The sequence below is a fragment of the Pseudomonas sp. FG43 genome, assembly GCF_057809175.1.
The window spans coordinates 1-57671 of record NZ_JBMDJL010000027.1; the positions used below are offsets into that span (position 1 = coordinate 1).

51 protein-coding genes and 1 pseudogene (1 of these 52 running past the window's edge) are annotated in these 57671 nt (G+C 58.5%); 36 read left to right on the forward strand and 16 right to left on the reverse strand.

Annotated elements, in window-relative coordinates; all coding sequences use genetic code 11:
• Positions 1-54: 54 nt before the first annotated feature.
• From ACODS3_RS24205 to ACODS3_RS24215, 3 genes and pseudogenes are all read left to right on the forward strand, one after another.
• A pseudogene (locus ACODS3_RS24205) lies at positions 55-192 on the forward strand (DUF72 domain-containing protein); the annotation flags it as partial.
• A 56-nt stretch (positions 193-248) separates the two neighbouring features.
• Entirely contained in the window at positions 249-1082 is an 834-nt protein-coding gene (locus ACODS3_RS24210; protein ID WP_489036626.1) for an isocitrate lyase/PEP mutase family protein, read from the forward strand.
• A gap of 2 nt (positions 1083-1084) precedes the next feature.
• Positions 1085-1774: an extensin-like domain-containing protein gene (locus ACODS3_RS24215; protein WP_201017905.1), complete on the forward strand. Its 690-nt coding sequence runs from the start codon at positions 1085-1087 to the stop codon at positions 1772-1774.
• A gap of 82 nt (positions 1775-1856) precedes the next feature.
• Here ACODS3_RS24215 and ACODS3_RS24220 read toward each other — a convergent pair whose 3' ends face one another.
• On the reverse strand, positions 1857-2480 hold the full coding sequence (locus ACODS3_RS24220; RefSeq protein WP_201003620.1) for an energy transducer TonB: 624 nt from the start codon (positions 2478-2480) through the stop codon (positions 1857-1859).
• 96 nt (positions 2481-2576) lie between these two features.
• Between ACODS3_RS24220 and ACODS3_RS24225 the strand changes: the two genes are divergently transcribed.
• Positions 2577-3359 (forward strand): class I SAM-dependent methyltransferase, encoded by a 783-nt coding sequence (locus tag ACODS3_RS24225; protein WP_304575024.1) that lies wholly within the window; start codon positions 2577-2579, stop codon positions 3357-3359.
• Between the two features lie 98 nt (positions 3360-3457).
• Here the strand turns inward: ACODS3_RS24225 and ACODS3_RS24230 are convergent, their stop codons facing one another.
• The gene (locus tag ACODS3_RS24230) at positions 3458-4090 is read right to left on the reverse strand and encodes a TetR/AcrR family transcriptional regulator (protein ID WP_201017903.1); all 633 of its coding nucleotides are present in this window, start codon (positions 4088-4090) and stop codon (positions 3458-3460) included.
• A gap of 90 nt (positions 4091-4180) precedes the next feature.
• Between ACODS3_RS24230 and ACODS3_RS24235 the strand changes: the two genes are divergently transcribed.
• Complete coding sequence (locus ACODS3_RS24235; RefSeq protein WP_201017902.1) at positions 4181-5281, forward strand: efflux RND transporter periplasmic adaptor subunit; 1101 nt, start codon at positions 4181-4183, stop codon at positions 5279-5281.
• 6 nt (positions 5282-5287) lie between these two features.
• Positions 5288-8347, forward strand: coding sequence for an efflux RND transporter permease subunit (locus ACODS3_RS24240; RefSeq protein WP_201017901.1), 3060 nt, complete (start codon positions 5288-5290; stop codon positions 8345-8347).
• 51 nt (positions 8348-8398) lie between these two features.
• On the opposite strand, the gene ACODS3_RS24245 is transcribed toward ACODS3_RS24240, so the two are convergent.
• The 6 genes from ACODS3_RS24245 to ACODS3_RS24270 all read right to left on the reverse strand — a co-directional run bounded on the left by ACODS3_RS24245 (position 8399) and on the right by ACODS3_RS24270 (position 15867).
• Entirely contained in the window at positions 8399-9088 is a 690-nt protein-coding gene (locus tag ACODS3_RS24245; RefSeq protein ID WP_201017900.1) for a DUF4197 domain-containing protein, read from the reverse strand.
• Positions 9089-9185: 97 nt separating this feature from the next.
• Positions 9186-11672 (reverse strand): glycerol-3-phosphate 1-O-acyltransferase PlsB, encoded by a 2487-nt coding sequence (gene plsB / locus ACODS3_RS24250; protein ID WP_489036631.1) that lies wholly within the window; start codon positions 11670-11672, stop codon positions 9186-9188.
• 280 nt (positions 11673-11952) lie between these two features.
• Entirely contained in the window at positions 11953-12330 is a 378-nt protein-coding gene (locus tag ACODS3_RS24255; RefSeq protein ID WP_201017899.1) for a hypothetical protein, read from the reverse strand.
• An 18-nt stretch (positions 12331-12348) separates the two neighbouring features.
• A complete protein-coding gene (locus ACODS3_RS24260) occupies positions 12349-13158 on the reverse strand; it encodes a putative RNA methyltransferase (protein WP_489036633.1) in 810 nt (269 codons plus the stop codon).
• Entirely contained in the window at positions 13158-14309 is a 1152-nt protein-coding gene (gene dapE / locus ACODS3_RS24265) for a succinyl-diaminopimelate desuccinylase (RefSeq protein WP_201003602.1), read from the reverse strand. The genes ACODS3_RS24260 and dapE overlap by 1 nt, the downstream gene beginning before the upstream one ends.
• Positions 14310-14433: 124 nt before the next feature.
• The gene (locus ACODS3_RS24270; RefSeq protein ID WP_489036635.1) at positions 14434-15867 is read right to left on the reverse strand and encodes a DHA2 family efflux MFS transporter permease subunit; all 1434 of its coding nucleotides are present in this window, start codon (positions 15865-15867) and stop codon (positions 14434-14436) included.
• Positions 15868-16210: 343 nt separating this feature from the next.
• Between ACODS3_RS24270 and tcdA the strand changes: the two genes are divergently transcribed.
• Entirely contained in the window at positions 16211-17041 is an 831-nt protein-coding gene (tcdA, locus tag ACODS3_RS24275; RefSeq protein WP_489036637.1) for a tRNA cyclic N6-threonylcarbamoyladenosine(37) synthase TcdA, read from the forward strand.
• Here tcdA and ACODS3_RS24280 read toward each other — a convergent pair.
• The 7 genes from ACODS3_RS24280 to map all read right to left on the reverse strand — a co-directional run bounded on the left by ACODS3_RS24280 (position 17032) and on the right by map (position 25194).
• Positions 17032-17439 (reverse strand): SufE family protein, encoded by a 408-nt coding sequence (locus ACODS3_RS24280; RefSeq protein ID WP_201017896.1) that lies wholly within the window; start codon positions 17437-17439, stop codon positions 17032-17034. The genes tcdA and ACODS3_RS24280 overlap by 10 nt on opposite strands.
• On the reverse strand, positions 17436-18641 hold the full coding sequence (locus ACODS3_RS24285; RefSeq protein WP_201017895.1) for an aminotransferase class V-fold PLP-dependent enzyme: 1206 nt from the start codon (positions 18639-18641) through the stop codon (positions 17436-17438). The genes ACODS3_RS24280 and ACODS3_RS24285 overlap by 4 nt, the downstream gene beginning before the upstream one ends.
• A 59-nt stretch (positions 18642-18700) precedes the next feature.
• Positions 18701-19735: a 2,3,4,5-tetrahydropyridine-2,6-dicarboxylate N-succinyltransferase gene (gene dapD / locus ACODS3_RS24290; RefSeq protein ID WP_489036640.1), complete on the reverse strand. Its 1035-nt coding sequence runs from the start codon at positions 19733-19735 to the stop codon at positions 18701-18703.
• A 35-nt stretch (positions 19736-19770) separates the two neighbouring features.
• The gene (locus ACODS3_RS24295; protein ID WP_201017894.1) at positions 19771-20118 is read right to left on the reverse strand and encodes an ArsC family reductase; all 348 of its coding nucleotides are present in this window, start codon (positions 20116-20118) and stop codon (positions 19771-19773) included.
• 195 nt (positions 20119-20313) lie between these two features.
• The gene (dapC, locus tag ACODS3_RS24300) at positions 20314-21507 is read right to left on the reverse strand and encodes a succinyldiaminopimelate transaminase (RefSeq protein WP_489036642.1); all 1194 of its coding nucleotides are present in this window, start codon (positions 21505-21507) and stop codon (positions 20314-20316) included.
• Between the two features lie 141 nt (positions 21508-21648).
• Positions 21649-24348: a [protein-PII] uridylyltransferase gene (locus ACODS3_RS24305; RefSeq protein ID WP_201017892.1), complete on the reverse strand. Its 2700-nt coding sequence runs from the start codon at positions 24346-24348 to the stop codon at positions 21649-21651.
• 63 nt (positions 24349-24411) lie between these two features.
• Entirely contained in the window at positions 24412-25194 is a 783-nt protein-coding gene (map, locus tag ACODS3_RS24310) for a type I methionyl aminopeptidase (protein ID WP_025258943.1), read from the reverse strand.
• 321 nt (positions 25195-25515) lie between these two features.
• Between map and rpsB the strand changes: the two genes are divergently transcribed.
• The 23 genes from rpsB (at position 25516) to ispD (ending at position 51718) form a co-directional block, all read left to right on the forward strand.
• A complete protein-coding gene (gene rpsB, locus ACODS3_RS24315; RefSeq protein ID WP_201003586.1) occupies positions 25516-26259 on the forward strand; it encodes a 30S ribosomal protein S2 in 744 nt (247 codons plus the stop codon).
• 191 nt (positions 26260-26450) lie between these two features.
• Positions 26451-27320: a translation elongation factor Ts gene (tsf, locus tag ACODS3_RS24320; protein WP_201003584.1), complete on the forward strand. Its 870-nt coding sequence runs from the start codon at positions 26451-26453 to the stop codon at positions 27318-27320.
• A gap of 205 nt (positions 27321-27525) precedes the next feature.
• Positions 27526-28269 carry a UMP kinase gene (pyrH, locus tag ACODS3_RS24325; RefSeq protein ID WP_025258946.1) on the forward strand — a complete coding sequence of 248 codons (744 nt, stop codon included), beginning with the start codon at positions 27526-27528 and terminating at the stop codon, positions 28267-28269.
• Positions 28266-28823, forward strand: coding sequence for a ribosome recycling factor (frr, locus tag ACODS3_RS24330; RefSeq protein WP_489036646.1), 558 nt, complete (start codon positions 28266-28268; stop codon positions 28821-28823). Before pyrH ends, frr begins: the two co-directional genes overlap by 4 nt.
• Before the next feature lie 16 nt (positions 28824-28839).
• Complete coding sequence (gene uppS, locus ACODS3_RS24335; RefSeq protein ID WP_201003580.1) at positions 28840-29595, forward strand: polyprenyl diphosphate synthase; 756 nt, start codon at positions 28840-28842, stop codon at positions 29593-29595.
• Positions 29595-30410, forward strand: a complete 816-nt coding sequence (locus ACODS3_RS24340) for a phosphatidate cytidylyltransferase (RefSeq protein WP_489036648.1) — start codon at positions 29595-29597, stop codon at positions 30408-30410. Before uppS ends, ACODS3_RS24340 begins: the two co-directional genes overlap by 1 nt.
• Positions 30407-31594, forward strand: coding sequence for a 1-deoxy-D-xylulose-5-phosphate reductoisomerase (gene ispC / locus ACODS3_RS24345; RefSeq protein WP_201017890.1), 1188 nt, complete (start codon positions 30407-30409; stop codon positions 31592-31594). Before ACODS3_RS24340 ends, ispC begins: the two co-directional genes overlap by 4 nt.
• A gap of 101 nt (positions 31595-31695) precedes the next feature.
• Positions 31696-33048, forward strand: a complete 1353-nt coding sequence (rseP, locus tag ACODS3_RS24350; protein ID WP_201017889.1) for a sigma E protease regulator RseP — start codon at positions 31696-31698, stop codon at positions 33046-33048.
• Positions 33049-33123: 75 nt separating this feature from the next.
• Complete coding sequence (gene bamA, locus ACODS3_RS24355; RefSeq protein WP_201003575.1) at positions 33124-35496, forward strand: outer membrane protein assembly factor BamA; 2373 nt, start codon at positions 33124-33126, stop codon at positions 35494-35496.
• Between the two features lie 44 nt (positions 35497-35540).
• The gene (locus ACODS3_RS24360; protein WP_025258953.1) at positions 35541-36044 is read left to right on the forward strand and encodes an OmpH/Skp family outer membrane protein; all 504 of its coding nucleotides are present in this window, start codon (positions 35541-35543) and stop codon (positions 36042-36044) included.
• A 3-nt stretch (positions 36045-36047) separates the two neighbouring features.
• A complete protein-coding gene (gene lpxD, locus ACODS3_RS24365) occupies positions 36048-37103 on the forward strand; it encodes a UDP-3-O-(3-hydroxymyristoyl)glucosamine N-acyltransferase (protein ID WP_201017887.1) in 1056 nt (351 codons plus the stop codon).
• Between the two features lie 110 nt (positions 37104-37213).
• The gene (gene fabZ, locus ACODS3_RS24370; RefSeq protein ID WP_201003571.1) at positions 37214-37654 is read left to right on the forward strand and encodes a 3-hydroxyacyl-ACP dehydratase FabZ; all 441 of its coding nucleotides are present in this window, start codon (positions 37214-37216) and stop codon (positions 37652-37654) included.
• Entirely contained in the window at positions 37651-38427 is a 777-nt protein-coding gene (gene lpxA / locus ACODS3_RS24375) for an acyl-ACP--UDP-N-acetylglucosamine O-acyltransferase (RefSeq protein WP_201003569.1), read from the forward strand. Before fabZ ends, lpxA begins: the two co-directional genes overlap by 4 nt.
• 2 nt (positions 38428-38429) lie before the next feature.
• Positions 38430-39569, forward strand: a complete 1140-nt coding sequence (gene lpxB / locus ACODS3_RS24380) for a lipid-A-disaccharide synthase (RefSeq protein ID WP_201017886.1) — start codon at positions 38430-38432, stop codon at positions 39567-39569.
• A gap of 11 nt (positions 39570-39580) precedes the next feature.
• On the forward strand, positions 39581-40231 hold the full coding sequence (gene rnhB, locus ACODS3_RS24385) for a ribonuclease HII (RefSeq protein WP_201017885.1): 651 nt from the start codon (positions 39581-39583) through the stop codon (positions 40229-40231).
• Between the two features lie 66 nt (positions 40232-40297).
• Positions 40298-43819: a DNA polymerase III subunit alpha gene (gene dnaE, locus ACODS3_RS24390; protein ID WP_201017884.1), complete on the forward strand. Its 3522-nt coding sequence runs from the start codon at positions 40298-40300 to the stop codon at positions 43817-43819.
• Positions 43820-43933: 114 nt separating this feature from the next.
• Entirely contained in the window at positions 43934-44881 is a 948-nt protein-coding gene (locus tag ACODS3_RS24395; RefSeq protein WP_201003561.1) for an acetyl-CoA carboxylase carboxyltransferase subunit alpha, read from the forward strand.
• A 132-nt stretch (positions 44882-45013) separates the two neighbouring features.
• Positions 45014-46345: a tRNA lysidine(34) synthetase TilS gene (gene tilS, locus ACODS3_RS24400; RefSeq protein WP_489036653.1), complete on the forward strand. Its 1332-nt coding sequence runs from the start codon at positions 45014-45016 to the stop codon at positions 46343-46345.
• A gap of 263 nt (positions 46346-46608) precedes the next feature.
• On the forward strand, positions 46609-48240 hold the full coding sequence (gene pyrG / locus ACODS3_RS24405; protein ID WP_201017882.1) for a CTP synthase: 1632 nt from the start codon (positions 46609-46611) through the stop codon (positions 48238-48240).
• A 15-nt stretch (positions 48241-48255) separates the two neighbouring features.
• Positions 48256-49101: a 3-deoxy-8-phosphooctulonate synthase gene (kdsA, locus tag ACODS3_RS24410; RefSeq protein ID WP_201003555.1), complete on the forward strand. Its 846-nt coding sequence runs from the start codon at positions 48256-48258 to the stop codon at positions 49099-49101.
• A gap of 142 nt (positions 49102-49243) precedes the next feature.
• The gene (eno, locus tag ACODS3_RS24415) at positions 49244-50533 is read left to right on the forward strand and encodes a phosphopyruvate hydratase (RefSeq protein ID WP_201003553.1); all 1290 of its coding nucleotides are present in this window, start codon (positions 49244-49246) and stop codon (positions 50531-50533) included.
• A gap of 188 nt (positions 50534-50721) precedes the next feature.
• Positions 50722-51000, forward strand: coding sequence for a cell division protein FtsB (gene ftsB / locus ACODS3_RS24420; protein WP_025258964.1), 279 nt, complete (start codon positions 50722-50724; stop codon positions 50998-51000).
• Positions 51001-51010: 10 nt separating this feature from the next.
• On the forward strand, positions 51011-51718 hold the full coding sequence (gene ispD, locus ACODS3_RS24425) for a 2-C-methyl-D-erythritol 4-phosphate cytidylyltransferase (protein WP_201003551.1): 708 nt from the start codon (positions 51011-51013) through the stop codon (positions 51716-51718).
• Here ispD and ACODS3_RS24430 read toward each other — a convergent pair.
• Complete coding sequence (locus ACODS3_RS24430) at positions 51715-52611, reverse strand: LysR substrate-binding domain-containing protein (RefSeq protein ID WP_489036656.1); 897 nt, start codon at positions 52609-52611, stop codon at positions 51715-51717. The two genes, ispD and ACODS3_RS24430, sit on opposite strands and share 4 nt — an antisense overlap.
• A gap of 105 nt (positions 52612-52716) precedes the next feature.
• Between ACODS3_RS24430 and ACODS3_RS24435 the strand changes: the two genes are divergently transcribed.
• From ACODS3_RS24435 to ACODS3_RS24460, 6 genes are all read left to right on the forward strand, one after another.
• Entirely contained in the window at positions 52717-53829 is a 1113-nt protein-coding gene (locus ACODS3_RS24435; protein WP_201003547.1) for an S-(hydroxymethyl)glutathione dehydrogenase/class III alcohol dehydrogenase, read from the forward strand.
• Positions 53830-53926: 97 nt separating this feature from the next.
• Positions 53927-54772, forward strand: a complete 846-nt coding sequence (gene fghA / locus ACODS3_RS24440) for an S-formylglutathione hydrolase (protein WP_201003545.1) — start codon at positions 53927-53929, stop codon at positions 54770-54772.
• Positions 54773-54860: 88 nt separating this feature from the next.
• Positions 54861-55334: a 2-C-methyl-D-erythritol 2,4-cyclodiphosphate synthase gene (gene ispF, locus ACODS3_RS24445; protein ID WP_025258969.1), complete on the forward strand. Its 474-nt coding sequence runs from the start codon at positions 54861-54863 to the stop codon at positions 55332-55334.
• Positions 55331-56389 carry a tRNA pseudouridine(13) synthase TruD gene (gene truD, locus ACODS3_RS24450; RefSeq protein WP_201017878.1) on the forward strand — a complete coding sequence of 353 codons (1059 nt, stop codon included), beginning with the start codon at positions 55331-55333 and terminating at the stop codon, positions 56387-56389. The genes ispF and truD overlap by 4 nt, the downstream gene beginning before the upstream one ends.
• Positions 56377-57126, forward strand: a complete 750-nt coding sequence (gene surE, locus ACODS3_RS24455) for a 5'/3'-nucleotidase SurE (protein ID WP_201017877.1) — start codon at positions 56377-56379, stop codon at positions 57124-57126. Before truD ends, surE begins: the two co-directional genes overlap by 13 nt.
• Positions 57127-57167: 41 nt before the next feature.
• On the forward strand, positions 57168-57671 hold the 5' portion of the coding sequence (locus tag ACODS3_RS24460; protein WP_176767549.1) for a protein-L-isoaspartate(D-aspartate) O-methyltransferase. 132 nt of this gene lie beyond the right edge of the window; the window shows 504 of its 636 coding nt (coding positions 1-504); it begins with the start codon at positions 57168-57170; its stop codon lies off the right edge, out of view.

The window sequence follows — 57671 nt, forward strand, 5'->3', positions numbered from 1 at the left end:
GTGCATCGGGCGTTTTGAGACTGAAACAGGTGTAAACCTATTTCAGGACTAGACATCCATACCCCGGACAACCTGAAGGCCCCCGACCTGGCCCAGCGTTTTCATCGGTTTCTGATGGCGCGCCTGCCGGGGCTGGCGCCATTGCCCGAGCTGGATCGCGGGCCGCAAGTTGAGCAACTGGGCTTGCTCTGAGGTCGATAGTTGTGGGTTCAATAGACACCCACATCACGATGACCTGGAAAAAGCTCATGGACTCTCGACAACTGCACCGGGCACAAGCATTCAAGGCACTGCATGAGCGCGATAGCGCTTTTGTCATTCCCAATCCCTGGGACGCGGGCTCGGCAAAACTGCTGGCTTCGCTGGGGTTCGAGGCCTTGGCGACCACCAGCGCCGGGTTTGCTTTCAGTCTTGGGCGAGCCGATGCCGAAGGCGCAGTCGGTCGCGATGAGGGGCTGGAGAATATCGCCGCCATCGTTGCAGCAACCGAGTTGCCAGTAGCTGCCGATCTGGAGAACTGCTTTGCCGACAGCCCTGAAGGATGCGCCGAGACCTTGTTGAAGGCCGCTGCAACCGGGATTGTCGGTGGCTCCATCGAGGATGCCAGTGGTGATGCGACAAGGCCCATCTACGATTTCGAGCAGTCCGTCGAGCGCGTCAGGGCGGCGGTTGCAGCTGCGCGTAGCCTGCCGTTTCCCTTTCTGCTGACGGCACGTGCCGAGAACCTGCTGCATGGCCGGCTGGATTTCTCCGACACCCTGCGCCGCCTTGAAGCCTACGCCGAAGCCGGTGCAGACGTGTTGTATGCACCAGGATTGCGGACTCGTGAGGAAGTCATCGCCGTAGTTCGTGCCGTAGCGCCCAAGCCTGTGAACGTTCTGATGGGGCTGAGCGGCGTGACCCTGTCGGTGGCGGACCTGACCGAGTGTGGCGTCAGGCGCATCAGCGTGGGCTCTTCCATGGCGCGTGCGGCCTTCGGTGCGCTGTATCGGGCCGCAGAAGAGATCCGCACCCACGGCACCTTCAGCTATGCCGAGCAGGGGCTGCCATTCGCTCAGCTCAATGAATTGTTCAAACGCTGAGGATGCGGATTTTTCTGCTGGGGTTGCTGTTGTGTGCGGGAGCCGTTGTCGCAGTCTGGCGAGGCTGGATCGATGTACCGCCGCAGTGGAACCCGTGGGCACCTCTGGATGTGCGGCTTGAGCCTAACCTGCTGACGCCTTTCAAACTGGCGCGGTTGAAGGATGACCCGGCGCTGTGCGATCTGGCGCTGGGTTCATCGAGCCTGCGTTTCAGTCGTCAGGCCGACAGCGACCCGTCTGCCCGATGTCCCTTGCAGAACACCTTGCGCATACAGGGTGGCGATATCGCCTTGAGCAGCAGCTTTCTGGCCAGTTGCCCGCTTGCTGTGGCCTATGCCTTGTTCGATATCCACACTTTGCAGCCCGCCGCCCAGGCCGTGTTTGGTCAGCGTGTCGCTCGGATCGATCACTTGGGCAGCTTTGCCTGTCGCAACGTCTATAACCGTGCCAATAGCCGTCTCAGTCAGCACGCCACCGCCAATGCTCTGGATATCGCAGGGTTTCGTCTGGCTGACGGGCAGAGAATCAACCTGCTCAAGGACTGGAATGATGACGGTGAAAAGGGGCGCTTTCTAAGGCTGGTGCGCGATGGCGCCTGCAAGAACTTCAGCACGGTGCTGGGGCCGGAATACAACGCGGCGCATCGTGATCATTTTCATCTGGATATGGGGTTGTGGCAGGTGTGTCGTTAGGCTCTATATGAAATGTATCTGCGCTCGGTGATGCTGCGTTAAAAACAGGCTCACCTTCGCTCGAAAACATTTCAAGCAGAGCCTAGGCAGCCATGCGCAGGTTTTGCAGGATCAGCGGACGAGCCCAGCCGTTTTCATAGTCGAACTGGCGCTGTTGAGCCTGGATGGTTTCTTCGTCCAGTGGCAAGGCAGGCTTGTCGGCCAGCTCCCACTCGAATTCGGCAATCGGCAGGTGCAGAGGGCGCGGTTGCGGGCCTGGACCCGGGTTGCCGTTGTAGTTGTAAGGGTTGACCACGGTCGGGCGAACCCAGTTGCTGTCGAATTCCAGGTGGCGTTGCTGTTCGATGATTTCGCTGATGCTGAAAGGCTCGGCAGCCGGTGGCAGCAGGTCGAGTTCGAATTCGGCAATCGGCAGGAACAGCGGCTCTGGTGGTTTGACCTGAGTATCGGTAACAGGGCATGCGCGCTGCTCGACGATCTTGCTCAGTGTACGTGCGCCAGTGACCGGTTCGCCGGTTTCAACATCGACTTCAATCTTGATCGGCGCTTGCTCAGGCTTGCTGCCGTCACCGATCTGTTCTGCCATCGCCCGGGCAAATGCATCCGACCACAACTGCGTGACACCGGTCAGGGTGCGGCTGTTGCTGAGGCTGTAGTCGCCTGCGTGCGACAAGTAGCCGATGGATGATTGAACAATCTCTGACATGGCGATCAGTTCTGGCCTTGGGTCTGGCAAAATGCCCGATACTTGGTTATCGGCAGATTTTGCCGATCATTAACATTTTTTGAGTGTGTGCAGCGAATGAGTGAGCAGCAAGCGGGCAGCCGCATACGGGTCGAAGCCCTGACGGTGAGCGGACAGGATCAGGCATCGCTGTGGGCGCAGCGTCTGAACCTGCCTTTGCAGGACGAACAGGCCGACTTTGCCCTGCAACTGGGCGACAATGGCCTGCAATTGCAGCAGTTGGGCGACGATGCTCCAGGCCCCGTGCGAGTGGATTTTGTCGAGGGCGCGGTGGCCCATCGTCGTCTGTTCGGCGGCGGTAGCGGGCAGATGATCGCCAAGGCCGTCGGTATTCAGCCGGGCGTGCGGCCACGGGTTCTGGATGCCACGGCGGGGCTGGGCAAGGATGCATTCGTGCTGGCCAGTCTCGGCTGCGAAATGAGCCTGATCGAGCGTCAGCCGATCATTGCCGCCTTGCTGGAAGATGGCTTGCTGCGCGGGCGTCATGACGCTGACGTGGGCGGGATCATCGCTCAGATGCGTCTGCTGACCGGCAATTCCATCGAACTGATCCGCGCATGGGAGGGTGAGCCGCCACAGGTGATCTACCTCGACCCGATGTTCCCGCATCGTGAAAAGACCGCGCTGGTGAAAAAGGAAATGCGCCTGTTCCGTCCGCTGGTGGGCGATGACATGGACGCGCCAGCCCTGCTGGAGGCCGCTCTTGCCCTGGCGACCCACCGAGTAGTGGTCAAACGCCCACGCAAGGCACCCTGCATCGAAGGCCCCAAACCGGGTTATGCGCTGGATGGTAAGTCCAGCCGTTATGACATTTATCCGAAGAAGGCCCTCAAGAGCTAAATTCCCGCGTGTGTGGGAGCGAATTCATTCGCGAGAGGCCAGTAAATCCAGCGCAGTGTGACCTTCGCGACTGAAGTCGCTCCCACAGTTTTGCAGTGCTAAACCCCATAAGCCCGCATGAACAATTCCACCACCTCCCGAACATGCTGCTCGGCGGTGTCTTCGTCGGGCAGCTCTCCGCAGCCCACCAGCAGACGGAAATGGCATAGCCCTTTGACCATGGTCAGAAAGTGCTCGGCGGCGGTTTTCGGCGACTGGATGCGCAACCCGCCTGCCTTGTCTATCTGCCTCAGCAGGCTCTCCATCTCGCTGAGAATGCGTTGTGGCCCAGCCTCGAAGAAGATCATCGACAGTTTCGGGTCCTGAGTACCCAGGTTGACCATCAGGCGGTTCAGCTCAAGCGATTCAGGGCTGTTGATCAGTTTCTGGAATGCCCGGGCGATGTTCAGCAGCACCGTTTCGACCGGTAAATCACTGTTCAGATGAAGAAACAGGGCAGGCATCTGTTCTTCGCAGCGGGCGACCACGGCTGCTGAGAACAATGTTTCCTTGTCGGTGAAGTGGCTATAGACCGTGAGTTTGGAGACGCCCGCTTCGGTGGCGATGCTGTCCATGCTGGTATTGGCATAGCCATGGCGCACGAAAAGGTCTTTCGCGGCTTCCAGAATGGCTTTGCGTTTTTCCAGGTTTTTGGGGCGACCTGGACCTGCGTTTAACGAAGTGTTTGGCATATGTTGAAATAATGAACTGGAGAGTTTGAAATATTTTAATATACTCGCCGGTACAATTATTCCAAGCCCTATTGTGCAAAGGTCCACATCATGTTCCGCGATGCTTTGTCTCTTGTCGTGCCTTTTTGTCTGTTGTCGCTGCTGACAGCATGTGGTCAGGAAGTGGCTGCGCCTGTAGTGGTGCGCCCTGCAATGGTGGTGCAGCCATTGCTTTCCTCGCAATCGGTGGACAGTTATCCCGGTGAGGTGAGGGCTCGTTTCGAGCCTGAGCTGGCGTTTCGTATTGGCGGCAAGGTCAGCAAGCGTCTGGTCGAGGTGGGGCAACGGGTCAAGGCCAACCAGCCGTTGGCCGAACTGGATGCTGAAGATGTGCGCCTGCAACTGGAAGCGACCCGTGCTCAGGTGGGCGCCGCAGAAGCCAACCTGAACCTGGTACGTTCCGAGCGTGATCGCTACAAGACCCTGCTGGATCGGCAGATGGTCAGCCGCTCGCAGTACGACAACGCGGAAAACCTTTATCGTTCCGGCGAAGCCCGGCTCAAGCAGATCAAGGCTGAATTGACCGTCGCCGATAACCAGACCAGCTACACCGTTTTGCGTGCCTCGCAGGATGGCGTCATCGCCGCACGTTCGGTGGAAGTCGGGCAGGTGGTTGCAGCAGGCCAGACGGTCTTTACCCTGGCGGCAGATGGTGAGCGGGAAGTCCTGATCAGTCTGCCGGAACAGAACTTTGCCCGTTTCAAGGTTGGCCAGCCGGTTTCAGTCGAACTGTGGACCCTGCGCGATCAGCGTTTTGCCGGTCGCATTCGTGAGCTTTCACCGGCAGCCGATCCGCGTTCACGCACCTTTGCCGCCCGCATTTCCTTTGCCACCGGGCAGATTCCGGCCGAGCTGGGCCAGAGTGCGCGAGTGTTTATTGCCGCCGAGCAAGCGGTCCCGCTGGCGGTGCCACTGTCGGCCGTCACTTCGGAAAATGGCGCCAGTTACGTCTGGCGGGTAAATCCTGACAGCACCCTCAAGCGTACCCCTGTGCAGCTTGGGCCGTATGGGCAGGAATCGGTGCCAGTGCTCGAAGGCCTGAAAGAAACCGACTGGATAGTCGCTGCCGGTGTGCATGTGCTGCGTGAAGGCGAGCAGATCCGCCCGGTAGACCGCAGCAACCGTGCGGTAAAAATGGCTGCCAAGGAGTAGGCGCGGATGAATTTCAATCTTTCCGAATGGGCGCTGCGCCACCGCCAGGTCGTCCTGTATCTGATGATCGTGCTGGCTGTGGTCGGTGCGCTTTCCTACACCAAGCTTGGGCAAAGCGAAGATCCTCCTTTCACGTTCAAGGCCATGGTCATTCGTACCCTGTGGCCGGGAGCAAGTGCCGAGGAAGTGGCGCGGCAAGTGACGGATCGAATCGAAAAGAAACTGATGGAAACCGGTGAGTACGAGCGGATTTCTTCGTTCTCGCGTCCTGGCGAGTCGACCGTGACATTCATGGCTCGCGATTCGATCTTTTCTTCGGCATTGCCCGAACTTTGGTACCAGTTGCGCAAGAAGATCGGCGATATTCGGCAAACCTTGCCTGAAGGCGTGCAGGGGCCGTTTTTCAACGATGAGTTCGGCACGACCTTCGGCAGTATCTATGCACTGACCGGCAAAGGCTTCGACTACGCCGTGCTCAAGGATTATGCCGAACGCATTCAGATCCGTTTGCAGCGGGTCAAGGATGTCGGCAAGGTTGAGCTGATCGGCTTGCAGGACGAGAAAATCTGGATCGAGCTGTCGAACATCAAGCTGGCCACGCTGGGCCTGCCCATGCAGACCGTGCAGCAGGCCCTTGAGGCGCAGAATGCGGTGTCGTCTGCGAGCTTCTTTGAAACCCCGGCCGAGCGTATTCAGTTGCGGGTCAGCGGGCGTTTCCAGTCGGTGGATGAAATTCGCAACTTCCCGATTCGGGTCGGGGATCGCACGTTGCGTATCAGCGATCTGGCCGAAGTGCATCGAGGCTTCAACGATCCGCCGGCACCGCGCATGCGCTTCATGGATGAGGATGCAATCGGCCTGGCCGTGGCCATGAAGGATGGTGGCGATATTCTGGTGCTGGGCCGTGCGCTGGAAGGCGAGTTTGCCCGTCTGCAGAACAACCTGCCCGCGGGCATGCAGTTGCGCAAGGTATCCGATCAGCCCGCGGCGGTAAAAACCGGTGTCGGTGAGTTCGTTCAGGTACTGGCCGAGGCGCTGGTCATTGTCTTGCTGGTGAGCTTTTTCTCTCTGGGGATGCGTACCGGCATGGTGGTCGCCCTGGCGATTCCACTGGTTCTGGCCATGACCTTCGCCACCATGTATTACCTGGGGATCGGCCTGCACAAGATTTCCCTTGGCGCTCTGGTGCTGGCGCTGGGTTTGCTGGTGGATGACGCGATCATTGCTGTGGAAATGATGGCGATAAAAATGGAGCAGGGCTACGACCGGCTCAAGGCGGCCAGCTTCGCCTGGACCAGCACGGCGTTCCCGATGCTGACCGGCACCCTGATTACTGCGGCCGGTTTCCTGCCTATTGCCACTGCACTGTCGAGTACCGGCGAATATACCCGTTCGATCTTTCAGGTCGTGACCATTGCCCTGATCGCGTCCTGGATTGTCGCGGTGATGTTTGTGCCTTATCTGGGCGACCGCTTGCTGCCGGATCTGGCGAAGATTCATGCGGCCAAGCATGGCACGAATGCTCCCGATCCTTACGCAACACCCATGTACAAGCGTGTGCGTGCGCTGGTGGGGTGGTGCGTCGAGCGGCGCAAGACGGTGATTGTCGCGACCGTTGCCCTGTTCGTCCTGTCGGTGGTGATGTTCCGCTTCGTTCCGCAGCAGTTCTTCCCGGCATCGGGACGTCTTGAATTGATGGTTGATCTGAAACTGACGGAAGGTGCGTCTCTGCACAATACGGCCGAGCAGGTGAATCGACTGGAACAGATGCTCAAGGATCATCCGGGGATCGATAACTACGTGGCTTACGTGGGTACCGGTTCGCCGCGTTTCTATCTGCCGCTGGATCAGCAACTGCCCGCTCCGAGTTTTGCCCAGATCGTGGTGCTGGCCAAAAGCATCGAGGATCGTGAAGCCTTGCGCAGTTGGCTGATTACCAGCCTCAACGAGCAATTCCCCACCTTGCGTTCACGGGTGACGCGCCTGGAAAACGGCCCGCCCGTGGGGTACCCGGTGCAGTTCCGGGTGACGGGCGAGCATATCGAGGTGGTTCGGGCTCTGGCTCGTCAGGTCCGGGAGAAAGTGAGGGAGAACCCGCATGTCTCCAATGTCCATCTGGACTGGGAGGAGCCCAGCAAGGTCGTGCATTTGAATATCGATCAGGACCGGGCGAGGGCGCTGGGCGTTACCACGGCGGATCTTTCATCCTTCCTGCGGCATTCGCTTACCGGCTCCAGCGTCAGCCAGTTCCGCGAGGACGATGAGCTGATCGAAATCCTGCTGCGCGGCACTCGTAACGAGCGTGAGCAACTGGGTTCACTGTCGAGCCTGGCGGTGCCCACGCAAAGTGGAGCCAGCGTCGCGCTGTCGCAGGTTGCAACACTGGAATATGGTTTTGAAGAAGGCGTCATCTGGCACCGCAACCGTTTGCCCAGTGTGACCGTACGTGCCGATATCTATGGCAAGGAACAGCCTGCGACACTGGTCCAGCAGATCCTGCCGACCCTTGAGCCGGTACGTGCTGAACTGCCGGATGGTTATCTGCTGGAAGTGGGCGGCACCGTTGAGGATTCGGCTCGCGGGCAGAACTCGGTGAATGCCGGTGTGCCGCTGTTCATCGTGGTCGTGCTGACCTTGCTGATGATCCAGTTGCGCAGCTTTTCACGCATGTTCATGGTGTTCGTGACGGCCCCCTTGGGCCTGATCGGCGTGACGCTGTTCCTGCTGATCTTCAATCAGCCGTTCGGCTTCGTCGCCATGCTGGGCACCATCGCCCTGTCCGGGATGATCATGCGTAACTCGGTGATTCTGGTGGACCAGATCGAGCAGGATATCGCCGGTGGGCAGGATCAATGGCACGCCATCATTGAGGCCACGGTACGCCGTTTCCGCCCGATCGTGCTGACTGCACTGGCCGCCGTCCTGGCCATGATCCCGCTGTCACGCAGCCTGTTCTTCGGCCCGATGGCGGTCGCGATCATGGGCGGCCTGATTGTCGCTACTGCGCTGACCTTGCTGTTCCTGCCAGCGCTTTATGCGGCGTGGTTCAGGGTAAAACGACCGTAGGAGCCAATTCATTCGCGAAACCATTCGCGGATGAATCCGCTCCTACTCGGTTTAGAGCGCTCCAAACACCTTCTTCGCCAATCCGGTCGCTGCGGCAGCCGGGTTGGCGCGGATGCTTTCTTCCTGTCTGGCGATCATCTCGAACAGGCCGTTGAGCGCTTGTTCAGTCACATAGCCTTCAATATTGGAGCTTTTCGCGTCCAGAACGCCCAGGGTTGCTGCCTGGCTGGCAAAGGCATTGTATTTCTGTGCCAGACCTACCTTGTCGGTGGCTTGCTTGACGATAGGCAGGAACTTGGCGCGGATCTGCTCACGGCTGCTGCTGTTCAGGTACTGGGTGGCCGAGTCCTTGCCGCCACTGAGGATCGACTTGGCATCGGCCACGCTCATTTTCTTGACGGCATCCACCAGCAGGGCCTGAGCCTGAGGCACAGCGGCTTCGGCGGCCTGGTTCATGCTGGCTTCCAGTTGATCGACCTGGGCGCCCATGCCGAACTGTTTCATCTTTTTCGCGACCTTGCCCAGATTGCCCGGCAACTCGATGCGCACTTCCTGGTTATTGCTGAAACCGCCGGGAACGCCCAGTTGTTTGACCGCGACTTGCGCGCCTTGAGTCAGTGCATCCTTGAGCCCGCCTGTGGCATCCGATTGCGACAGGTCGCCAAGAGACAGGGCAAACACGTTAGCCGACAGCAGCAGGCCTGCACACAGGCCGGCAAAGGTAAACGATGGGCGAAGCATGGCAGCATCCTTATTTTGTAGAGTCTTGGAAGTCGCGCTGACACGACCGTCAGCGCGACCCTGAATTGAGGTTATCAGGGAACCGGAAAAACGTGGCTCAATCTGCGGCAGGCGTTTCTTCGATCTCGTTATGCAGCGCCACCTGTCGAATCGACAGGCGAATCTCTGCCGGCAGTACACGCTTGGCTGCACCCTCCGCCAGCTCACCGAGCAGCGGGTGATGGCTCAACTTGCCAGCGCTGTCCTTGCGCAGCACGCCGAGGTCGAGCAAGGTCTGGATGAAGTGCCGGAACAGGCTCTTGTCGAAGAACTCCGGCGCATTGAGGCCATGCAGGATCGACAGCCGCTGAGCCATGACTGTACACAGGTCTTCCAGCTCTTCTGCGCTGAGCGTGTTCTGGCCGCTGTTGAGCAGCAACGAGATGGCCATGTAGAAACGCTGCAAGGTCTGGGCGATGGCCCTGGACAGCAGCGTCAGTTGTACAAACTCCCTCGAACTCGGTTCCGGGCGTACGAAGGCATCGTTCTTGAAGCGCAGCAGGCCTTGCTCGACGAATGCGGCCAGCCACTGGTCGACGATTTCATCCAGCTCTTCCAGCGTCCAGCGAATGAACAGCTCCGATTGCAGATACGGATACAGCGCACGGGTGTAGCGCAGGATCTGCTCACGGCTCATGCGCGACGAACTCTGGAAGAAGCTTGCCAGCAGCGAGGGCAGGGCGAAGATATGCAGCACGTTGTTGCGGTAGTAGGTCATCAAGACCGCGTTCTGTTCGTTCAGATACAGAATCTTGCCCAGCGCATCCTTTTGCTCGGCCAGCAGATCCATGCCTTTGACATGCTCGATCAGCGCCCGGCCATCGCCCTCTGGCAATGTGGTGTGCGGTGAGTACGGTACTTTTCGCAGCAGTGTCAGGTACAGATCCAGCACCCGCTCCATGGCCTGATCGTCCAGCGCCAGCCGCTGGGTGGAGAGCAATGCTACGGCCACCAGATTCACCGGGTTGACGGCGGCAGCTTCGTTCAGATGCTGAGCCACACGCTCGCCCAGGCGATTGGTGGTTTCATTGAGCCACGCCGGACGGAACTGCGGCCCCAGCTCCTGCTCACGCCAGTCGGGTTGTTCGTTATCGAGGAACTGTGCCAGCTTGATCGGCTCGCCAAAGTTCACCGACACCTGCCCGAAACGCTGCTTGAGGGCGCCGATCACCTTGAAGATATCGAAGATCGATTCTTTCTTCTTGCTGGCACCGCGCAATTCGCCCAGGTAGGTACGACCTTCGAGCACCCGCTCATAGCCGATATACACCGGGACGAACACGATGGGCATGCGCGAGTTGCGCAGGAAACTGCGCAGGGTAATGGCGAGCATGCCGGTCTTGGGTTGCAGCATGCGCCCGGTACGCGAACGGCCACCTTCGACGAAGTACTCGACCGGGAAACCCTTGGTGAACAGGGTATGCAGGTATTCGTTGAAAACGGCGGTATACAGCGGGTTGCCCTTGAAGGTGCGGCGCATGAAGAACGCGCCGCCGCGCCGTAGCAAGCCACCGATCACTGGCATGTTCAGGTTGATGCCAGCCGCAATGTGCGGCGGAGTCAGGCCGTTGCGAAACAGCAGATAGGACAGCAGCAGGTAATCGATGTGGCTGCGGTGGCACGGGACATAAATCACTTCATGGCCGGGCGCGACGTTCTGTACGCCTTCGATATGGCTGACCTTGATACCGTCGTAGATCTTGTTCCAGAACCAGCTCAGCACCACTTCCAGAAAACGGATGGCCGAATAGGTGTAGTCCGAGGCGATTTCGTTGCCATAACGCAGAGCCTGCTCCCGGGCCTTTTCGTGAGTGATCTTCTCGCGCTCGGCCTCTTCCACGATGGCCTGCTGGACCATCGGTTCGTCCAGCAGCCCTTTGACCAGATTGCGGCGGTGCGAAACGTCGGGGCCGATCACCGCGCTTTTCAGGTTGCGAAAGCGGACACGCAACAAGCGCTGGCTCATGCGCAGGGTGAGTTCAGGGCTCTTGTTCTCGTTGATCAGATCACGCAGGTGGATGGGGTCTGAAAACTGTACGCGGGTCTTGCGGCCCAGAATCAGGATGCTGACCAGGCGGCGCAGACGCCCGGTAACCGCCCAACTGTCAGCGAACAGCAGTTTCCACGCACTGGATTCATGGTCCGGCGATTGTCCCCAGAACACACTGACCGGAATGATCTGAGCATCTTCGGCGGGGTTGCGGCTGACCGCCTCAAGCAGTCGCTCCAGAGTGGGCGGCGCACCGCGCTTGTCCTGGCGACCCAGCCAGTCCGGCTCGGGCGTCAGATAAAAGAACGCAGCGGGCTCCATCAGATTGCCCACCGGTACAGGCAGGATCGGGCGCGGCAGGCCTGCCTTGCGGCATTCGGTATCGATGACTGCCAGGTCGCTCAGTGAAGGCGATTGCAGTACATAGAACACCGGACGGCTGCGATCCAGATTGAGCGTGAAGGACGACTGGTTGATGGTTTCCGAGCGAACCCAGAGATACAGCAACCGGCGCAGAGTGCCGAATACAAGACGACGGAACGGGGAACGGGTCATACGGCTTCTGCTGAGTGGGATGTAGGGGCGAGCGCCCGATGGGCGTCAGTGTGCCGTATCTGCCCGGTATCGGCAAAGCGGCCGATAGCGGTGGCAAGCGAGCCTGATGCTGATCGGTTACGGCATATATGTCATGAAGTGGGAGAGGCCTTGGCCGCGACGACCCCAATTGACAGGCAACACATTTTTAGCGTCTTCAAACTGGCTGTCGCGGCCAAGGTCCCCCCACGGATTGCGGCCCAATCACTCGATATCGATATCTTGTGCTTGCTGTATGTCTTTACGAAGTGCGCCAGGTAATCTCTTCTTCCCCATCGGCGCTGATGCGAATCCAGCGGTCGGCGGCATCGTCGCTTTCTTCTTCGACCCAGGTCCCCGGCGCGCAGCGTACTTCGACATTGAGTGCAGCGAAGGCGGCGCGGGCGCAGGCGATATCGTCCTCCCACGGGGTCTGGTCGCTTTCCAGGTACAGGCTGTTCCATTTGCCGACAGCCTTTGGCAGCCAGGTGACCGGAACATTGCCGGCCTTGCATTTCCAGGTCTGGCCTTTCTGGGTCCAGTCGCTGCAAGGACCGAGTACGGTCCCGAGCCATTGGGCGATGGCCTTGTGATCGACGTCTTCGTCTTTCAGGTAAATCTCGATATCGGGTTGGCGCATGGGGGCCTCGTTTGAATGCTACTGCAGCACGAAATAATCGTAGCGCATGGATACGGTGACCTTGAAAGGTCCTGGGTGCTCGATGACCGCTGTGCGACGCTCGGCGCTGGCACGCCATCCGTGAGGCGTCATGGCCAGCAGGTCGGCGCGTGACTGCCCGTCGATCAGCTTCAGGGTGTAGCGCAAGGTTTCGCTGTGTTGTAGCTGCATGCCTTCCGGCACAATGGCCAGATGCTTGTCGTCAGCGTAATCGCGCACTTCATCGTAGAGTCGCTGGCGCAGTTCCATCAGGTGCTCGTTGGTCGGGCCGACGCGCATCAGGCCGCCACCGGGCGTCAGCAGGCGCTTGGCTTCTTTCCAGTCCAGCGGGCTGAAGACGCTGGCCAGAAACTGACAGCTGGCGTCCGGCAATGGCACGCGGGCCATGCTGGCGACCATCCAGGTCAGCTTCGGGTTGCGACGGCAGGCACGCTTGACCGCTTCGCGGGAAATATCCAGCGCATAGCCATCGGCGTGAGGCAGGGCTTCGGCGATCTGCGCGGTGTAGTAACCCTCACCACAACCGATGTCCAGCCAGTGAGCCGGGGCGCGCTCGGCAGCCAGTTCGGCCAGACGCTGCGCCACCGGTGCGTAATGCCCGGCATTCAGGAAGTCACGCCGGGCCTCGACCATGGCCTGGTTGTCTCCAGGATCACGGCTGTTCTTGTGCTGCACGGGCAACAGGTTCAGATAGCCCTGACGCGCACGGTCGAAGCGATGATTGGCTGGGCAGACCACGCCATTGTCGGCGGCGCCCAGAGGCGCCGAACAGATCGGGCAGGTCAGCATCAGGCGAGCAACTTGACCATGGTCTGGTAGTAGATCTCGGTCAAGACATCGAGATCGCTGGCCAGGATGCGTTCGTTGACCTGATGGATAGTCGCATTGACCGGCCCCAGTTCAACCACTTGAGTGCCCAGGGTCGCGATGAAACGGCCATCCGAAGTGCCGCCACTGGTGGAAGCCTTGGTTTCGCGCCCGGTGACCTGCTTGATGCTGGCCGAAACCGCATCCAGCAATGCGCCGGGTTCGGTGAGGAATGGCAGACCCGACAGCGCCCAGTCCACGTGCCAGTCCAGACCGTGCTTGTCGAGGATTGCGGCGACACGTTGCTGCAAGCCTTCGACAGTGGATTCGGTCGAGAAGCGGAAGTTGAACACAGCCACCAGATCACCGGGGATCACGTTGGTCGCGCCCGTACCGGAATTGAGGTTGGATATCTGGAAGCTGGTCGGCGGGAAGAACGCATTGCCATCGTCCCAGTGCTCGGCAGCCAGTTCGGCCAGTGCCGGGGCAGCCAGATGAATCGGGTTTTTAGCCAGATGCGGATAGGCCACATGGCCCTGGACACCGCGTACGGTCAGTTTGGCGCCCAGCGAGCCGCGACGACCGTTTTTCACCACGTCGCCCACCAGTGTTGTACTCGATGGCTCGCCGACGATGCACCAGTCCAGACGCTCTTTACGGGCAGCAAGACGTTCAACGACAGCCTTGGTGCCATGGTGCGCCGGGCCTTCTTCATCGCTGGTGATCAGGAATGCCACCGAACCCTTGTGATTCGGGTAATCGCTGACGAAACGCTCGGACGCCACCAGCATTGCAGCCAGACTGCCTTTCATGTCAGCAGCACCACGGCCGCAGAGCATGCCGTGTTCGTCGATCAGCGCATCGAACGGATCGTTCTGCCAGGCCTGGACAGGGCCGGTCGGCACCACATCGGTGTGGCCGGCGAAACACAGCACCGGACCTTCGCTGGTGCCATGTGTTGCCCAGAAGTTGTCGACGTCTTCGATGCGCATGGGCTCCAGCTTGAAGCCCGCATCGCCCAGACGTTGCATCATCACGGTCTGGCAATCGGCATCGACCGGAGTGACCGATGGACGGCGAATCAGGTCGCAGGCGAGTTGAAGCGTGGGCGAAAGGTCGGCTGGGGCCGTCATGAACTGAACTCCGGTAGCAAGGCTATGGGCGCGAAAAGGCGGATATCTTAAAGCAAAACGAAGTTAAACGGCGTTCATGACTGCCGTTCGATACCCGGACTTTCAATCAGCGTCATCGTCGCCATTACTTGCGCAGGAATACTGCGCCGGTTACTGAGGCCAGAAGAGACAGCAGGCCACCCAGCAGGAAGGCCGCGCCATAACCGCCACTCAAGGCTTCCAGTGCTGTGTAACCGGCTTCTGCGAGTCGTTCGTTATAGTACGAAGCCAGGCTGCTGATAATGGCCAGACCCACTGCGCCTCCGAGCATGAAAGAGGTATTGACGATCCCCGAGGCGATGCCTTCTTCGCCGGGTTTTGCATCGCCCATGGCGACAACCAGTATGGGGTTGAAGCCCATCCCTGCGCCCACGCCGATCAGCAGCATGCCCGGCAGGATATCAAGCAGGAAGTTACCGGCGGCAGGTGCCTTGGCCAGCAGGAAAAGGCCTGCGGCAGCGAGCGCGAGCCCAAGGACCAGCGGCAGTTTTACCCCGTAGCGAATGATGAGCCTGGAAGACAGGAGTAATGAGCACAACGCCATCACCAGATTGGCCGGAAGAAACGCCAGCCCGACCTCAAGAGGTGAGTAATCCAGTACTTGTTGAAGATACAGGGCACAAAGAAAAAACCAGGCAAACATGGAAGTTGCCCAAAGTACGCCAATGAAATTGGCTGTTGTCAGACTCCTTGAGCGGAAAAGTCGTACAGGGATCAAAGGAGCTTTCGTACGAAGTTCTATAACGATAAACAGAATGAAAAGTAGTGCCGAAGTGGCAAGTTGGCTAAGTGTGCTCGTAGAACGCCAACCGATATGATTGCCATTCATGATTGCGTAAACGGCCAGCATCAACGCTGCAATTATCGTGATTGCCCCCGCTATATCGAGAGCGCCTTTTTCCGTTGCTTCGGCATGTGGAAGCAAGCGCCTGCTCAACGCGAGGACAAGAACACCTGTCGGCAGATTGATCAGGAAAATCGAATACCACTCATAGAGGTTGGTCAGGACGCCACCCAGCAACACTCCGATACTGCCGCCACCGGTACACACGAAGCTGTAGGCTGCAATGGCTTTTGCACGTTCAGTCGGGTCCGTGAACAGGCGGATGATAAGCGACAGCGCTGTTGCGGTGAGCAGTGCGCCGCCAAAGCCTTGAAATGCGCGGGCTGCGATGAGTGTTTCTTGAGTCGTCGCGATACCGCAGGCCAGTGATGCGATGGTAAACAGGCTGGTCCCCCAGATAAAAACCGCTCGTTGCCCATACAGATCGCCAAGGCGGCCGCCCAGCAGCAGAAACCCGCCAAAGGTCAATAGATACACATTGATGACCCATGCCAATGAGGCATCGTCAAAGCCCAGGTCCAGTTTGATGGACGGGAGTGCCACGTTCACGATCGTTGTATCCAGCACGATCATAAGAGTTGCCAGACAGATAACGGTTAATGCTTGCCAGCGTTTTTCGTGAAAGGCAACTTGTTCCTGAGGTGAGTCAAGTGGGCTGGTGTTGAGAGTGCTCATGAACATGCATCCGTTTTGTCATTTTTCTGATTGCACAGATATGGTTTTTTTGAAACGTCAGAATATAGAGTTCATCTAGTCAGTGTGTTGTTGTGCTGATCCTGATTTATAAACAAAATAATTCGCTTGGGGGATGTATATATTTAGTTGTGGTGGGTTGTTTCGAGTTGATGGGCGCGCTTTCCTGATCGATATGTCCATGGCCTTTTGCATGTTTGCTGCGGCCTTTTTTATCTTCTTGTTCAGTGCTCCGTAGGCAGTGATTGCCAGTCAGGCGATGAGAAGGGTGCCGAGCCTCTGCCAAACCTCTTATAATGCGCGCCGGTTTTTCGGGGTAATTGACATGAGCACAGAAGATCCACGGTTCGCAGGCATCGCCCGTCTGTACGGCGTTGAGGGGCTGGAACGCTTGCGCGCAGCCCATGTGGCCGTGGTCGGTATCGGCGGCGTGGGTTCCTGGGCGGCCGAGGCCATGGCTCGCTGCGGTGTAGGCGAGATTTCCCTGTTCGATATGGACGACGTCTGCGTCAGCAACAGCAATCGCCAGTTGCATGCGCTGGACAGTACGGTGGGCCGGCCCAAGGTCGAGGTCATGGCTGAGCGGATAAAGGCGATCAACCCGGCGTGTGTCGTGCATGCGGTCAGCGATTTCGTGACCCGTGACACCATGGCGGATTACATCACCCCGGATCTGGACTTCGTGATCGACTGCATCGACAGCGTCAACGCCAAGGCCGCGCTGATTTCATGGTGCAAGCGGCGCAAGATCCAGATCGTGACCACCGGTGGTGCTGGCGGGCAGATTGACCCAACCCAGATTCAGATCGGTGACCTGAACCGCACCTTCAACGATCCGCTGGCCTCCAAGGTACGCTCGACTCTGCGCCGCGAATACGGTTTCTCCCGCACTCCGAACCGTCACTACAGCGTGCCCTGTGTGTTTTCCAGCGAGCAACTGCGCTATCCCAAGCCTGATGGCAGCATCTGCTTGCAGAAGCGTTTCGTGGGGGATGGCGTCAAACTCGACTGCGCGGGAGGTTTCGGTGCGGTGATGATGGTGACGGCGACCTTCGGCATGGTCGCGGCCACCCGGGCTATCGACAAGCTGGTGGCCGGAACACGGCGTCCTTCCGAGCGTGTAAAACCGGTTTCGGCTCCGCTGCCTCAGGCGTGAGCCAGTTGCCGCATCTTGTGCAGCACGGCGTTCAGGCCGTTGCTGCGCGAAGGTGACAACTGGCGACTCAGGCCCAGTTGATTGAACCAGTCGGGCAGGTCCACCTCCAGCAGTTCCTGCTCCGAGAGGCCGTTGACCCGCTCCAGCAGCAGCGCCACCAGACCGCGAATCAACCGTGCATCACTGGCGGCCCGAAACTGCCAGCGTCCATCGCTGACAGTGCCCAGTAGCCAGACCTTGCTTTCACAGCCCTGCACCAGATGCTCTTCGGATCTTTCGTCTTCGCTCAGGGCGGGCAGCCGGTCGCCCCATTGCATCAGCAGGCGAGCGCGTTGCTCCCAGCCTTGAAGCTGGCTGAAGGTGTCCAGTGCCGTTTGCGCGCCTGTGGTCAGAGTCATCGCAGCAACTCCAGCGCCTGATCCAGAGCACTGAAAAAGCGCAGCAGGTCATCCGAGTCGTTGTACAGGCCAAGTGATACACGGATTGCGCCTGACAGACCAAGGTTCTTGAGCAGTGGCATCGCACAATGATGGCCTGCGCGTACGGCAATGCCCTGTTCAGTCAGCAGATGAGCCAGATCGGCGTTATGTATGCCATCGACTACGAAGCTGACCAGCGCCAGTTCCGGCGAACCCAGCACGCGAATGCCGTCACGCTGTTGCAGGCCTTCCAGCAGGCGTTGATGCAGCCGGGCTTCATGTTCGGCCACGGCCTGCTGATTCAGACTGTCCAGATAATCCAGGGTCGCACCCAGGCCGATCACGCTGGCAATCGGCGGCGTACCGGCCTCGAAACCCAGGGGCGCGGAGCGGAAACGGGCCCGGTGGTAATCGGCGTCCAGTACCATTTCACCGCCGTATTGCCAGTGTTTCAGGCGTGGCAGTGCTGCGTTGCTGGCATACAGCACGCCGAGCCCGTCCGGGCCATAGAGCTTGTGGCTGGAAAATACATAGAAATCGCAACCCAGTGCCTGCACATCATGTCGGCCATGGACCACGCCCTGGGCGCCATCCACTACCGTCAATGCGCCTTGTTCTCTGGCCAGCTCAAGCAGGCGTGGCAATGGCTGCCAGGCGCCGAGTACGTTGGAGAGCTGACTGACTGCCAGCAAGCGAGTGCGCGGGCCGATCAGCGTAGTGGCCGCATTCAGGTCGATCAGGCCATTGCTGTCGAGTGGCAGGATCACCAGTTTCAGGTCGCGGCGCTGGGCCAGTTGCTGCCAGGGCAGCAGGTTGGCGTGGTGTTCCAGTGCGCTGATAACGATTTCGTCGCCTGCGGCAAACTCCTGCTCCAGGCCGTAAGCCAGCAGGTTGAGCGCCGAGGTTGCGCCGTGGGTGAAAATGATCTGGCCGGATTCACTGGCGTTCAGCCAGTGGGCAATCTTGTTGCGGCTGTCCTCGAACGCCTGGGTGGCGTGAGCACCGGGTAAATGCTGCGCACGATGCACATTGGCGGCACCGTTTGCGTAGTAATGGGTCAGGGCATCGATCAATGCCTGGGGTTTTTGCGTGGTTGCAGCGCTGTCCAGATACGTCTGGCCCTGGCGCTGAAGGGCGTCGATGGCAGGGAAGTCAGCGCGCCATGGAGAAATGAGGGGCATTGTTCATCCAGCTCGATGGAGCGGGTACAGGATGTGAAACCCTGTACCCGGACACGGCATCAGTTATGAGCGTGCAGTGCTTCGTTCAGCTCGATGGCCGACTTGTGGGTCTTGCATTCCACTGCGCCGGTCTGCGAGTTGCGACGGAACAGCAGATCGGTCTGACCTGCCAGGTCGCGAGCCTTGACGACTTTGACCAGCTCGTTGTTTTCATCGAGCAGAGCGACTTTGGTACCGGCAGTGATGTACAGGCCGGCTTCGACGGTGTTGCGGTCGCCCAAAGGAATGCCGATACCGGCGTTGGCGCCGATCAGGCAGCCTTCGCCGACCTTGATGACGATGTTGCCGCCACCGGACAGGGTGCCCATGGTGGAGCAGCCGCCGCCGAGGTCGGAACCCTTGCCGACGAAGACGCCTGCCGAAACACGGCCTTCGATCATGCCCGGACCTTCGGTGCCGCCGTTGAAGTTGACGAAACCTTCGTGCATCACGGTAGTGCCTTCGCCCACGTAGGCGCCCAGGCGAACACGTGCGCTGTCAGCGATACGCACGCCGCTCGGCACTACGTAGTCGGTCATTTTCGGGAACTTGTCCACCGAGAAGACTTCCAGCAGCTCGCCTTTCAGGCGTGCTTCGAGTTGACGCTCGGCCAGCTCGGCCAGATCCACTGCACCCTGGCTGGTCCATGCAACGTTTGGCAGCAGCGGGAAGATACCGGCCAGATTCAGACCGTGTGGCTTGGCCAGACGATGGGACAGCAGGTGCAGCTTGAGGTAGGCCTCAGGCGTTGAAGTCAGGGGCGCGTCTTCTGCCAGCAGAGTGGCGACCAGCGGCTTGTGGCTTTCAGCCAGACGAGTCAGCAGGGCAGCTTGAGCGGCATCGATGGATTTGACCGCATCGACCAGTTTCGAGGCCTGGTCGGTGTTGAACGCAATGGCCTGGTTGCCAGCGCTGTAGCCCAGAACCGGCGCGATAGCGGCAATCAGCTCAGCCGACGGGTTGATCAGCGGCTGGGCGTAAAAGACTTCCAGCCACGCGCCTTGACGGTTTTGAGTGCCGACACCGAAGGCCAGGCTGAACAGGGTAGTAGACATGCAAATTCCTCTTGCCAATTAAAGGGCCATCTCAATCAGGCGATGGCCGTTGCATACAGGTCGGGTTTGAAACCAATCAGGGTTTTATCGCCAAGATCCAGCACCGGGCGCTTGATCATCGACGGCTGCGCGAGCATCAGTTCGATTGCCTTTGCCTGATCGAGATCGGCCTTCTGTCCGTCATCGAGCTTGCGAAAGGTCGTCCCCGCGCGGTTCAACACCACTTGCCAGCCGTGTTCATCGCACCACTGCGTCAGGTGCTCACGGTCAATGCCAAGTGTCTTGTAATCATGAAACTCGTAGCTCACGGTATGTTCATCGAGCCAGGTACGAGCTTTTTTCATCGTGTCGCAGGCTTTGATGCCGTATAGAGTGTAAGTCATTGTTTTACCCTAGAGTCACCGGGTTTCCCCTGATGCCCCACTATCTTCCCAGAGTTCAGCCCGCGATTATGCCACGCCCAAACGTACTGTGCCCGGCCGGGCTGTGTTGAGAGCAGTCTGGTCGGGAGCGTTCTATAAGCTGTTTCTGAAATGATCTTGTTCCATGGCACGTTGCGTGCCATGGAATCGCAACACTCAGCGCGTGATGAAGGCGCGAATCCGCTCGGCGGCTTCGATGCATTCGGCCAGTGGTGCAACCAGCGCCAGACGTACGCGGCCAGCGCCCGGGTTGATGCCATTGGCTTCGCGGGACAGGTAGGAACCCGGCACTACTGTTATATGCTGATCGACGAACAGGTCGCGGCAGAACCCGGCGTCATCCTTGCCCACGTTCGGCCAGAGGTAGAAGCCGCCATCCGGGCGTTGTACATCCAGCACGGGAGCGAGGATTTCCAGGACTGCGTCGAACTTCTCGCGATACAGGTCGCGGTTGGCGCGTACGTGCCCTTCGTCATTCCAGGCCGCGATACTGGCCAGTTGGGTTTGAACCGGCATGGCACAGCCGTGGTAGGTGCGGTACAGCAGGAAGGCCTTGAGAATATCGGCGTCGCCCGCCACAAAACCTGAGCGCAGGCCCGGCAGGTTGGAGCGTTTGGACAGGCTGTGGAAGACCACACAACGCTTGAAGTCCTGGCGGCCCAGTTCGGCGCAGGCTGTGAGCAGGCCAGGCGGTGGTGTCTGCTCGTCGAAGTACAGCTCGCTGTAGCATTCGTCCGCCGCGATCACGAAATCGTACTCGTCGGCCAGGGCAATCAGCTTTTTCAGGGTCGGCAGTGGAATCAGCGCGCCGGTCGGGTTGCCGGGCGAGCAGAGGAACAGGATCTGGCAGCGTTTCCAGATATCCGGCGTGACAGCATCGAAGTCAGGGTTGAAACCGTTTTCGCTCAGGCATGGCAGGTAGTGCGGTTGAGCGCCGGCCAGGAACGCCGCGCCTTCGTAGATCTGATAGAAAGGGTTGGGGCTGACCACCAGACCATCGTCGCTACGATTGACCACGGTCTGGGTGAAGGCAAACAGCGCTTCGCGGGTGCCGTTGACCGGCAAGACGTTGCGCGCCGGGTCGATCCAGCCTTCAGGCACATTGAAACGGCGGTTGCACCAGCTGGCAATGGCTTCGCGAAGGGCCGGGATGCCCAGCGTTGTTGGATATACCGCCATTTGGTCGAGGTTGTCGGCCAGGGCCTTGGCGACGAACTCGGGTGAACGATGCTTCGGCTCGCCGATGGACAGGGCTATGGGGCGCTTGTCCGGGTTGGGCGTTACGCTGCCGAGCAGAGCGCGAAGCTTCTCGAACGGGTAAGGCTGAAGCTGTTGCATGGCGTTATTCATGGTGCTGGGTTCTCAATGGCTGGGCACCGGTTAAGGTGCCGTTGAGTCGATTCTTCAGGCTCTGTACGAAATGTATCTGCGCTCGGTGATACTGCGTTGAAAACAGGCTCACCTTCGCTCGAAAACATTTCGTACAGACCCCTAGATATTGATTCGCAAATTGCCGCCCGGCTCTGAGTTGAGGCTCAATTGCTTGGCGATGGCTTCCTGCAGACGGCTGCACAGCTGGGGGTCGGAGAGCGGTTGATTGTTGGCATCGGTAATGAAGAACACGTCTTCCACGCGCTCGCCCAGGGTCGCGATCTTGGCGTTCTGCAAGGACAGATCGAACTCCAGGAAAATCTTGCCGATACGTGCCAGCAATCCAGGGCGGTCCGGCGCCAGCAGTTCCAGTACGGTCACCGGGCGTTGTGCATCGTTATGGATCGTCACCTGGGGCGCAAAGGAGAAATGCTTGAGCTGGCGCGGTACGCGACGCTTGATGATGGTCGGGTAGTTGTCCGGGTTGCGCAGGGCTTCGGTCAGGCCATCACGGATCTGCCGGGTTCTCTCGGGATTGTCGCCAATGGCGCCGCCATCGTTGTCCAGCACGATATAGGTGTCGAGGGTGAACTTGCTGCTGGACGTAATGATGCGGGCGTCATGAATGTTCAGGTTCAACTGGTCCATCGCAGCCACGGTCACGGCGAAGAAATCATGCTGGTCCGGGGCATAGATGAAGATCTGGGTACCACCCTCGAATTCTCGCTGCGTGGTTTCCTTTATAAGGACCAGCGGGCCGCCATCGGCAGGTTGCTGAAGGATGGCATCGCTGTGCCATGCCACGTCGCCAGCGGTATGGCGCAGGAAGTAATCATCACCCAGCGCGGACCAGAGCTGTTCCACATCGTCCGGGTCGACGCCGTTGCGCACCAGGATATCCAGTGCGGCAATCTGTGTGCGGCGAATCTGCTCTTCGCGATCGACCGGGTTTTCCAGGCCGCGGCGCAAGGCCCGCTTGGTTTCGGTGTACAGCTGGCGCAACAGGCTCGCACGCCAGGAGTTCCAGAGCGTCGGGTTGGTCGCATTGATGTCGGCGACAGTCAGCACATAGAGGTAATCGAGGTGGACTTCGTCGCCGACGAACTGCGCGAAGTCATGGATGACCTGCGGGTCGGACAGGTCCTTGCGCTGTGCGGTGGTCGACATCACCAGATGGTGGCTGACCAGCCACTGGATCAGGTGCGTATCCCATTTTGGCAGATGATGGCGCACACCGAAGGCCTGGGCGTCCACGGCGCCGAGTTCGGAGTGGTCGCCGCCGCGCCCCTTGCCGATGTCGTGATACAGGCCGGCCAGATAGGCCAGTTCCGGTTTGGGCAGGCGTGCCATGAGCTTGCTGGCCAGCGGGAATTTTTCGGCCACATCGGCGTATTGCAGCCTGCGCATGTGCTTGATCAGGTTCAGCGTGTGCGCATCCACCGTATAGATGTGGAAAAGGTCATGTTGCATCTGCCCGACGATATGGCCGAATTCGGGCAGGTACAGGCCCAGAATGCCGTAGCGGTTCATCCTGCGCAGGTTGCGGTGAATGCCGAGTTCACACTTGAACAGTTCGATGAACAGGCTGGTATTGCGGATGTCGTTGCGGAAATCATCGTTGATCAGGTGCCGGTGTTCGCGCAGCAGGCGAATGGTATCGGCACGCACGCCCTTGATCTCCGGGTGCTGGGCCATCAGCACGAAAATCTCGATCATGGCGAACGGGGTGCGTTTGAACACGTTCGGGTTCGTGGCTTCGATATAACCGTCATGCAACTGGAAGCGCGAATTGATCGGTTGTGTGCTGCTGCCATCATCCTGAGCGAGGATGACCTCTTCAAAATGCTGGATGATCAGGTCGCTCAGCTCGGCGATGCTCATGACCACCCGGTAGTACTTCTGCATGAAGCGTTCTATGGCCAGCTTCGCATCGCTGTCCTGATAACCCAGCAGGCTGGCGATACGGCTCTGGTAATCGAACAGCAGCCGGTCTTCGGAGCGTCCGGCCAGCATGTGCAGGGCGTAGCGTACTTTCCAGAGAAACTCCTGGGAGGAGGCCAGCAGATTGTTCTCGCTTTCCAGCAGGAAGCCTTCGCCCGCCAGGGCGTGCAGGTTCAGGGTGCCGTATTGACGGCGGGCTACCCAGAGGATGGTCTGGATATCGCGCAGGCCGCCGGGTGAGCCTTTGACGTTGGGCTCAAGGTTGTATTCGGTGTCGTTGTACTTGTGATGCCGGGTCTTCTGCTCGGCGCGCTTGGCCAGGAAGAAGTCCTTGCTCGGCCACATATGCTGAGTGCTGGTGACTTCCAGCATGCGCTGGCGCAGACGTTCCGGGCCTGCGATGGTGCGGCTTTCCATCAGGTTGGTGATGACGGTCAGGTCGGCCAGGCCTTCCTGCGCGCACTCATCGACAGAGCGCACGCTTTGCCCGACTTCAAGGCCGATGTCCCACAGCAGCGTCAGAAAACGTTCTATGGATTCGCGGAAGACCTCGTGATCGGCGCTGTCCAGCAGGACCAGCAGGTCGATATCCGAATAAGGGTGCAGTTCGCCGCGACCGTAGCCGCCGACGGCCAGCAGGGCGATGTCGGCGTCTTCGCTCCAGTCGAACTGATCCCAGGCCTGTTGCAGGATGTTATCCACGAACCAGGCCCGATCCTCGATGAGGCGGCGTATATTCCGGCCTTCGCGAAAGCGCTCGTCGAGCACGTCGCGAGCGTTGCGGATGGCTTTCTTGAAGGCGGCGATAGGGCTTGCCTTCAAGGCCAGTTCGGCCTGGAACTGGCCGCGGTCGAACAAATCGGGATCCACCTGCGGCATGGAACAGCTTTCCTTTATCTCTAAATCTGACTGTGCGGGCTTGTGTCGGGCGAGCAGGCCTTGTCAGGCTGATGTTCGCGCGATGGTATCGTCGCTGCGCAGGGTGAAAATCTCATAGCCGTCAGCGGTTACCAGAATCGTGTGCTCCCATTGTGCCGAGAGTTTGCGATCCTTGGTAATGGCGGTCCAGCCGTCGCCGAGAATCTTGGTGTCGGCGCGACCCTGGTTGATCATCGGCTCGATGGTGAAGGTCATGCCCTCAAGCAGTTCGATACCGGTGCCAGCCTCACCATAATGCAGTACCTGCGGTTCTTCGTGAAAGACCTTGCCGATCCCGTGGCCGCAGAATTCACGAACGACGGAAAAACCGTTCTTCTCGGCGTGCTTCTGGATGACTGAGCCGATATCCCCGAGGCGCGTGCCCGGACGGACGATCTCGATGGCCTTGTACAGGCATTCCTGGGTGATCTTCGACAGGCGCTCGGCCCACTCGGGGACCTTGCCGACATGGAACATCTTGCTGGTGTCGCCGTGATAACCGTCCTTGATGACGGTGATGTCGATATTCAGGGTGTCGCCATTCTTGAGCTGCTTCTCGCCGGGAATGCCGTGGCAGACCACATGGTTGATCGAGGTGCAGATCGACTTGGGAAAGCCTTTATAGTTGAGTGGCGCCGGAATCGCCTGTTGCTCGTTGACGATGTAGTCGTGGCAGATGCGGTCCAGCTCTTCGGTGGTGACACCGGGCTTGACGTGGGGGGTGATCATTTCCAGTACTTCGGCGGCCAGACGACCGGCGATGCGCATCTTTTCGATGTCTTCGGGAGTTTTGAGGGTCACGGTCATGCGAATTTCTCTCTGCGTGGTTGCACGCGGCCAATGCGGAAAGGGACGATTCTATCAGACGCAGGCTCATGACTAGCGCTTCCTTCTATAAAGGAAACGTTGGGGAATCCGTCTGTTTTCAAAAGGATGGAGAAACAAGCGTGTGATTCGGGTTTCACTGGCTTTCCTTTTGTGATATAAAATGCGCCGCTTTCCAAGGTCCGCCCTGGAAGCATAAACCCACACACGTGTCGACACGATGACCTGGGTGCCTTTGGCGGCTCGCCACTGGTTGGTCATTGGGATACGTGGAGGCCTAACCCGACTTATCAAGGAACTATCATGTCCCAAGTCAATATGCGCGATATGCTGAAGGCCGGTGTGCACTTCGGTCACCAAACCCGTTACTGGAACCCGAAAATGGGTAAGTACATTTTCGGCGCGCGTAACAAGATTCACATCATCAACCTTGAAAAAACCCTGCCAATGTTCAACGAAGCTCTGACTTTCGTTGAGCGCCTGGCTCAGGGCAAAAACAAGATTCTGTTCGTCGGCACCAAGCGTTCCGCTGGCAAGATCGTTGCTGAAGAAGCAGCACGTTGCGGTTCGCCGTACGTCGATCACCGCTGGTTGGGCGGCATGCTGACCAACTTCAAGACCATCCGTCAGTCGATCAAACGTCTGCGCGAGCTGGAAGTACAGGCTGAAGACGGTACTTTCGCCAAGCTGACCAAGAAAGAAGCCCTGATGCGCTCCCGTGATCTGGAAAAACTGGATCGCAGCCTGGGTGGTATCAAGGACATGGGCGGTCTGCCTGACGCACTGTTCGTTATCGACGTTGATCACGAGCGCATTGCTATCACTGAAGCCAACAAGCTGGGCATCCCGGTCATCGGCGTAGTCGATACCAACAGCAGCCCGGAAGGCGTTGACTACATCATCCCAGGCAACGATGACGCAATCCGCGCTATCCAGCTGTACATGGGTTCGATGGCTGACGCTGTTATCCGTGGTCGCAACAATGTTGCTGGCGGCACCGACGTCTACGTCGAAGAAGCTCCAGCTGCAGCAGCTGTAGAAGGCTGAGTAACAGACGCTTAGCGTTTACTCAGTACGCGAAAAGGGGGCTTGGCCCCCTTTTTGCCACCTCGAAAATGATTTGTTGGCGTGACCGTGGGCTGCTTGTCATGTGTTGCTGTCACCCTGATTTTTCAAGAATTTGAACGCCCGTTTACCCCGGGTGGAATGGTTGAAAACCTATCCAAGAGGATTTTGAAATGGCAGAGATTACTGCAGCGTTGGTCAAAGAACTGCGCGAGCGTACCGGCGAAGGCATGATGGATTGCAAAAAGGCCTTGACCAAGGCTGGCGGCGACATCGAAAAAGCCATTGATGACATGCGTGCTTCCGGCGCCATCAAGGCTGCCAAGAAAGCAGGCAACGTTGCTGCTGAAGGTGCTATCGGCGTTAAAGTCGGTGCAGACGGCAAAGCTGCTGTCATCATCGAAGTCAACTCCCAGACCGACTTCCTGGCTCTGCAGGACGACTTCAAGAACTTCGTGAACAGCAGCATCGAGAAAGCTTTCGCCGAGAAGCTGACCGACGTGGCTCCGCTGATCGAAGCTCAGGAAGTAGAGCGTACTGCTCTGGTTGCCAAGGTTGGCGAGAACGTCAACATTCGCCGCCTGACCCGCATCGAAGGTGATGTGGTCAACGCTTACCTGCACGGCAACAAGATCGGTGTGGTTGTAGCTCTGAAAGGCGGCGACGCCGAGCTGGCCAAAGACATCGCCATGCACGCTGCTGCAAGCAACCCTGAATTCCTGCTGCCTTCGGAAGTTTCGGCTGAAGCGATCGAGCGCGAGAAGGGCGTCTTCCTGCAACTGAACGAAGACAAGATCAAAGGCAAGCCAGCTGAAATCGTCGAGAAAATGGTGAGCGGTCGTATCACCAAGTTCCTGGCCGAAGCCAGCCTGGTTGAGCAAGCATTCGTCAAGAACCCGGAAATCACCGTCGGTGCTCTGGCGAAGAAAGCTGGCGCTGAAATCGTATCGTTCACCTACTTCAAAGTAGGCGAAGGCATCGAGAAGCCAGTCGACAACTTCGCTGAAGAAGTTGCTGCTCAAGTAGCTGCAAGCAAGAAGTAAGACAGTTTTTCAACTGTCGCCCCAAAGAGGCTGCCCGCTCACGCGCGCGGCCTCTTTGTCAAAAAGGAAAGGGAATTTTCCCTTTGAGAATTGGCCGTCAAGGCTGCATTCTCCAGACGCTCTTGCAGCGTCAAGCTAGAGTAAGCGCAGGTCTGAAATGGCCCGCACAGATTTTTTTCAGAAAACGCCGCAGGAGAGATTCGCAATGGCTCAGCAGGGCAGTGGTTATCAGGCTCGCTATAAACGCATTCTACTCAAGCTTAGCGGCGAGGCCCTCATGGGGTCGGAAGATTTCGGTATCGACCCCAAGGTACTGGATCGCATGGCGCTGGAAGTCGGTCAACTGGTTGGCATCGGCGTTCAGGTCGGGCTGGTGATCGGCGGTGGCAACCTGTTCCGTGGTGCAGCCCTGAGTGCTGCCGGCATGGATCGGGTAACGGGCGATCACATGGGCATGCTGGCCACTGTGATGAATGCCCTTGCAATGCGTGATGCGCTGGAGCGAGCTAATATCTCGGCCATCGTGATGTCCGCCATCTCGATGATGGGTGTGACCGATCATTACGATCGTCGCAAAGCCATGCGCCACCTCAACTCCAAGGAAGTCGTCATTTTTGCTGCCGGAACCGGTAATCCGTTTTTCACTACGGATTCGGCTGCCTGCCTGCGAGCGATCGAAATCGATGCCGATGTCGTCCTCAAGGCGACCAAGGTCGATGGCGTCTACACCGCAGACCCGTTCAAGGACCCGAATGCCGAGAAGTTCGATCATCTGTCTTACGATGAAGTGCTGGATCGCAAGCTGGGTGTGATGGATCTGACGGCTATCTGTCTGTGTCGCGATCACAAGATGCCGCTGCGCGTCTTCAACATGAACAAGCCCGGCGCCCTGCTGAATATCGTACATGGCGGCGCTGAAGGAACCCTGATCGAGGAAGTTCAACAATGATCAACGAAATCAAGAAAGACGCTCAGGCGCGTATGCAGAAAAGCCTGGAATCACTGACTCATGCATTTGGCCAGATTCGTACCGGCAAGGCTCACCCAAGCATCCTGGGTAGCGTAATGGTGCCTTACTACGGTACTGACACCCCTTTGAGTGCTGTTGCCAACGTGACGGTCAAAGACTCCCGGACCTTGCAAGTCGTGGCCTTCGAGCGAAACATGCTCGCAACCGTCGACAAGGCGATCCAGAGTGCAGGCCTGAACCTGAACCCGACCAACCTTGGCGAGCTGCTGCTGATCTCCATGCCTGCCCTGACTGAGGAAACCCGTAAGGGCTTCACCAAGCAGGCGCGCAGTGCTGCTGAAGATGCTCGCGTTGCCGTGCGCAACATTCGCCGTGACGCGCTGAGTGATCTGAAGAAGCTGGTCAAGGACAAGGAAATCAGCGAAGACGAAGAGCGTCGCGCGTCCACAGATATCCAGAAACTGACTGACAAGGCTGAGGCAGATATCGACTCGGCGACGAAGCAGAAAGAAGCAGACCTGATGGCCGTATAAGGTTCGGGGCGCTTTCATGGAAAAGACAAAACCGGCCGCATCGTCTTCGGTGCCGCGTCATGTCGCGATTATCATGGATGGTAATAATCGCTGGGCCAAGAAACGCCTGTTGCCAGGCGTTGCCGGGCACAAGGCAGGCGTTGATGCTGTGCGTGCGGTCATTGAGGTGTGTGCCGAGGCCAAGGTCGAGGTGCTGACGTTGTTCGCGTTCTCCAGCGAAAACTGGCAGCGACCGGCCGAAGAGGTCGGGGCCCTGATGGAGTTGTTCTTCACGGCCCTGCGGCGCGAAACCCGTCGCTTGAACGAGAATGGCATCAGCCTGCGCATAATTGGTGATCGCTCGCGCTTCCATCCCGAGCTTCAGGCAGCCATGCGCGAGGCGGAACTCCAGACGGCTGGCAACAGCCGTTTCGTTCTGCAGATCGCGGCCAATTACGGTGGGCAGTGGGATATCGCCCAGGCTGCCCAGCGCTTGTCCCGTGAGGTTCAGGCCGGGCATCTTCAACCTGAAGACATCACGCCCGAACTGTTGCAGACCTGTCTGGCAACCGGCGACCTGCCGTTGCCGGATCTGTGCATTCGTACGGGTGGCGAGCACCGTATCAGTAACTTCCTGCTCTGGCAGTTGGCTTATGCCGAGCTGTATTTTTCCGACCTGTTCTGGCCGGACTTCAAACACGATGCCATGCGCGCTGCGCTGGCCGATTTCGCTTCGCGCCAACGTCGCTTCGGTAAAACCAGCGAACAGGTCGAAGCTGGAGCCCGGGTTTAATGCTGAAACAACGGATCATCACTGCACTCATTTTGCTGCCGGTTGCTCTATGCGGGTTTTTCCTGCTCAAGGGCGCTGACTTCGCACTGTTCATCGGCCTTGTCGTTGTGCTGGGTGCATGGGAGTGGGCGCGGCTGGCCGGGCTTGTGGCCCAGGGCATGCGGGTGGCTTATGCCGCTACGGTCGCGCTTCTGCTGTTCCTTATGTATCTGGTACCGGGGCTTGCGCCCTGGGTTCTCGTCGCGGCGGTTATCTGGTGGGGGGTAGCGACCTATCTGGTCCTGACATTCCCCGCTTCCAGCGATTACTGGGCGAGCGCTGCCTGCAAGCTGGTCATTGGTCTGTTGATCCTGCTGCCGGCCTGGCAAGGACTTATCCTTATCAAGCAATGGCCTCTGGGTAATTTGCTGATTCTGGCGGTCATGGTGCTGGTATGGGCTGCGGATATTGGTGCCTATTTTTCCGGCAAGGCATTTGGCAAGCGCAAGCTGGCCCCCAAGGTCAGTCCGGGGAAAAGCTGGGAAGGTGTTTATGGTGGTCTGTTGGTTACTCTGCTCATAACAGCGGGAGTAGGGCTGTCCCGTGACTGGCCGGTTTCGCAACTGATCATTGGGCTTCTGGGCGCTGCGCTCATTGTGCTGATCTCCGTGGTCGGTGATCTGACCGAAAGCATGTTCAAGCGTCAGGCCGGTATCAAGGACAGCAGTAACCTGCTGCCCGGTCATGGTGGCGTGCTGGACCGCATCGACAGCCTGACGGCTGCCATTCCTGTTTTTGCAGTGCTGCTCTGGGCTGCTGACTGGGGTGTGCTGTGAAGCCGCAACAGATTACCGTCCTGGGTGCTACCGGTTCGATTGGTCTCAGCACGCTGGATGTCATAGCCCGGCATCCAGCTCTTTATCAGGTGTTTGCTCTGACCGGCTTCAGCCGCCTGAAGGAATTGCTGGCGTTGTGCATCAGGCATACGCCGCGTTTCGCTGTGGTGCCCACTCAGGATGTCGCTCGCAAGTTGCAGGACGATCTTGCTGCTGCCGGGCTCGATACCCGTGTGCTGGTGGGGGAGGGTGGTCTGTGTGAAGTGGCTGCGCATCCTCAGGTCGATGCCGTCATGGCTGCCATTGTTGGCGCAGCCGGTCTGCGTCCGACACTGGCGGCGGTCGAGGCGGGCAAGAAAGTCCTGCTGGCGAACAAGGAAGCACTGGTCATGTCCGGTGCCTTGTTCATGCAGGCCGTCCGGCAAAGTGGTGCTGTGCTGTTGCCCATCGACAGCGAGCACAATGCGATCTTTCAGTGCCTGCCGGTCGATTTTTCCCGTGGCCTGAGTGCTGTAGGCGTAAGACGTATCCTGCTGACCGCGTCGGGTGGGCCGTTTCGCAAGACGCCTCTGGCGCAATTGCATGACGTCACGCCTGAACAGGCTTGCGCTCACCCGGTATGGTCGATGGGGCGCAAGATTTCCGTGGACTCGGCCACCATGATGAACAAGGGGCTGGAACTGATCGAGGCCTGCTGGCTGTTCGATGCTCGCCCGGCCCAGGTCGAAGTCGTCATTCACCCCCAGAGCGTGATCCACTCGATGGTGGATTATGTGGATGGCTCGGTACTGGCTCAGCTTGGCAATCCGGACATGCGTACACCTATCGCCAATGCGCTGGCCTGGCCTGCGCGCATGGATTCTGGGGTTTCTCCGCTGGATCTTTTCCGTATCGGTCAGCTGGATTTCGAGGAGCCCGACGAAGAGCGCTTCCCGTGCCTGCGTCTGGCCCGGCAGGCTGCGGAGGCAGGAGGCAGTGCTCCCGCCATGCTCAATGCTGCCAATGAAGTGGCCGTCGCGGCATTTCTCGAGCGACGCATTGGTTATCTGGAAATCGCGGGTATGATCGACGAAGTACTGAATCTTGAGCCTGCCGTCGCTGTCGAAGAGCTCGATGCGGTCTTTGCGGCAGATGCAAAAGCGCGTGTTCTGGCAGGGCTTTGGCTGGAACGAAACGGACGATAACTGAACATGGATGATGGGGTTGATGTGATGTATCGGGAGCAGGCTGGTGTGGCTGCGATGATAAACACAGTTGCCGGCATCCCGGCACCCGGAGATGGTTGATGAGCGCGCTATATATGATCATTGGCACCCTGATTGCCCTGGGTGTTCTGGTTACCTTTCACGAATTCGGTCACTTCTGGGTGGCCCGGCGTTGTGGTGTCAAGGTCCTCCGCTTTTCGGTGGGCTTCGGCACGCCGCTGATTCGCTGGCATGACCGCCATGGCACCGAGTTTGTCGTGGCGGCGATTCCCCTGGGTGGTTACGTCAAGATGCTCGATGAGCGTGAAGGCGATGTACCACCGCATCTGGCTGATCAGTCTTTCAACCGCAAGACGGTGTATCAGCGCATTGCAATCGTCATTGCCGGCCCGGCAGCCAACTTTCTGCTGGCCATCGTGTTCTTCTGGGCGTTGGCCATGCTGGGCAGCCAGCAGGTCCGGCCGGTCATTGGCGCCGTAGAGGCGGGAAGCATTGCGCAGCAGGCAGGCCTGAGCGCTGGCCAGGAAATTGTTTCGGTAGACGGCGAGGCAACTTCGGGCTGGTCTGCCGTCAACCTGCAACTGGTTCGTCGCCTGGGCGAGAGTGGCACCATTGCCTTGAAGGTTCGCGATCAGGGCTCGACGGTCGATACCGCGCACAGCCTGACGCTGGACAACTGGCTCAAGGGTGCCGAAGAACCCGATCCGATCCGCTCCCTGGGGATTCGTCCATGGCGTCCTGCGCTGGCGCCGGTGCTGGCGGAACTCGACCCAAAAGGCCCTGCGCAAGCGGCAGGCCTGAAGACCGGTGATCTGCTGCTGGCAGTCGATGGCAAGCCTCTCAACGAATGGCAGCAGGTCGTCGACTGGGTACGTGAGCGTCCTGATGCAAGGATCTCGCTGCGTATCGAACGTGATGGTGCGCAGCTCGACGTTCCGCTGACTCTGGCGGTGCGCGGTGAAGGCAAGGCTGCGACCGGTTATCTGGGGGCGGGTGTAAAGGGTGCCGACTGGCCACCTGAGATGTTGCGTGAAGTCAGCTATGGTCCTTTTGCCGCTGTGGCAGAGGGCGCCAGGCGCACTTGGAACATGAGCGTGCTGACACTGGATTCGCTCAGGAAAATGTTGTTCGGCGAGCTCTCGGTAAAAAACTTGAGTGGACCGATAACCATTGCTAAAGTGGCGGGCGCTTCAGCCCAGTCGGGCATTGGCGATTTCCTGAACTTCCTCGCTTATCTGAGCATAAGCCTGGGGGTTCTGAATCTATTGCCGATCCCTGTGCTTGATGGGGGGCATTTGCTGTTTTATCTGATCGAGTGGGCACGTGGTCGCCCCCTTTCGGAAAAGGTACAAGGTTGGGGAGTTCAGATCGGTATCAGTCTGGTGGTGGGCGTCATGTTGCTCGCGCTGGTCAACGATCTGGGACGACTGTAAGTCCTTGCTGTATTGCGAAATCTGCCGCATTTTGCGGCAGTTTGTTTATTGCCAGTTGGAATAAGAAAGGACTTCATGAAACGTCTGCTGCTAACTGCGGTTCTTGCCGTACTGATGATCGCCGAAGTTCACGCCGAGTCCTTCACCATCTCCGATATCCGTGTCAACGGCCTGCAGCGGGTGTCCGCCGGTAGCGTCTTTGGTGCGTTGCCGCTCAACGTGGGCGAGCAGGCGGATGATGGTCGTCTGGTTGACGCTACTCGTGCGTTGTTCAAAACCGGTTTCTTTCAAGATATCCAGCTGGGACGTGATGGCAATGTTCTTGTCATTACTGTCGTTGAGCGTCCTTCCGTTGCGAGCATCGAAATCGAGGGCAACAAGGCGATTTCTACCGAAGACCTGATGAAGGGCCTGAAACAGTCCGGTCTGGCCGAAGGTGAAATCTTCCAGCGTGCGACCCTTGAAGGTGTGCGTAACGAGTTGCAACGCCAGTACGTTGCACAAGGCCGTTACTCTGCCGAGGTTGCTGCCGAGGTCGTGCCTCAGCCGCGCAACCGTGTCGGTCTGAAGATCAACATCAATGAAGGCACCGTTGCTGCCATTCAGCACATCAACGTGGTGGGTAACTCGGTTTTCCCCGATGAAGACCTGATCGACCTGTTCGAGCTCAAGACCACCAACTGGCTTTCCTTCTTCAAGAACGACGACAAGTACGCCCGTGAAAAACTCTCCGGCGACCTTGAGCGTCTGCGTTCCTATTACCTGGACCGCGGCTATATCAACATGGATATCGCCTCGACCCAGGTTTCGATCACGCCTGACAAGAAGAACGTGTACATCACGGTCAACGTCAACGAAGGCGAAAAATACACGGTCAAGTCGGTCAAGCTCAGCGGTGACCTGAAAGTGCCTGAAGATCAGGTCGAGTCCCTGTTGCTGATTCAGCCGGGCCAGGTGTTCTCGCGCAAGGTCATGACCACGACTTCCGAGTTGATCACCCGTCGCCTGGGTAACGAAGGCTATACCTTCGCCAACGTCAACGGCGTACCGACTCCGAATGACCAGGACCATACCGTAGACATCACTTTCGTGGTCGATCCGGGCAAGCGTGCCTACGTCAACCGTATCAACTTCCGTGGCAACACCAAGTCTGCGGACGAAGTGCTGCGTCGCGAAATGCGTCAGATGGAAGGTGGCTGGGCTTCGACCTACCTGATCGATCAGTCGAAAACCCGTCTGGACCGCCTGGGCTTCTTCAAGGAAGTGAACGTCGAAACGCCAGCTGTTCCGGGCACCGACGACCAGGTGGACGTCAACTACGCCGTGGAAGAGCAGGCTTCCGGTTCGATCACCGCCAGCGTTGGTTTCGCACAGAGCGCCGGTCTGATCCTCGGTGGTTCCATCAGCCAGAACAACTTCCTGGGTACAGGTAACCGCGTCAGCATTGGCCTGACCCGTAGCGAATACCAGAGCCGCTACAACTTCAGCTATGTCGATCCGTACTGGACCGCTGATGGCGTGAGCCTGGGCTACAGCGCCTTCTACCGCACCACCAACTATGACGACCTCGATGTCGACGTGGCGAGCTATGCAGTAGACAGCCTGGGTGCCGGTATCAACCTGGGCTACCCGATCAGCGAGACTTCGCGTCTGACCTACGGCCTGAACGTTCAGCAGGACAAGATCAAGACCGGTACCTACACCGTTGACGAGATTTTCGACTTCATCAACAGGGAAGGCGACAGCTTCCTGAACTTCAAGGGTTCTGTGGGCTGGTCCGAGTCCACCCTGAACAAAGGTGTACTGGCAACCCGTGGTCACTCGCAAAGCCTTGTGTTCGAAACCACCTTGCCGGGCAGCGACCTGTCGTTCTACAAGCTGGACTACCGCGCACAGTATTTCCACCCGATCACCGATAACTACACCCTGCGTCTGCACACCGAGCTGGGTTATGGTGACGGCTACGGTTCGACCTCAGGTCTGCCGTTCTATGAAAACTACTATGCCGGCGGTTTCAACTCGGTTCGTGGCTTCAAGGACAGCACCCTGGGTCCTCGCAGTACGCCAAGTTCCGGCCGCAACCCCGGTACGATCGCAGACCCGGATCAGGACCCTCTGCCATTTGGTGGCAACGTTCTGGTCCAGGGTGGCGTAGAGGTCATGTTCCCTCTGCCGTTCATCAAGGATCAGCGTTCCCTGCGTACTTCCCTGTTCTGGGACGTGGGTAACGTGTTTGACTCAAATTGCGATTCCAGCAGAACGCTCAATGGTCAAAGAGTCGAGTGTAACAACGTAGACTTTTCCGGTATGGCCAGCTCTGTTGGTGTTGGCGTCACCTGGATCACTGCTCTCGGTCCTCTGAGCTTCGCACTGGCCATGCCGGTCAAGAAGCCAGACAACGATGCAGAAACTCAGGTTTTCCAATTCTCCCTGGGCCAGACGTTCTAAGCGTCTGATCCTTGATAACGAAACGAATTCTGTAGGAGTGTATTGTGCGTAAGTTGACTCAATTGGTAATGCTGGCAACCGTTCTTGTCGCTGGCCCTGCATTTGCGGACATGAAAATCGCTGTTCTGAACTATCAGATGGCGTTGCTGGAATCCGATGCTGCGAAGAAATACGCTGTGGATGCCGAAAAGAAATTCGGTCCGCAACTGACCAAACTGAAAACCCTGGAAAGCAGCGCCAAGGGCATCCAGGATCGCTTGGTAAGTGGTGGCGACAAGATGGCTCAGCCTGAGCGCGAGCGTCTGGAGCTTGAATTCAAGCAAAAGGCCCGTGATTTCCAGTTCCAGTCCAAGGAGCTGAATGAAGCCAAGGCCGTTGCTGACCGTGAAATGCTCAAGCAACTCAAGCCAAAGCTGGATCAGGCAGTGGAAGAAGTCATCAAGAAAGGCGGCTTTGACCTGGTATTCGAGCGCGGTGCAGTGATTGATGTCAAACCACAGTATGACGTCACTCGCCAGGTCATCGAGCGCATGAATCAGCTGAAGTAACCCATGAGCACAATCATCAAACTCGGCCAGTTGGCCGAGTTCCTTGGCGCCACGCTACGTGGCGACAAGGACAAGAACATTACGGGGCTGGCCACTTTACAAGAGGCCGGCCCTGATCAGATCAGTTTCCTGGCAAATCCCCAGTATCGTAAGTTTCTTGTGGATGCCAAGGCGGCTGCCGTGTTGCTCAAGCCTGCAGATGCCGAAGGCTACGCTGGCGATGCCTTGCTGGTGCCGGACCCGTATCTGGCCTATGCCCGAATCTCCCATCTGTTCGATCCCAAGCCCAAGGCTGTTGCCGGTGTTCATGCCACGGCTGTCATCGCTGATGACGCCCAGGTAGACCCGACCGCCAGTATCGGTGCCTATGCCGTGATCGAAAGCGGTGCGCGCATTGGTGCGAACGTGACCATCGGCGCTCATTGCTTCATCGGTGCTCGTTGCGAGATTGGTGAGGGCGGCTGGCTCGCTCCTCGCGTGACGCTTTATCACGATGTTCGCATTGGCAAGCGTGTGGTCATTCAGTCGGGTGCAGTGCTCGGCGGGGAAGGCTTCGGTTTTGCCAACGAGAAGGGTGTCTGGCAAAAGATTGCGCAGATTGGCGGTGTCACCATCGGTGATGACGTAGAAATCGGCGTCAATACGGCAATCGATCGTGGTGCCCTGGCTGATACCCGCATCGGTAATGGCGTCAAGCTCGACAACCAGATCCAGATTGCCCACAACGTCCAGATCGGCGATCACACTGCCATGGCAGCCTGTGTCGGTATTTCGGGAAGCACGAAAATCGGCAAGCATTGCATGCTGGCCGGTGGCGTCGGGCTTGTGGGGCATATCGAGATATGTGATGGCGTTTTCATCACCGGTATGACTATGGTTACCCATTCCATTACCGAGCCTGGCTCCTATTCTTCCGGTACCGCCATGCAGCCTGCTGCCGAATGGCGCAAGAGCGCAGCCCGGATTCGCAAGCTCGATGACATGGCGCGGCGACTTCAGAAGCTGGAAAAGATCGTAGAGACAGTGACCTGTAACGGTAATGTTTCATCTGATGGCTGATACCTTTTTCATATCAAGCGATCACAGTCGATAAACTGCCATCCTTGATGCAGAGGAGTGTTGCGTAGTAGCGACGCACTCCCAATCTTTACTACAGGCTTCCCCTCGAAATGATGGACATCAAAGAAATTCGCGAATACCTGCCTCATCGTTACCCGTTCCTGCTGGTGGACCGTGTGACGGAGTTGGATATCGAGAATAAAAGAATTCGCGCCTACAAGAATGTCAGTGTCAACGAGCCTTTTTTCAACGGCCATTTTCCTGATCATCCAATCATGCCGGGTGTTCTGATCATCGAAGCGATGGCTCAGGCCGCAGGTATCCTGGCATTCAAGCTGCTCGACTCGAAACCGGCAGACGGCACGCTTTACTATTTCGTGGGTTCGGACAAGCTGCGCTTCCGTCAGCCGGTGCTTCCGGGCGACCAACTGGTTCTTGAGGCCAGGTTCCTGAGCAGCAAGCGCCAGATCTGGAAGTTTGAATGTCAGGCCTCGGTCGACGGTAAACCTGTATGCTCCGCAGAAATCATTTGTGCGGAACGCAAGCTATGAGTTTGATTGACCCTCGCGCAATCATCGATCCGACGGCCATCCTGGCCGATGATGTTGAGGTCGGCCCCTGGTCGATCATCGGAGCCGATGTGGAAATTGGCGAGGGTACGGTTATTGGTCCGCATGTCATCCTCAAGGGGCCGACGCGGATTGGTAAGCACAATCGCATCTACCAGTTTTCCTCTGTAGGGGAAGACACGCCCGATCTCAAGTACAAGGGTGAAGCGACTCGTCTGGTGATCGGTGATCACAACGTTATTCGCGAAGGGGTGACCATTCACCGCGGGACCATTCAGGATCGCGCTGAAACCACTCTGGGTGACCATAACCTGATCATGGCCTATGCCCATATCGGGCATGACAGCGTCATCGGCAATCACTGCATTCTGGTCAACAACACTGCACTTGCCGGGCATGTGCATGTGGATGACTGGGCGATCCTTTCCGGATTCACCCTGGTTCATCAGTTCTGTCATATCGGTGCCCACAGCTTTTCAGGTATGGGGACGGCGATTGGCAAGGATGTTCCGGCCTTTGTCACCGTGTTTGGCAACCCTGCCGAAGCGCGCAGCATGAACTTCGAGGGCATGCGTCGTCGTGGTTTCTCCGAGGATGCGATTCATGCTTTGCGCAAGGCCTACAAGACGGTCTATCGCCAGGGGCTGACAGTGGATCAGGCGATTGTCGAGCTGGCCGAGCCAGCCGCGTTGTTTCCTGAGGTCGCGATCTTCCTCCAGTCAATCCAGACTTCGACCCGCGGCATTACCCGCTGACCATGGCTGGCTTACTACGCATTGCGCTGGTTGCTGGAGAGGCATCCGGCGACATTCTTGGTTCGGGACTGATGCGTGCCATCAAGGCGCGCCATCCCGATGTCGAGTTCATCGGTGTCGGTGGGCCGTTGATGGAAGCCGAGGGCATGGTCTCCAGCTTCCCTATGGAACGCCTGTCGGTCATGGGGCTGGTGGAAGTGCTTGGCCGTCTGCGAGAGTTGCTGGCCCGACGCAAGCTGCTGGTTCAGACGCTCATCGAAGAAAAGCCTGATGTATTCATCGGCATCGATGCACCTGATTTCACGCTCAATATCGAACTCCAGCTACGGCGTGCCGGGATCAAGACCGTGCATTACGTCAGCCCTTCGGTATGGGCCTGGCGGCAGAAGCGTGTCCTGAAGATTCGTGAAGGCTGCGATCTGATGTTGACCCTTCTGCCGTTTGAAGCCCGTTTCTATGAAGAGAAGGGCGTGCCGGTACGTTTTGTCGGGCATCCTCTGGCCGATACGATCCCTCTTGAGTCCGATCGTCCGGCTGCCCGCGCCGAACTTGGCCTGGGTGACGGCCCGGTGGTTGCGCTTATGCCCGGCAGTCGTGGCGGTGAAGTCGGTCGCCTGGGAAGCCTGTTCTTCGAGACTGCCGAACGTCTTCTGGCCCAGCGTCCCGATTTACGTTTCGTCCTGCCTTGCGCGAGCCCTCAGCGGCGGGCGCAGGTCGAGCAATTGCTGCAAGGCCGTGATCTGCCTGTCACGCTGCTCGATGGCGGCTCCCATACCGCATTGGCGGCCTGCGATGCGGTACTTATCGCTTCCGGTACCGCGACTCTGGAAGCCTTGTTGTACAAGCGGCCGATGGTGGTTGCCTACCGTCTGGCGCCGCTGACTTTCTGGATACTCAAGCGGCTGGTCAAAAGTCCTTACGTTTCCCTGCCGAACCTGCTGGCTCAGCGTCTGCTGGTGCCTGAGTTGTTGCAGGATGCCGCAACCCCCGAGGCGCTGGCCCGGACGTTGCTGCCGCTGCTCGACAATGGGCAGGTGCAGACCGAGGGCTTTGATGAAATTCACCGTATCCTGCGCCGTGACGCCTCCAATCAGGCTGCCGATGCGGTACTGAGCCTGCTTGGCCATTCGCCTTCACTGTGAGTTCTCGATCAATGCAAATAGGTTTGGATTTCAATCTGGTCGAGGATCTGGTTGCGGGTGTCGACGAAGTCGGCCGTGGTCCGCTGTGCGGCGACGTGGTGACGGCGGCAGTCATCCTCGATCCTGCCCGTCCGATACTGGGCCTCAATGACTCCAAGAAACTCACCGAAGCCCGTCGCGAGAAGCTTTACGACGAGATTCGCGAGAAAGCCCTGTGCTGGTTCATTGCCCGGGCCGAAGTCCACGAAATCGACGAGCTTAATATCCTGCATGCGACCATGCTGGCCATGAAGCGGGCAGTGGAAGGTCTGAGCATCACGCCCAGGCTGGCGCTGATCGATGGCAATCGTTGCCCGAAATTATCGGTCCCCTGTGCGCCAGTGGTTCAGGGCGATGCAAAAGTGCCGGCTATTGCCGCTGCATCGATTCTGGCCAAAGTCACCCGTGATCGCGAAATGGCCGCTTTCGAGCTGATGTATCCCGGTTATGGCATGGGCGGGCACAAAGGCTATCCGACACCGGTTCATCTGGAAGCCCTGGCCCGCCTTGGGCCGACGCCGATTCACCGGCGCTCCTTCGGGCCGGTTCGTGCCGCCTGGGAAGCGCGTGAAGTCTTGTCGAGCGCTTCGTCCTTGCGCCCGAACGGGTTTTTGCAGGACTGACGTATCGGCCAAGGCTCGCTACAATCCTGACCTTCGTTTTTTGTGTTTTCGCGCTATAGGATCACCATGCCGGCTTCTTTCGTTCATCTACGCCTGCACACCGAATACTCACTGGTCGATGGTCTGGTCCGGGTCAAGCCACTGATCAAGGCTCTGACCGGCATGAATATGCCTGCCGTGGCGGTGACCGATCAGAACAACATGTGTTCGCTGGTCAAGTTCTACAAAGCGGCGCAGGGCGCCGGGATCAAGCCGATCTGTGGTGCCGACCTGTGGCTGGCAGGCAGGGACGAAGATGCCCAGCTCAGCCGTATCAGCCTGTTGGTGATGAATCCCCAGGGCTATCGCAACCTGACCGAACTGATTTCCCGAGGCTTTATCGAAGGTCAGCGCAACGGGCTGATCATCGTCGAACGTGAATGGGTTGCCGAAGCCAATGAAGGGCTGATTGCCCTGTCGGCCGCCAAAGAGGGTGAGATCGGCATGGCTCTGCTCGGCGGTAATCCGGGCGAGGCTGATGAGTTGCTGCGCTGGTGGATGACGGTGTTTCCCGACCGCTTCTACGTCGAGTTGCAGCGCACCAACCGCACCAACGATGAAGAGCATCTGCATGCTGCCGTTGCTCTGGCCGATCGTCACGGTGCACCACTGGTTGCGACCAACGATGTGCGCTTCATCAAACAGACTGATTTCGAAGCGCACGAAACCCGCGTATGTATTGGCGAAGGCCGGGCGCTGGATGATCCGCGTCGTTCGCACAACTACAGCGATCAGCAGTATCTGAAAAGCCCCGAGGAAATGGCCGAGCTGTTCAGCGACCTGCCCGAAGCGCTGGAAAACACCGTAGAAATCGCCAAGCGGTGCAATATCGACGTCAAGCTGGGCACGCACTTCCTGCCCAACTTCCCGATTCCCGATGGCATGACCATCGACGAGTATTTCCGCAAGGTGTCGTTCGAGGGGCTGGAAGAGCGTCTGGCTGTTCTGCTCCCCAGGGACACGACCGAAGATTACGAGGCCAAGCGCCAGGTCTATGTCGACCGGCTGAATTTCGAGCTGGATATCATTATCCAGATGGGGTTCCCCGGTTACTTCCTGATCGTTATGGACTTTATCCAGTGGGCCAAGAACAACGGCGTGCCGGTTGGCCCGGGTCGTGGGTCGGGTGCCGGGTCGCTGGTGGCCTATGTGCAGAAGATCACGGACCTCGACCCGCTGGAATACGACCTGCTGTTCGAGCGCTTCCTCAACCCGGAACGGGTATCGATGCCCGACTTCGACGTCGACTTCTGCATGGATGGTCGCGACCGGGTGATCGACTATGTGGCCGAGAAATATGGCCGCAACGCAGTAAGCCAGATCATTACCTTCGGTTCCATGGCCGCCAAGGCTGTGGTGCGTGACGTGGCGCGGGTGCAGGGCAAGTCCTACGGCCTGGCTGATCGTCTGTCGAAAATGATTCCGTTTGAAGTCGGCATGACACTGGAGAAAGCTTTCGAGCAGGAAGAGATCCTGCGCGACTTCCTCAAGGTCGATGAAGAAGCGGCTGAAATCTGGGAGATGGCCCTCAAGCTTGAAGGCGTTGTGCGTAACGTCGGCAAGCACGCCGGGGGCGTGGTTATTGCACCGACCAAGCTGACCGACTTCTCGCCGATCTATTGCGACGAGGCGGGCGACGGTCTGGTAACCCAGTTCGACAAGGACGATGTCGAGGCTGCGGGGCTGGTGAAGTTCGACTTCCTCGGTCTGCGGACCCTGACCATCATCGACTGGGCGCTCAAGACCATCAACCGTGACCGCGCCAAGGTCAACGAAGAGCCGCTGGACATCGCTTTCATCCCGCTCGATGACATGCCGACCTACCAGCTGTTGCAGCGGGCAGAGACCACTGCGGTATTCCAGCTTGAATCCCGCGGCATGAAAGAGCTGATCAAGAAGCTCAAGCCCGACTGCCTGGAAGACTTGATCGCACTGGTGGCCCTGTTCCGTCCGGGGCCTTTGCAGTCCGGGATGGTGGATGACTTCATCAACCGTAAACACGGTCGTGCGGAGTTGTCCTACCCCCACGTCGATTACCAGTATGAAGGCCTCAAGCCGGTACTGGCGCCCACCTACGGCATCATCCTGTATCAGGAACAGGTGATGCAGATCGCTCAGGTCATGGCGGGTTATACCCTCGGTGGTGCAGACATGCTGCGTCGTGCGATGGGTAAGAAGAAACCCGAGGAAATGGCCAAGCAGCGCGGCGGCTTCATTGAAGGTTGCAAGACCAACAATATCGACCCGGACCTTGCGGGTAACATTTTCGACCTGGTGGAAAAATTCGCCGGTTACGGTTTCAACAAGTCCCACTCCGCTGCCTACGGCCTTGTGTCGTATCAGACCGCATGGCTGAAGACCCACTACCCGGCGCCTTTCATGGCGGCCGTGTTGTCTGCGGATATGCACAACACCGACAAGGTCGTGACCTTGATCGAAGAAGTGCGGACCATGAAATTGCGCCTCGATGCGCCGGACGTGAACATTTCGGAGTTCAAGTTCACGGTCAGCGACGATGGCCGGATTCTGTACGGGCTGGGTGCGATCAAGGGCGTGGGTGAAGGGCCGGTCGAGGCCATTACCGAGGCCCGTGCGGCGGGGCCGTTCAAGGACCTGTTCGATTTCTGTGCTCGCGTCGACCTCAAGCGCGTCAACAAGCGGACTCTGGACGGCCTGATTCGCAGTGGTGCGCTGGATCGTCTCGGTCCCTATTTCGAGCAGGAACCCAAGGCCTATCAGGCCAATATCGACCGTAACCGTTCGGTGTTGCTGGCGGCCCTCGAAGAGGCGATACAAGCGGCCGAGCAGACTGCGCGCAGCCGTGACAGCGGGCACTCGGACCTGTTCGGCGGCCTGTTCGTCGAAGAAGATGCCGATGTCTATGCCAACCATCGCAAGACCCGCGAGCTTAGCCTCAAGGACCGGTTGCGTGGCGAGAAGGAAACCCTGGGGCTTTACCTGACCGGGCATCCTATCGATGAATACGAAGGCGAGATTCGACGTTTCGCCCGCCAGCGGATCATCGACCTCAAGCCGGCACGCGATACTCAGACGATAGCGGGGCTGATCATTGCCCTGCGGGTCATGAAGAACAAGAAGGGCGACAAGATGGGGTTCATTACCCTGGACGACCGCTCTGCGCGTATTGAAGCTTCACTGTTCGCCGAAGCGTTCCATTCGGCGCAATCGCTTTTGCAGACCGATGCTATGGTGGTAGTCGAAGGCGAAATCAGCAATGACGATTTTTCCGGTGGTCTGCGCCTGCGTGCCAAGCGGGTCATGAGCATCGAGGATGCGCGTACTAACCTGGCAGAAAGCCTGCGCCTGACCGTGCATTGCGATGCGCTCAAGGGCGACCGGCTGCGCTGGCTCGGTGATCTGTGCAAGCGTCACCGGGGAGCGTGCCCTATCACGCTGGACTACACGGGGCCTGATGCCAAGGCATTATTGCAGTTTGGCGAGGAGTGGCGAATTGATCCGGCAGATAGCTTGATTCAAGCTCTGCGTGACCAGTTCGGACGTGAGAACGTCTTTCTCCAGTATCGCTGAACGACTAGGCTCAGCCTGAACTTTTAATCTCGACCGGAATGCGCCCTTTCCACGGAGCAGGGCGCTGACGGACAACCGGCCGGCCTCTTGGCCGTCGACCCAAGACGGATGCCTATGAACCCGAATTTTCTTGATTTCGAACAGCCTATCGCTGACTTGCAAGCCAAGATCGAAGAACTGCGCTTGGTCGGTAATGACAACTCGCTGAACATCAGCGATGAAATCTCCCGGCTGCAAGACAAGAGCAATACGCTCACCGAAAGCATTTTCGGAAATCTGACCAGTTGGCAGATTGCGCGTATGGCGCGTCACCCACGTCGTCCTTACACCCTGGACTACATCGAACACATCTTCACCGAGTTCGATGAGTTGCACGGTGATCGTCACTTCTCCGATGACGCTGCCATTGTTGGTGGTATTGCTCGCCTGGAAGACCAGCCTGTCATGGTGATCGGTCACCAGAAAGGTCGTGAAGTCCGTGAAAAGGTGCGTCGCAACTTCGGTATGCCGCGTCCTGAAGGCTATCGCAAGGCCTGCCGTCTGATGGAAATGGCCGAGCGTTTCAAGATGCCGATCCTGACCTTCATCGACACACCGGGTGCCTATCCGGGCATCGACGCCGAGGAGCGCAACCAGAGCGAAGCAATTGCCTGGAACCTGCGTGTCATGGCGCGTCTGAAGACGCCGATCATCGCTACCGTTATCGGTGAAGGCGGTTCCGGTGGTGCGCTGGCCATTGGTGTCTGCGACCAGTTGAACATGCTGCAATATTCGACCTATGCGGTCATTTCGCCAGAAGGCTGTGCGTCGATCCTGTGGAAGACTGCCGAGAAGGCTCCGGATGCTGCCGAAGCCATGGGCATCACCGCTGAGCGCCTGAAAGGCCTGGGTATCGTTGATAAAGTGATCAGCGAGCCTCTGGGCGGCGCGCACCGCGACCCGGCTGCTGCGTCTGCCACCATTCGTGCAGAGCTGAGCAGCCAGTTGGCGATGCTCAAGAAGCTGGATAACGATGCCCTGTTGGCACGTCGTTATGAGCGCCTGATGAGCTACGGCCTCTGATATAGCGTTGCTTTCTTTGCGGATGAATCCGCTCCTGTTTCCCGCAGGAGCGAATTCATTCGCGAAAAGCGTCGTATCGGGAATGCTGCTCTTTCGCGGATAAATCCGCTCCTACAGGGCTGCGACCTTTCTGTGTACAAGCATGACGGTCACGATCTCCCCGCCAGACTGCTTCAAGTCCTGGCCCCCTGGCGTCACGCGCCTGTCTGGCATGTCGGTTTCTCCGGCGGTCTGGATTCCACTGTATTGCTGCATCTGCTGGCTGAGCTCGCCACGCGCGAGAACTTGCCGCCACTTAATGCCATTCATGTTCACCACGGCCTGCAAGAGGCTGCCGATGCGTGGCCGGAGCATTGTCGGCAAGTGTGCCTGAAACTGGGCGTTCCCTTTCAGAGTGTGGCGGTGCAGGTGAAGCCTGGCGCAAGCATCGAGCAGGCGGCCCGTGAGGCGCGTTACGCGGCTTTCATTGAGCGGCTGGGCGAGGGCGATCTGTTGCTGACGGCGCAGCATCGTGACGATCAGGCCGAGACATTGATGTTTCGTCTGTTGCGAGGTGCCGGTGTTCGAGGGCTTGCCTGCATGCCGTTGCATCGGGCTATCGGCAAAGGGCAGATGTTGCGGCCGCTACTGTCGGTTTCCCGTGCCGAACTGGAAGGCTATGCGCAACAGCATGGCCTGAGCTGGGTTGAAGATCCGAGTAACGAGGATCAGCAACTCTCCCGAAATTTCCTGCGCAAGCAGGTCATGCCGTTGCTGGCTTCGCGCTGGCCGCAAGTGTCCACGAGTATGGCGCGTACCGCCGAGCATATGGGTGAGGCGGAGCAATTGCTGGGAGAGCTGGCGGAGCAGGATCTGGCCAGTGCCCGGCCAACCACATCCTTTGCGTGGCTGGGTATGCCGGTATTGGCCCTGGGGCCTCTGGCCGATTTGTCCGTCGCCCGGCAGCGCAATGCGCTTCGCCACTGGCTTGCGCCGCTGACCCGTCTGCCGGATACCGATCACTGGGCAGGCTGGGAAACCTTGTGCAATGCGGCAGAAGGCGCACGACCCTCATGGCGACTGGCCGACGGTGAGTTGCATCGGGCCGAAGGGCATATCTGGTGGCTGTCGGGGAGCTGGTTGCAATCTCCTGAGGCGATGCCGCTCTGGTCTGATGCATCCGGTTCATTGAGTCTGCCCGGCAACGGTCACGTCAGTATCGAAGGCGACAGCCCCCTTGGTCCTCTGCAGATCCGCTATCGCCAGGGCGGTGAAATCATGCAGCTACAAGGCCGTGGCCATCGCGATCTCAAGCGCTTGCTCAATGAACGTGGCGTGCCGCTGTTCGTGCGCGGCAGATTGCCGCTGCTCTATCGTAATGATCAATTGTTGGCCGTCGCCAACCTGCCGGGGCTGGACGGCGCGTCCCATGGAAACTGGCGATTGCACTGGATTGCACCGACGAGCGACCAATGTTTGAGCTGAAAGGCCCTTTCAGGTAGACTACGCTCCCTTCTTGATACAGCTTCTGTTGGCTCTTTTGAACCAACGCAAGTTGCCGGTTACCAACCAGTGTTTACTGGGCGATTCTTAAAATGTGGCGCCAATGGACAAGCTTCTGGCATGTCGGTTCAAACGCAGCAGTTTCGGGAGTGCACCGTGAATTTTGTCGGTAATCGGGGGCTTCGGCCTTCCTTCGCTTTCCCCGGCGGCTCTGACCGCTTTAACGCAGACTTCTAGGGTTTTTCATGACGCGCTACATCTTCGTCACGGGCGGTGTTGTTTCTTCATTGGGGAAAGGCATTGCCTCGGCTTCATTGGCGGCCATCCTGGAGGCGAGGGGACTTAAGGTCACCATGCTCAAGCTGGACCCCTACATCAACGTGGACCCAGGGACCATGAGTCCTTTCCAGCACGGTGAAGTGTTCGTTACCCACGACGGCGCCGAAACCGACCTGGACCTTGGCCACTATGAGCGGTTCATCCGCACTACCATGACCCAGAACAACAACTTCACCACTGGCCGTGTGTACGAACACGTCCTGCGCAAAGAGCGCCGTGGTGATTATCTGGGCGCGACCATTCAGGTCATTCCGCACATCACCGACGAAATCAAGCGCCGTATCATCAAGGGCGCCGGTGATGCCGACGTCGCGCTGGTCGAGATCGGCGGCACCGTGGGTGACATCGAATCGCAACCTTTCCTGGAAGCCATCCGCCAGTTGCGCGTCGAGATCGGTGCCAAGCGCGCCATGTTGATGCACCTGACGCTGGTTCCCTACATCGCCACTGCCGGCGAAACCAAGACCAAGCCGACCCAGCACTCGGTCAAGGAACTGCGCTCCATCGGCCTGCAGCCTGACGTGCTGATCTGCCGCTCCGACCATCACGTCGATGTGTCCTCGCGTCGCAAGATCGCGCTGTTCACCAACGTTGAAGAGCGTGCGGTCATTTCCCTGGAAGACGCCGACACCATCTACAAGATCCCGGGCATGCTGCACGCCCAGGGCCTGGACGATTTCGTCGTCGAGCGTTTCGGCCTGCAATGCAACGGTGCCGACCTGTCCGAATGGGACAAGGTGGTCGATGCCAAGCTCAACCCGGAGCACGAAGTCACCATTGCGATGGTCGGCAAGTACATGGAACTGCTCGACGCCTACAAGTCGTTGATCGAAGCCATGAGCCACGCCGGTATCACCAACCGCACCAAGGTCAACCTGCGTTACATCGACTCCGAAGACATCGAGAACCAGGGCACCAGCCTGCTCGAAGGCGTGGACGCGATTCTGGTTCCTGGCGGTTTCGGTCTGCGTGGTGTCGAAGGCAAGATCACTGCCGTGCAGTTCGCTCGCGAGAACAAGGTTCCTTACCTGGGTATCTGCCTGGGCATGCAAGTGGCCGTCATCGAGTTCGCCCGTAACGTGCTGGGCTGGAAAGACGCCAACTCCACCGAGTTCGACCGCACCAGCGCTCACGCTGTCGTCGGTCTGATTACCGAATGGGAAGATGCTACCGGTGCTGTGGAAACCCGTACCGAAACTTCCGACCTGGGCGGCACCATGCGTCTGGGCGCGCAGGAATGCCAGCTTGAAGCCGGCTCCCTGGTTCACGATTGCTATGCCAAAGACGTCATCGTCGAGCGCCATCGCCATCGTTATGAAGTGAACAACAAGCTGCTGCCGCAATTGATCGAAGCCGGCCTGAGAATTTCCGGCCGCTCCGGTGACGGCGCGCTGGTCGAAGTGGTTGAAGCACCGGATCATCCATGGTTCGTGGCTTGCCAGTTCCACCCTGAGTTCACTTCGACGCCTCGCGACGGCCATCCGCTGTTCAGTGGCTTCGTCAAGGCCGCACTGGCTCAACATCAGAAGAACGCCTGACAGGGATATCAGAACATGGCTCAGAAAATCATCCGCGTAGGCTCCATCGAGATTGCCAACGACAAGCCAATGGTCTTGTTTGGCGGCATGAACGTGCTTGAGTCACGGGACATGGCCATGCAGGTCTGTGAGGAATATGTACGGGTTACCGAAAAGCTCGGTATCCCTTACGTGTTCAAGGCCAGCTTCGACAAGGCCAACCGCTCTTCGGTAACGTCCTACCGTGGGCCGGGCCTGGAAGCGGGCATGCGGATCTTCGAAGAGATCAAGAAGACCTTCAATGTTCCGCTGATCACTGACGTGCATGAGCCTGAGCAGGCGGCAGTGGTTGCCGAAGTCTGCGACATCATTCAGTTGCCGGCCTTCCTGTCGCGCCAGACCGATCTGGTCGTCGCGATGGCCAGGACCGGTGCCGTGATCAATATCAAGAAAGCCCAGTTCCTTGCGCCTCAGGAAATGAAACATATCCTGACCAAGTGCGAAGAGGCCGGTAACGATCAGTTGATCCTGTGCGAGCGTGGTTCCAGCTTCGGTTACAACAACCTGGTCGTGGACATGCTCGGTTTCGGCATCATGAAACAGTTCGACTACCCTGTGTTCTTCGACGTGACCCACTCCCTGCAGATGCCGGGTGGTCGCGCCGATTCCGCCGGTGGCCGTCGTGCCCAGGTTCTGGAGCTGGCCAAGGCCGGCATCAGCCAGAATCTGGCCGGACTGTTCCTTGAAGCGCATCCCGATCCTGACAATGCCAAGTGCGATGGCCCCTGTGCCTTGCGCCTGGACAAGCTGGAGCCGTTTCTGGCTCAGCTCAAGGCTCTGGATGAACTGGTCAAAAGTTTTCCGACAGTCGAGACCGCTTGAGTCCGGATCTCCGGTAAAGTGCCGTTCCCCCGCCCATGTGTCGGGGGTTGTCTCATTCAGGCCTGCCTCGTTTCTTGCCTGACAGCGGTAATCGTTTTTTCCCAGCTGCGTCGTTTTCGTCAATCTTGGAGTGTTTACAACAATGGCAAAAATCGTCGACATCAAAGGTCGTGAAGTTCTCGACTCCCGTGGCAATCCCACCGTGGAAGCAGATGTGCTCCTCGATAACGGCATCATCGGCACCGCCTGTGCGCCGTCGGGTGCTTCAACCGGCTCGCGCGAGGCGCTTGAGCTGCGTGATGGCGACAAGAGCCGTTACCTGGGCAAGGGCGTTCTCAAGGCCGTAGCCAACATCAATGGCCCGATCCGCGAACTGCTGCTGGGCAAGGACCCGGTTGACCAGAAGGCACTGGATCAGGCGATGATCGCGCTGGACGGTACCGAGAACAAGGCAAGCCTGGGCGCCAACGCCATCCTCGCTGTTTCCCTGGCTGCCGCCAAGGCCGCTGCGCAGGATCAGGATCTGCCGCTCTACGCTCACATCGCCAACCTCAACGGCACACCGGGCGTCTACTCGATGCCGGTTCCGATGATGAACATCATCAACGGTGGCGAGCACGCCGATAACAACATCGACATCCAGGAGTTCATGGTTCAGCCGGTTGGCGCCAAGACCTTCTCCGATGCGCTGCGCATGGGCACCGAGATCTTCCACCACCTCAAGGCTGTTCTGAAGGCCCGTGGCCTGAACACTGCAGTCGGCGACGAGGGTGGTTTCGCACCTAACCTGGCTTCCAACGAAGACGCCCTGGGCGCCATCTCCGAAGCTGTGGCCAATGCCGGTTACAAACTGGGCACCGACGTGACCCTGGCGCTGGACTGTGCAGCGAGCGAGTTCTACGAAGACGGCAAATACAACCTGTCGGGCGAAGGTCACTCCTTCGACGCAGCCGGTTTTGCAGACTACCTGGCTGGCCTGGCCAACCGTTACCCGATCATCTCCATCGAAGACGGTCTGGACGAGTCCGACTGGGCTGGCTGGAAAATCCTGACCGACAAGATCGGCGACAAGGTTCAACTGGTCGGTGACGACCTGTTCGTGACCAACACCAAGATCCTGAAAGAAGGCATCGACAAGAAGATCGCCAACTCGATCCTGATCAAGTTCAACCAGATCGGCACCCTGACCGAAACCCTGGAAGCCATCCAGATGGCCAAGGCTGCCGGTTACACTGCCGTGATCTCGCACCGTTCCGGCGAAACCGAAGATTCGACCATTGCCGATCTGGCCGTCGGTACTTCGGCTGGTCAGATCAAGACCGGCTCGCTGTGCCGCTCCGACCGCGTTTCCAAGTACAACCAGTTGCTGCGTATCGAAGAGCAACTGGGCAGCAAGGCCGTTTACCGTGGTCGTGCAGAGTTTCGCGGCTGAGTCGTAGATGGTAAAAGACAGCGGGTGCTGTAGAAAAAGCCGGCCATGCCGACATATTTGCAGCCCTGATGCGGACGCTCCGCTGTAATCAGGAGTGATTGAGCCTGGCTTATGTCAGGCTCAATGCCCTCAGTCGATTGTTCATATTGTTGGCTCTGCAGTCTTTTTTACTGGGTACCTGATATTTCATGCGCAGTCCTAACTGGTTGTTCCTCATCCTGATCCTGCTGCTAGGTGGTCTTCAGTATCGCCTGTGGGTGGGTAATGGAAGTCTGGCGCAAGTGGCCAGCCTGACCGAGCAAATTGCAGAGCAGCATGCCGAAAACGAAGTTCTGCTTGAACGAAACCGCGTTCTGGATGCTGAGGTCATGGAACTGAAAAAGGGCCTTGAAACCGTTGAAGAACGTGCCCGCCATGAGCTTGGCATGGTCAAGGATGGCGAAACCCTCTATCAGTTGGCGCAATGACGTTGGTGCAATGAAAGATTCTCTTCCTGCCTTCTGGGCAGTGATTCCTGCGGCGGGCGTTGGTGCTCGCATGGCAGCAGACCGTCCCAAGCAATACCTGCAACTGGGCGGCCTCACTATTCTTGAACACAGCCTGCTTTGTTTTCTCGATCACCCACGCCTCAAGGGCATGGTGATCAGCCTGGCTGTGGACGACCCATACTGGCCAACCTTGCCGTGTGCGCTGGATTCCCGTATCCAGCGGGTGGATGGCGGCAAGGAACGGTCGGACTCGGTACTTAATGCCTTGTTGCACCTGCATGCCCAGGGCGCCAGCGATGACGACTGGGTACTGGTCCACGATGCAGCGCGCCCGAACCTTGCGCGCAGCGATCTGGACAACCTGCTGGGCGAACTGGCGGACGATCCGGTGGGTGGCCTGCTGGCGGTGCCGGCTCGCGATACCCTCAAGCGTGCGGATGAGCATGGTCGTGTCGCGCAAACCGTTGATCGCAGCCTGATCTGGCAGGCCTATACGCCACAGATGTTTCGGCTGGGTGCCTTGCATCGGGCGCTGGCCGACAGCAAGGTGTCGAATGTCAGCATTACCGATGAAGCTTCGGCCATCGAGTGGGCAGGACAGTCGCCGCGTCTGATCGAAGGGCGGTCCGATAACATCAAGGTTACGCGCCCCGAAGACCTTGAATGGCTGCGTCAGCGCAGGTCCATGGGCAATTAGGCGTTGTATTCCTCACGCATCGCCAACCCTTCCTTCAAGTAATCGACCAGCTTGCGCACCTTGGGTGACAGGTGGCGTTGCTGCGGGTAAAGCGCCCAGACGGCGGTGTTGGGTGGTTGATGCGCTTCCAGCAGGGAAATCAAACTGCCGTTTTTAAGATGTTCCTGCACGTAGTAATCCGGAAGCTGACACAGGCCGACGCCATGCAGCGCTGCATTCAGCACGGCCTGCCCGCTATTGCAGCGCCAGTTTCCCTGAATGCGTTGCGAAAACTCTCTCCCGTTCTGCTGTAGCAGCCAGGTGTCACTGCTGCCAATCAGGCAATTGTGGCGGCTCAATTCCGACAGGCTATGAGGCCGACCGTAACGTTCCAGATAAGACGGCGACGCGCACAGGTACATGCGCCGTGGCGCAAGCCGCACGGCGACAAGTCGCGAGTCCTGTAGTCGGCCCAGGCGAATGGCCAGATCCATCCCTTCGTGAACCAGGTCCAGGGTGTCATTGCTCAGCTCGATATCGACACGCAGTTGCGGATACAGGTCCATGAAGCGTGTGACCAGCGGTGTGATGAAGCGCTCGCCGTAGGCCACGGCGCAGGTCATGCGTAACAGGCCTTTCGGCTCGCTGGTCAGATCGCCCACGGCGCGCAGTGCTTCTTCACGCCCATCCTGCAGGCGCTGGCAATGATGCAGAAATGTCTGACCGGCCTCGGTCAAGGCTACACGTCTTGTGCTGCGGTACAGCAAACGGGTTTGCAGGCGTTCTTCAAGACGCACGATCTGGCGACTGATGTGCGAGGAGGAGACGCCAAGGCGTTGGGCTGCCGCAGTGAACTGCCCGCATTCCGCTACCGCGACAAATTCATCCAGACCTTCCCAGCGATTCGTGTACATCGATTATCCCTGTGCAGCAATAATGTTTTGCTTTTGTCTGGATTATTAACTGAACGGCACTGTACTACACTCCAGACCTTGTTTTTATCTCGCTGGAGAAGATCGATGATCAAGTCGCGTGCTGCTGTTGCCTTTGAAGCCAAGAAGCCATTGGAAATCGTTGAAGTCGATGTCGCCATGCCCAAGGCGGGAGAAGTGCTGCTGCGTGTCGTGGCTTCCGGCGTTTGCCACACCGATGCCTACACGCTCTCCGGTGCTGACCCGGAAGGCATCTTCCCGGCGATTCTGGGCCATGAAGGCGGCGCCATTGTCGAAGCCATCGGTGAAGGTGTGACGTCGGTTGCCGTGGGTGATCATGTGATCCCGCTGTACACCCCGGAATGCCGCCAGTGCAAATTCTGTCTGTCGGGTAAAACCAACCTCTGCCAGTCGATCCGTGCGACTCAAGGCAAAGGCCTGATGCCGGATGGTACTGCACGCTTTTCCTACAAAGGTCAGCCGATTTTCCACTACATGGGCACATCGACCTTTTCCGAATACACAGTCCTGCCGGAAATCTCGGTAGCCAAAATCCAGAAAGAAGCACCGCTGGAAAAAGTCTGCCTGCTGGGTTGCGGCGTCACCACCGGGATCGGTGCGGTACTCAATACCGCGAAGGTAAAACCGGGTGACACCGTAGCGATCTTCGGCCTGGGCGGTATTGGCCTGTCGGCAGTCATCGGTGCGGTCAAGGCCAAGGCTGCGCGCATCATTGCCATCGACATCAACCCGGCCAAGTTCGAAATCGCCAAACAGCTGGGTGCAACCGATTGCGTCAACCCGAAAGACTTCGATCGTCCGATCCAGGAAGTGATCGTCGACATGACCGATGGCGGCGTGGACTTCTCTTTCGAGTGCATTGGCAATGTGCAACTGATGCGTGCAGCTCTGGAATGCTGCCACAAGGGCTGGGGTGAGTCGGTCATCATCGGCGTGGCCGGTGCCGGCCAGGAAATCGCCACCCGTCCATTCCAGTTGGTGACCGGCCGCGTCTGGCGCGGTTCGGCATTTGGTGGCGTACGTGGCCGTACCGAGTTGCCAAGCTACGTCGACATGTCGCAAACCGGCGAAATCCCGCTGGATACCTTCATCACCCACACCATGGGTCTGGAAGACATCAACAAGGCATTCGACCTGATGCACGAAGGCAAAAGCATTCGTTCTGTCATTCATTTTTGAGGGGCAGCTTCAAGCTGAAAGCTAAAAGCTGCAAGTGAGCGTACGGCCTCTTCTTGCAGCTTAAAGCTTGAAACTTGAAGCTCAGGAGCGTGCGACTATGACTCTGGAAAATATTTCCTGCCAGAAAAGCTTCGGCGGCTGGCTCAAGCGTTACAAGCATCATTCTGCGACGCTGGGTTGCGACATGGTGTTTGCGGTTTACCTGCCGCCACAGGCGGAGCAGGGCGGCAAGTTGCCTGTGCTGTACTGGTTGTCCGGCCTGACCTGCAACGACGAAAACTTCATGCAGAAAGCGGCGGCCCAGAGGGTTGCCGCCGAACTGGGGTTGATCCTGGTTGCACCTGATACCAGCCCGCGTGGCGCGGATGTACCCGATGATCCCGATGGCGCCTGGGACTTTGGGCTGGGGGCCGGGTTTTACCTGAATGCCACCGCGCAACCCTGGGCCAAGCACTATCGGATGCACGACTATGTGGTCGATGAGCTGCCGGCTCTGGTCGAGGAGCATTTTCCTGCTTCTCAGGCCCGTGGGATCAGCGGCCATTCCATGGGCGGTCACGGGGCTCTGGTCTGTGCCTTGCGCAATCCGGGGCGCTACCGGTCGGTTTCGGCGTTTTCGCCGATCAGCAATCCGATCGATTGCCCTTGGGGACAGAAGGCCTTCTCCCACTATCTGGGAGAGGACCGTTCACGCTGGCGTGAGTGGGATGCCACGGTGCTGATTGCCGAGGCGACTGAAAAACTGCCGATCCTGGTGGATCAGGGGGACCGGGATGATTTCCTGGTCAATCAACTCAAGCCCGAAGCCCTGGTTCAGGCCGCCAGGACCGCGCAGCATCCGCTGACCTTGAGGATGCAGCCTGGCTATGATCACAGCTACTTTTTCATTGCCAGTTTCATTGAAGATCACCTGCGCCACCATGCAGCGGCCCTGAGCGAATGACTGTCCGCTTTTCGGACATTTCTGACAGGCCCTAACTTGCGCCAAAGCAGGTAGAATCACGCCCTGACTTTTTTCAGGGCGTTTTTCTATGCGTATTGGCCATGGCTATGATGTGCACCGTTTCGCTGAGGGCGATTTCATTACCTTGGGCGGCGTGCGGATTGCACACGGTTTCGGCCTCCTGGCTCACTCCGATGGCGACGTTCTGCTGCATGCGCTGAGCGACGCCTTGCTGGGAGCTGCTGCACTGGGCGATATCGGCAAGCACTTTCCAGACACTGATCCGCAATTCAAGGGTGCGGACAGCCGTGTACTGCTGCGCCATGTGCTCAAGCAGGTTCAAGGCAAAGGCTGGAAGGTCGGCAATGTCGACGCCACCATTGTGGCCCAGGCGCCCAAGATGGCTCCGCACATCGATGCCATGCGGGCTCTGATTGCCGCAGATCTTCAGGTTGAGCTGGATCAGGTGAACGTAAAAGCCACGACTACTGAAAAACTCGGCTTTGTCGGCCGTGAAGAAGGCATCGCGGTGCATGCCGTCGCGCTGTTGCTGCGCGCATGACTGAACTGGAGCTTCTGGGCCAGCGGGCCTATGGTGAGGCGCTGGGCAGCGCTGTTCTCAAGGCAACGGCTGAAGACTTCCAGGTCGATGAAGTGCTCGATATTCCGCTGTCCGGGGATGGCGAGCATCTGTGGCTGTGGGTCGAGAAACGCGGTCTCAACACCGAGGAAGCGGCCCGTCGTCTGGCTCGTGCCGCTGGCGTGCCGTTGCGCACCGTCAGCTATGCCGGCCTGAAGGATCGTCAGGCCCTCACGCGGCAGTGGTTCAGCCTGCAATTGCCGGGCAAGGCCGATCCCGATCTTTCGGCGGCGCAGGACGATACGCTGCAAATCCTCAAGAGCAGCCGCCACAAGCGCAAGTTGCAGCGCGGCGCCCATGCGGCCAATGGCTTCACCTTGCGTCTGACCCAATTGAATGCCGATCATGACGCGCTGAATCAGCGTCTGGAGTCCATCGCCCGCAAGGGAGTCCCCAATTATTTCGGTGCCCAGCGCTTTGGCTACCAAGGTGGCAATCTGGGTGAGGCTCGCGCTTACGCCGAGCGCAAGGCCTTGCCGGAGCAGCGCAATGTCCGTTCGCGGCTGTTATCGACGGCCCGCAGCTATCTGTTCAACCGCGTGCTGGCTGCACGTGTAGCCGATGGCAGTTGGGAGCGTGCTCAGCCAGGCGATCTGCTGGCCTTTACCGATAGCCGCAGTTTTTTCCCGGCCGGTGTTGCCGAATGCAGTGATCCCAGGCTCGATATTCTGGACCTGCATCCGACCGGTCCGCAGTGGGGTGAAGGGGCTTCTCCGGCGTCCGGCGCGACCGCTGAACTGGAAAACCGCATTGCCGCCGAGCAGTCGGTGCTGTGCGAATGGCTGATAAAGGCCGCAATGGAGCACGAACGTCGCATACTGCGGCTGCCCATTGGCCGTTTGACGTGGCATTATCCCGAGCCTGACATTTTGCAACTGGAATTCGTCCTTCCGCCCGGATGCTTTGCCACTGTATTGGTGCGCGAACTCGTTGATCTGGTGCCGGTTGGGCAGACGGACAGCCCATGCGTATTCTGATTTCAAACGATGATGGGGTAACTGCACCCGGTCTCGCGGCGCTGTATGCGGCGCTGGCGGATTATGCCGACTGTGCGGTTATCGCTCCCGATCAAGATAAAAGCGGCGCCAGCAGCTCGTTGACGCTCGACCGGCCGTTGCACCCGCATACGCTGCCCAATGGCTTCATCGGCCTCAATGGCACGCCGACCGACTGCGTGCATCTGGGGCTCAATGGCCTTCTGGAGTACGAGCCGGACATGGTGGTCTCGGGCATCAACCTGGGCGCCAATCTCGGGGACGATGTGCTGTATTCCGGCACGGTTGCTGCCGCGCTCGAAGGGCGGTTTCTACAGCGGCCTTCGTTTGCCTTTTCGTTTCTGTCGCGTCAGCCGGACAACCTCGCGACCGCGGCGCATTATGCGCGCCTGCTGGTTGAGGCCCACGAGCAACTGGACCTGCCGCCGCGCACAGTGCTGAACGTCAATATCCCGAATCTGCCGCTTGATCATATTCGCGGGATTCAACTGACCCGCCTGGGCCATCGCGCCCGCGCCGCTGCGCCGGTGAAAATCGTCGATCCCCGTGGTCGCGCCGGTTACTGGATCGCTGCTGCTGGCGATGCGGAGGACGGTGGTGCCGGTACGGATTTTCATGCGGTCATGCAGGGTTATGTATCGATTACCCCGTTGCAACTGGATCGAACTTATCAGGACGGTTTCAGTAGCCTGAACACCTGGCTGGAGGGGCTGATCTGATGTCACGCGAGCAAGATGATCTGTTACGTCGCGGCATCGGCATGACCTCGCAGCGTACTCGCGAGCGACTGATACAGCGCCTGTACGAAGAAGGCCTGTCCAATACCCGTGTGCTGGACGTCATTCGCAAGACGCCCCGGCATCTGTTCGTCGATGAAGCCCTCGCGCACCGTGCCTACGAAGACACGGCTCTGCCGATCGGCCATAACCAGACCATTTCCCAGCCTTATATGGTCGCTCGCATGAGTGAACTGCTGCTGGCGGCTGGTCCGCTGGACAAGGTGCTGGAGATCGGCACCGGGTCGGGCTATCAGACGGCTGTGCTGGCCCAGCTTGTGGAGCGCGTATTCTCGGTAGAGCGCATCAAGGTGCTGCAGGACCGTGCCAAGGAGCGTCTGGTCGAGTTGAACCTGCGCAACGTGGTCTTTCGCTGGGGTGATGGCTGGGAAGGCTGGCCTGCGCTGGCGCCTTACAACGGGATCATCGTGACAGCCGTGGCCACTGATGTACCGCAAGCCTTGCTCGATCAACTGGCTCCGGGCGGA

Bases quoted from the DNA above. Each gene is read 5' to 3' on its own strand.
- ACODS3_RS24210 (WP_489036626.1), top strand. From the start codon at position 249: ATGGACTCTCGACAACTGCACCGGGCACAAGCATTCAAGGCACTGCAT.
- ACODS3_RS24215 (WP_201017905.1), top strand. From the start codon at position 1,085: ATGCGGATTTTTCTGCTGGGGTTGCTGTTGTGTGCGGGAGCCGTTGTC.
- ACODS3_RS24220 (WP_201003620.1), bottom strand. From the start codon at position 2,480: ATGTCAGAGATTGTTCAATCATCCATCGGCTACTTGTCGCACGCAGGC.
- ACODS3_RS24225 (WP_304575024.1), top strand. From the start codon at position 2,577: ATGAGTGAGCAGCAAGCGGGCAGCCGCATACGGGTCGAAGCCCTGACG.
- ACODS3_RS24230 (WP_201017903.1), bottom strand. From the start codon at position 4,090: ATGCCAAACACTTCGTTAAACGCAGGTCCAGGTCGCCCCAAAAACCTG.
- ACODS3_RS24235 (WP_201017902.1), top strand. From the start codon at position 4,181: ATGTTCCGCGATGCTTTGTCTCTTGTCGTGCCTTTTTGTCTGTTGTCG.
- ACODS3_RS24240 (WP_201017901.1), top strand. From the start codon at position 5,288: ATGAATTTCAATCTTTCCGAATGGGCGCTGCGCCACCGCCAGGTCGTC.
- ACODS3_RS24245 (WP_201017900.1), bottom strand. From the start codon at position 9,088: ATGCTTCGCCCATCGTTTACCTTTGCCGGCCTGTGTGCAGGCCTGCTG.
- plsB (WP_489036631.1), bottom strand. From the start codon at position 11,672: ATGACCCGTTCCCCGTTCCGTCGTCTTGTATTCGGCACTCTGCGCCGG.
- ACODS3_RS24255 (WP_201017899.1), bottom strand. From the start codon at position 12,330: ATGCGCCAACCCGATATCGAGATTTACCTGAAAGACGAAGACGTCGAT.
- ACODS3_RS24260 (WP_489036633.1), bottom strand. From the start codon at position 13,158: ATGCTGACCTGCCCGATCTGTTCGGCGCCTCTGGGCGCCGCCGACAAT.
- dapE (WP_201003602.1), bottom strand. From the start codon at position 14,309: ATGACGGCCCCAGCCGACCTTTCGCCCACGCTTCAACTCGCCTGCGAC.
- ACODS3_RS24270 (WP_489036635.1), bottom strand. From the start codon at position 15,867: ATGAGCACTCTCAACACCAGCCCACTTGACTCACCTCAGGAACAAGTT.
- tcdA (WP_489036637.1), top strand. From the start codon at position 16,211: ATGAGCACAGAAGATCCACGGTTCGCAGGCATCGCCCGTCTGTACGGC.
- ACODS3_RS24280 (WP_201017896.1), bottom strand. From the start codon at position 17,439: ATGACTCTGACCACAGGCGCGCAAACGGCACTGGACACCTTCAGCCAG.
- ACODS3_RS24285 (WP_201017895.1), bottom strand. From the start codon at position 18,641: ATGCCCCTCATTTCTCCATGGCGCGCTGACTTCCCTGCCATCGACGCC.
- dapD (WP_489036640.1), bottom strand. From the start codon at position 19,735: ATGTCTACTACCCTGTTCAGCCTGGCCTTCGGTGTCGGCACTCAAAAC.
- ACODS3_RS24295 (WP_201017894.1), bottom strand. From the start codon at position 20,118: ATGACTTACACTCTATACGGCATCAAAGCCTGCGACACGATGAAAAAA.
- dapC (WP_489036642.1), bottom strand. From the start codon at position 21,507: ATGAATAACGCCATGCAACAGCTTCAGCCTTACCCGTTCGAGAAGCTT.
- ACODS3_RS24305 (WP_201017892.1), bottom strand. From the start codon at position 24,348: ATGCCGCAGGTGGATCCCGATTTGTTCGACCGCGGCCAGTTCCAGGCC.
- map (WP_025258943.1), bottom strand. From the start codon at position 25,194: ATGACCGTGACCCTCAAAACTCCCGAAGACATCGAAAAGATGCGCATC.
- rpsB (WP_201003586.1), top strand. From the start codon at position 25,516: ATGTCCCAAGTCAATATGCGCGATATGCTGAAGGCCGGTGTGCACTTC.
- tsf (WP_201003584.1), top strand. From the start codon at position 26,451: ATGGCAGAGATTACTGCAGCGTTGGTCAAAGAACTGCGCGAGCGTACC.
- pyrH (WP_025258946.1), top strand. From the start codon at position 27,526: ATGGCTCAGCAGGGCAGTGGTTATCAGGCTCGCTATAAACGCATTCTA.
- frr (WP_489036646.1), top strand. From the start codon at position 28,266: ATGATCAACGAAATCAAGAAAGACGCTCAGGCGCGTATGCAGAAAAGC.
- uppS (WP_201003580.1), top strand. From the start codon at position 28,840: ATGGAAAAGACAAAACCGGCCGCATCGTCTTCGGTGCCGCGTCATGTC.
- ACODS3_RS24340 (WP_489036648.1), top strand. From the start codon at position 29,595: ATGCTGAAACAACGGATCATCACTGCACTCATTTTGCTGCCGGTTGCT.
- rseP (WP_201017889.1), top strand. From the start codon at position 31,696: ATGAGCGCGCTATATATGATCATTGGCACCCTGATTGCCCTGGGTGTT.
- bamA (WP_201003575.1), top strand. From the start codon at position 33,124: ATGAAACGTCTGCTGCTAACTGCGGTTCTTGCCGTACTGATGATCGCC.
- lpxD (WP_201017887.1), top strand. From the start codon at position 36,048: ATGAGCACAATCATCAAACTCGGCCAGTTGGCCGAGTTCCTTGGCGCC.
- fabZ (WP_201003571.1), top strand. From the start codon at position 37,214: ATGATGGACATCAAAGAAATTCGCGAATACCTGCCTCATCGTTACCCG.
- lpxA (WP_201003569.1), top strand. From the start codon at position 37,651: ATGAGTTTGATTGACCCTCGCGCAATCATCGATCCGACGGCCATCCTG.
- lpxB (WP_201017886.1), top strand. From the start codon at position 38,430: ATGGCTGGCTTACTACGCATTGCGCTGGTTGCTGGAGAGGCATCCGGC.
- rnhB (WP_201017885.1), top strand. From the start codon at position 39,581: ATGCAAATAGGTTTGGATTTCAATCTGGTCGAGGATCTGGTTGCGGGT.
- dnaE (WP_201017884.1), top strand. From the start codon at position 40,298: ATGCCGGCTTCTTTCGTTCATCTACGCCTGCACACCGAATACTCACTG.
- ACODS3_RS24395 (WP_201003561.1), top strand. From the start codon at position 43,934: ATGAACCCGAATTTTCTTGATTTCGAACAGCCTATCGCTGACTTGCAA.
- pyrG (WP_201017882.1), top strand. From the start codon at position 46,609: ATGACGCGCTACATCTTCGTCACGGGCGGTGTTGTTTCTTCATTGGGG.
- kdsA (WP_201003555.1), top strand. From the start codon at position 48,256: ATGGCTCAGAAAATCATCCGCGTAGGCTCCATCGAGATTGCCAACGAC.
- eno (WP_201003553.1), top strand. From the start codon at position 49,244: ATGGCAAAAATCGTCGACATCAAAGGTCGTGAAGTTCTCGACTCCCGT.
- ftsB (WP_025258964.1), top strand. From the start codon at position 50,722: ATGCGCAGTCCTAACTGGTTGTTCCTCATCCTGATCCTGCTGCTAGGT.
- ispD (WP_201003551.1), top strand. From the start codon at position 51,011: ATGAAAGATTCTCTTCCTGCCTTCTGGGCAGTGATTCCTGCGGCGGGC.
- ACODS3_RS24430 (WP_489036656.1), bottom strand. From the start codon at position 52,611: ATGTACACGAATCGCTGGGAAGGTCTGGATGAATTTGTCGCGGTAGCG.
- ACODS3_RS24435 (WP_201003547.1), top strand. From the start codon at position 52,717: ATGATCAAGTCGCGTGCTGCTGTTGCCTTTGAAGCCAAGAAGCCATTG.
- fghA (WP_201003545.1), top strand. From the start codon at position 53,927: ATGACTCTGGAAAATATTTCCTGCCAGAAAAGCTTCGGCGGCTGGCTC.
- ispF (WP_025258969.1), top strand. From the start codon at position 54,861: ATGCGTATTGGCCATGGCTATGATGTGCACCGTTTCGCTGAGGGCGAT.
- truD (WP_201017878.1), top strand. From the start codon at position 55,331: ATGACTGAACTGGAGCTTCTGGGCCAGCGGGCCTATGGTGAGGCGCTG.
- surE (WP_201017877.1), top strand. From the start codon at position 56,377: ATGCGTATTCTGATTTCAAACGATGATGGGGTAACTGCACCCGGTCTC.